The sequence below is a fragment of the Mesorhizobium sp. M7A.F.Ca.MR.245.00.0.0 genome (assembly GCF_003997415.1).
In the GTDB taxonomy this organism is placed as follows: domain Bacteria; phylum Pseudomonadota; class Alphaproteobacteria; order Rhizobiales; family Rhizobiaceae; genus Mesorhizobium.
Genome location: NZ_RZTE01000017.1, coordinates 88113 through 134723 on the forward strand (window position 1 = coordinate 88113; position 46611 = coordinate 134723).

A 46611-nucleotide genomic window follows, 5' to 3' on the forward strand; every position below is an offset into this window, starting at 1 on the left:
GGGTGAGACCGAGCTCGGCTGCCGCCGCGGTGAAATTCGACAGCCGCGCCGCCGCCTCGAAACTGCGCAGCCAGTCCAGAGGCGGCACGGGTGTATTTGTACGAGCCATTAGTATTCTGAGGTCATTGGCTAAAAAATGATAATTTGAGTTATGCCTGTCGCGCGATCAACATGCAATCGAAACCCTGCGGATCAGGCTGCGGGGGACGCAATGAACAGGATCTCCATGCTCACCCACGCGCTGATCGGCGACGAAGGCAGAACAATCGACCTTGGCTGGCAGGACGGGTCGCGCAGCCGTTTTCACGCCATGTGGCTGCGCGACAATGCGCTGGACGACAAGACGCGCAGCGCCGGCAATGGTCAACGGCTCATCACCATTCTCGACATTCCCGCCAACACCAGGATCGGCGCCGCGTCGATCAAAGGCGGCGCCCTGGAAGTCAGCTTCGTGCCCGAGCAGAAGACGGTCAGCTTTCCCGCGGCATGGCTGAGCGCCAATGCCTATGATCGTGACGCAGGCCGCCAGCCGGGCTGGACAGGCGAGGCCACCGTGCGATGGACCAAGGCCTCGATGCAGAATTCGGTACCGCGCGCCGGCTATGTTGCGGCCAGCCGCGATCGTGCTGTGCTGGGGCAATGGCTGTCGGCGGTGAAAACCTATGGCTTCGCGGTGATGGACGATCTGCCGACCGAATCCGGGGCGCTGTGCAAAGTGTCCGATCTGTTCGGCTACATCAGGGAGACCAATTACGGACGCTGGTTCGAAGTGCGCGCCGAGGTCAATCCGAACAATCTCGCCTACACGAATCTCGGCCTCCAGGCGCACACCGACAACCCCTATCGCGACCCTGTGCCGACGCTGCAGATTCTGTCCTGCATCGAAAATACGGTTGAGGGCGGCGAGTCCAGTGTCGTCGACGGGTTTGCCGTCGCGGCTGCGCTGCAGGCTGAGAACCCCGAAGGCTTCCGCCTGTTGAGCTCATGCCCGGCGCGCTTCGAATATGCCGGCTCTTCCGGCGTGCGGCTGCAGGCGAAGCGGCCGATGATCGAGCTCGGGCCCGATGGCGAGCTGATTTGCATCCGCTTCAACAACCGCTCCCTGGCGCCGACGGTCGACGTGCCGTTCAGCGATATGGAAGCGTACTACGCCGCCTATCGCCGGTTTGCGGAACTGATCGAGGATACATCCTTCGAGGTGACGTTCAAGCTCGAAGCGGGGCAGGCGTTCATCGTCGACAACACGCGCGTTATGCATGCCCGCAAAGCGTTTTCCGGTACCGGCAAGCGCTGGCTGCAGGGCTGTTACGCAGACAAGGACGGTCTGCTGTCGACGCTGGCCGCAATCGAGCATGGGTTCAAGGAGGCGGCGGAATGAGCGGCCAGGATTTGAACGCGGACACCATCGTCGAGTTCATCGCCGACATCTTCGAGCGCCGGGGTGCCGAATCCTATCTCGGCGAACCCGTCACCATGTCGGAGCACATGCTGCAGGGCGCCTGGTTCGCCGAGCAGGACGGCGCGCCGGACGAGCTGGTGGCGGCGGCGCTGCTGCACGACATCGGCCACTACACCAGCGAGTTCGGCACCTATTCGCCCGAGGATGTCGAGGACAAGCATCATGACGAGGCCGGCGGCGAGGTGCTGGCGCCGTTCTTTCCGCCGGTCATCGTCGAATGCGTCAGGCTGCATGTCGCGGCCAAGCGCTATCTCTGCGCCACCGACCCGACCTATTTCGGCAGGCTGTCGCAGGCCTCGGTGCATACGCTGTCGCTGCAGGGCGGGCCGATGAGCGCCGATGAAGTGGCCGAGTTCCGCAAGAACCCGTTCCACGAGGAAGCGGTCCGGGTCCGCATCTGGGACGAGAGCGGCAAGATCGCCAACATGAAGACACGGGCGTTTCGCGATTACGTGCCGCTGCTGCAGCGGGTGGTGACGCAGTTCGCCGCGGGTAAGCCGGCGTAATTCCCTCGAAGGAAGGAGGCAGGGTGCAAGCCATGCCTCCTTCCTTTTTTACTCCGCAGGAATGGCGCTCGCCTATCCCTTGTGGTGCACCTGCTGCAGCCCGTAGACCGGCGTCGCCAAGCCGGCCTGCCTGGCTTTCAACTGCAGCGCCAGGAACTGCGAATAGTGTCGTGACTGGTGCAGATTGCCGCCGTGGAACCACAGCGCCTCCTGTTGCGTCGGCTTCCACATGTTGCGCAGCTCACCTTCCCAGGGGCCGGGATCCTTGGTGGTGTTCGAGCCGAGGCCCCAGCATTTGCCGACCTTGTCGGCGGTTTCGCGGGATATCAGATCGGCGGCCCAGCCGTTCATCGAGCCGTAGCCCGTGGCATAGACGATGAGGTCCGCAGGCAGTTCCGACCCGTCGCCGAGCAGAACAGAGTGCTGCTTGATCTCTTCGACGTCGACGCCGCTCTTCAGCTTGATCGAACCATCGATAACCAGCTGCGAGGCGCCAACATCGATGTAATAGCCAGAGCCGCGCCTGAGGTACTTCATGAACAGGCCGGACTCGTCGTCGCCCCAGTCGAGCATGAAACCCGCCTTTTCCAATCCCTTGTAGAACGCCGCATCGCGTTTCTTCATCTCGGCATAGGCCGGGATCTGGAACTCGTGCAGGATCTTGTAGGGCAGCGAAGCGAAGATGAGATCGGCCTTGGCGGTGGTGATGCCATTCTGCAGCGCCTGCTCCGAATAGAGCGAACCCAGTCCGATTTCCATCAACGTGTCGGACCTGGAGATATGGGTACTCGAGCGCTGCACCATGGTGACGTCGGCGCCGGCTTCCCAAAGTGCCGCTGCGATGTCATGGGCGGAATTGTTGGATCCGATGACAACGGCCTTTTTGCCGGCATAGGCGTCGGGACCCGGATGCTTCGACGAGTGGTGCTGGTCGCCCTTGAAGGTCTCCATGCCCTTGAATTTCGGCAGATTGGCCTTGCCGGACTGTCCGGTTGCCAGCACCAGCTGCTTGGGCTTCAGCGTGATGTCCTTGCCGTCGCGGTGGACGACGACGGTCCATTCCTTCGTCTTGTCGTCATAGGACGCGCTTTTGGCCTCGGTCGAGGACCAGTAATTCAGCTCCATCACCTTGGCGTACATTTCCAGCCAGTCGCCGATCTTGTCCTTGGGCGAGAAGACCGGCCAGTTCTTGGGGAAATCGATATAGGGCAGATGGTCGTACCAGACCGGGTCATGCAGACAGAGCGATTTGTAGCGCTTGCGCCAGCTGTCGCCGGCCCGCTCGTTTTTCTCGATGATGATGGTCGGCACGCCAAGCTGCCGCAGCCGCGCGCCGAGCGCGATGCCGCCCTGGCCGCCGCCGATGATGACTGTATAGGGCTGGGTCTTGAAGCCGAGCTCGGCGGCTTCCCTCTCGCGTTCTTCTTTCCATGTCGGACGGTTCTTGCCCGAGCCGTGCCTGGCGCCCATCGGCCGCGCGAAGCCTGCCGGCTCCTCATGGCCTTTCAGTTCGGCCATGGTGGTCAGCAGTGTCCAGATCTTGCCGTTCTTCAGCCTGACATGGCCGAAGCCGCGTGCCACCTCCGTCTCGAAGCTGATCCAGCCCTCGATCAGTTCGCCGCTCTCGGTCGCGTCCTCGCCCTTGGCGATGGCGAAGTGCGACGGCCTGGTGTTCGACAATTGGCTTTTCAGCATGTCGCGGATCTGGTCGCGGCCTTCCATGGTCTTGATGTTCCAGGTGAAGGTAACGAGGTCGCGCCAGTAGCAATCATCTTGAAAGCAATCGACCGCCTTCTCGATGTCATTGGCAGCAAGCGCGGCGCCGAATTGATCGAGCAGGTCGGACAGTTTCTTGCTAGGGGCCGTGTTCTTGCTAGAGGGCTTGTCGAGCATCAGGTTTCCTCCCGTGAAATCCAGATCGTCATGGTGGTCGCTCCGCCGGGCTTGCCGCCGGACGATCAAGTATCGTCAGAGATGGCGGCCCTCGTCACGCCCCACCATAGTTTCCAGCGATTTCAATGGTCTATCCTAGAAATGAGATCGCCGGGCGGTTTCGGAATCGCTCCGGCGCCGGAAACGAACGTTCCATTTGTGAATGCCGCGCCGGTCGCGCAGAATTGATGGTCAAATGCCGCAATGCGGTCACCGGGGCCGATGACAACCGATCGGTGAGAATCCGGGAAGCGGTGGCGGGCAACAGCGCGGTTCCCGGGATTTTCTGGATGCGGAACTCTGGAGCCCGTTATGATCATCACACCTTTTATCCAAGCGTCTTCATGTCGCTCCCTCGGCCGGCGTGGACGCGCAGCAGCAATGGCCGCGGTCATGGCCTTGAGCGCGACCCTGACCGGCCCGCTGGTGCTGCCCGGAACGCAGGCGCATGCGGCGGAAATTGCCGTCACCGTCCGCGAAAGGCTTTCGAACTATGGCGGATGGCGAACCTCCAGCCGCTTCGGCGATGTCTGGGTTCCCTCGGTCCGTACCGAATGGCGGCCCTACACCGAAGGCAGGTGGGTCTGGACCGACGATGGCTGGTACTGGCAGTCCACTGAGCCATTCGGCGATGTCGTCTATCACTATGGCCGCTGGGCCTACGATCCCGATTTCGGCTGGGTGTGGATCGCCGGCGATCAATGGGCGCCAGCCTGGGTGGTGTGGCGTCAGGGCGGCAATGATGTCGGCTGGGCTCCAGCGCCGCCCGACGTCGGTGTCGCCTTCGACGACGCCTGGTGGTGTTTCGTGCCTGTGGCGGCGATCGGCGCGGTCGATCTGGTCAGGGTGGTGCGGCCGGTGCAGGAGAACGTCGTCATTATGCGCAACACGACGATCATCAACCAGACGGTCGTGGTCAACAATGCACCGCGCGTGCGACTTGGCAATCAGGTCGTTGCAATTAATGCCGGACCCCGGCTGCAGCAACTCCCGAAGCCCGTCATCGAATCGATCAAGGCGGCAAAACTGGTTCCGCCTCGCAAAGGCGTGTTTGCCAGTGCACGGCTCGATGTTTCCAGGGGCGCCGAGATCAAGAGGCTTGCCGGCAATACAAAGGGGAACGGGCAAATCCTGGCGGGTCCCAAGACTGCGACCGGCAACAAGGCCAATTCCCCCGGCGCGGTGACTGCCAGCAATCCGGTGGTCGTGAAGCCGGTGAGCAAGCGGATGGCCGCCGGCAACGGCGCGAAGGCCGATGCGCTCAAGCTGCATGCCGACAGGACCGCGGGCGACGGACGCATCGTTGTCAAATCGTCGCTCAACCGGGGTTCGCCCAAATCGGTTTCGCGCAAGCCGGTTTCGCCCAAGCCGGTTTCGGGGCAGCGTCTTGCACGCGGAGCCGAGCAACAAAAGCCGCATCAGCAAGCGCTGGCAATGCGCATGCCCCAGCACCATGCCCCGGCAAGGGTGGCACCCCACCATCCGCCAGCAAAGATGCAGGCCAGGAAGGCGTCCAAATGCGATCCGCGCGTTTCCCGCTGCAAGGCGCCGGGCTGACACCGCAGTCGCGTCGGCACGCTGCGCGCGCCGGCGCGATTTTTCCCGTTGACAGGCCGCCTTTCCCGCCCTTAGTGTCCGCCACCATGAAAACGGCACTCATTCTCGTAGGAAAGCGCGTGGGCAAGGCGGTGTAACCGCCGGGCGAAAACCCCCCATGCGCAAGACACAGGCTCCCTCGGGGGCCTTTTTTATTGCCTGAAACACGACTAAACGACCAGCAAACGCCAAATGGCGACAGTACGGGACCAGACCGATGAGCAACGGACAGAACGAGCGGCGCGAGATGACAGGTGCCGAAATGGTGGTGCAGGCGCTGAAGGACAATGGCGTCAAGCATGTCTTCGGCTATCCCGGCGGCGCTGTCCTTCCGATCTATGACGAGATCTTCCAGCAGGACGATGTCGAGCACATACTGGTGCGCCACGAGCAGGGCGCCGGCCATGCGGCCGAAGGCTATGCGCGTTCGACCGGCAAGGCCGGCGTCATGCTGGTGACCTCCGGCCCCGGCGCCACCAATGCGGTGACGCCGCTGCAGGACGCGCTGATGGATTCGATCCCGCTGGTCTGCCTGACGGGGCAGGTGCCGACCTCGCTGATCGGCTCCGACGCTTTTCAGGAATGCGATACGGTCGGCATCACGCGCCCCTGCACCAAGCACAATTGGCTGGTGAAGGACGTCAACGAACTCGCCGCCACCATCCACGAGGCTTTCCATGTCGCGACCACCGGCCGTCCGGGTCCGGTCGTCGTCGATATTCCGAAGGACGTGCAGTTCGCCAGGGGATTCTACGTCCCGCCGCAGATCGCGCCGCGCACCAGCTACCAGCCTAAGGTCCAGGGCGACCTGGAAAAGGTCAAGGCGGCGGTCGAGCTGATGGCCAGCGCCAAGAAGCCGATCATCTATAGCGGCGGCGGCGTCATCAATTCCGGCCCGGAAGCGAGCCATCTGCTGCGCGAACTGGTCGATCTTACCGGTTTCCCGATTACCTCGACGCTGATGGGCCTCGGTGCCTATCCGGCATCGGGCAAGAACTGGATGGGCATGCTCGGCATGCACGGCACCTATGAAGCCAACATGGCCATGCATGACTGCGACGTGATGATCTGCATCGGCGCGCGTTTCGACGACCGCATCACCGGTCGGCTGACCGCGTTCTCGCCGAATTCGAAGAAGATCCACATCGACATCGATCCATCGTCGATCAACAAGAACGTTCACACCGAGGTGCCGATCATCGGCGATGTCGGCCGGGTGCTGGAGGATATGGTGCGGCTGTGGCGCGCGAGCGCCAAGGCCGACAAGAAGGCGCTCTACCCTTGGTGGGAGCAGATCGCCAAATGGCGTGCGCGCGACTCGCTCGCCTACAAGATGAACAACGACGTGATCATGCCGCAATACGCGATCGAGCGGCTCTACGAACTGACCAAGGGGCTGGACACCTACATCACCACCGAGGTCGGCCAGCACCAGATGTGGGCGGCGCAGCACTATCATTTCGAGAAGCCGAACCGCTGGATGACGTCAGGCGGGCTGGGCACGATGGGTTACGGCCTGCCGGCGGCGCTCGGTGTGCAGATTGCGCATCCGGACGCGCTGGTCATCGACATTGCCGGCGACGCCTCCGTGCAGATGACGATGCAGGAGATGAGCGCGGCCGTGCAGCACGACGCGCCGATCAAGATCTTCATCCTCAACAACCAGTATATGGGCATGGTGCGGCAGTGGCAGCAGTTGCTGCACGGCAACCGGCTGTCGCATTCCTACACCGAGGCGATGCCTGACTTCGTCAAGCTGGCCGAGGCCTATGGCGGACACGGCATTCGCTGCGAGAAGCCGGACGAACTGGACGATGCGATCAAGGAGATGATCTCGGTCAGGAAGCCGGTGCTGTTCGACTGCCGCGTGGCGACGCTCGCCAACTGCTTCCCGATGATTCCGTCGGGCAAGGCGCACAATGAGATGCTCTTGCCCGACGAGGCGACCGACGAGGCGGTGGCCAATGCCATCGACGCCAAGGGCAGGGAACTGGTGTAGCCGACAGAACCAAGGCAGGGCTGTCGCGAGAAAGCCCTGCGCAAACAGAGAATTAGCTCAAGAGCTTGAAATCGAGATTCATGTCATGAACGCACAGCTACAACCGACCGGCTCCGCCTATTTCATCGCCAAGGAGACGGAAAAGCCGGAAAACCACACGCTTTCCGTGCTGGTCGACAATGAGCCGGGCGTGCTTGCCAGGGTCATCGGCCTCTTTTCCGGGCGTGGCTACAACATCGAGAGCCTGACCGTCTCCGAGACCGAGCATGAGAAGCATTTGTCGCGCATAACCATCGTGACGCGCGGCACGCCGCATGTGCTGGAGCAGATCAAGCACCAGCTCGAGCGCATCGTGCCGGTTCACCGCGTGGTCGACCTGACCGTGCGTTCGCATGAATCCGGCCAGGAGCGGCCGCTGGAGCGCGAACTGGCGCTGGTCAAAGTCGCCGGCACCGGCGAGGCCCGGGTCGAGGCGTTGCGGCTGGCCGATGCGTTCCGCGCCAGCGTCATCGACGCCAACACCGAGCATTTCATCTTCGAGATCACCGGCAAGGGCTCCAAGATCGACCAGTTCATCGCCATCATGAAACCGCTCGGCCTGGTTGAAATCTGCCGCACCGGTGTGGCGGCGTTGAACCGCGGCCCGCAGGCGATGTAGGACTTCGGCGGGGCTGGCGCCGAACGCGCCAGCCAGCTTCCATAGCGAGGCCATCCGCCTTTGCGGGGTCGCCGAGAAGAGACAAGATGCTGACTTGTCAGGAAGGATATCCATGTCGCTCGACGCATTCCTTGCCCTGCTTGTCTACGCCTTCGTGACCTCGATCACGCCGGGGCCGAACAATCTCATGCTGCTGGCATCGGGCGTGAATTTCGGCCTCGTCAGAACCGTTCCGCACATGCTGGGCATCAGCATGGGTTTCCTCGTGCTGCTGCTTGCCGTCGGTCTTGGCCTCGGCGCTGTGTTGACGGCGTTTCCGGCGCTGCATACCGCGCTCAAGATCGCCGGCGGCGCCTATCTTTTGTACCTCGCGTGGAAGATCGCCATGTCGCGCACGCTGACCGGCAAGGGCGAGACGAACGCGCGGCCTATGCGCTTCATCGAGGCGGCCGCATTCCAGTGGGTCAATCCCAAGGCGTGGGTGATGGCGATCACCGCCATGGCCGTCTATGCCAATGCCGAGCACCCGTTCCTGTCGGTGGTGTTGATCGCCGTGGCTTTCACTATCGTCAATTTGCCGAGCGTCTCGGTATGGGCAGGGTTCGGCACGGCGCTGCGTGGCTTCCTGTCGGACCCGGTGCGGCTGAAATGGTTCAACATCGCCATGGGCGTGCTGCTGGCGGCGACGCTTTGGCCGATGCTTAAATAGGCCGTGGGGCGCCACCATCCGATCGTAGGGGGACGGGATTCGCACTCTCGGCGGACCGTGCGGATCGGGAGCCGCCACGTGTTGCACATCCATTGTGCAGTGCACATTAAATCTTCGTAATGCCGCCTTTTGGCCCTTTTCCGACAAAGGCGTGTCCTATCTATTCGGCGAAATCGCGGCAACGGGCCGCGCTGGAATAGAACCCATCGGACCACGACGTGTCGGGTGGAGAGGGCCTTTGACCATGCGTGGAAAAGTCGTTCTTTCGTTGCTGGCCGTCGCCTGCCTGGGTGCGGCCGGGTGGCTCTATCTCTCGCCTGACGCGCTTGGCAGGGTCCAGAAGGTCATCGGCGCAAAGCAGGTTGCCGCGCCGGACAAACAGGCTGCGGCTTCGGACAAGAAGGCCGACAATGCCGGGCGCTCGGCCTCCATCCTCTCGGCCGTCGCCTCGACAGCCGATTTCCCGATCCGGCGTTATGCGATCGGCTTCGTCTCCTCTCCCGCCGTCGTCAACATCAACGCGCGGGTGTCCAGCCAGATCGTGTCCATCGACGTCAAGGACGGGCAGATGGTCAAGACCGGCGATCTGCTGTTTTCGCTCGATGACCGGGCACTGAAGGCGCAGCTGGCCAAGGATCAAGCGGCGCTGGCCAAGGATCAGGCGATGCTCGCCAGCTCGCAGTCCGATCTCCAGCGCGCCAAGGATCTGGTCGCCAAGCAGGCCGGCACGCAGCAGACCTACGACCAGGCCGTCGCCGCGCAGAAGGCTGCCGCAGCGACCGTCGATGCCGACAAGGCGACAATCGACGCCGACAATGTCCAGCTTGGCTTCGCCACGATCACGGCGCCGATTTCCGGCAGGCTGGGTGCGGTCAGCGTCGCCGTCGGCGATCTCGTCACCGTCAGCAATGGCAACAGCAGCACGGCGACCCCGCTGGTGACCATCACCCAGATGGACCCGCTGCAGGTCAACTTCAATCTTCCCGAGAGTAACCTGGCCCTGCTGCACAAGGCGCTCGCCAACCCGCAGCAGGGCGCGGTGACACTGACCAAGGACGGCGACCCGACGCCGATCGGCAAGGGCACGCTCGATTTCGTCGACTCCAGCGTCGACACCGCGTCGGGCACGATTGCCACGCGGGCAAGCATTCCCAATGCGGACCTTTCGCTATGGCCAGGCCAGTATGTGAATGTCGTGCTCGACGCCGGCATCATGCCGCAGATGACATCGGTTCCCACGGTCGCGGTGCAGCCAAGCCAGAAGGGGCCGTTCGTCTATGTCGTCAAGCCGGACAACACGGTCGAGTTGCGGCCGGTGCAGGTGGCGCTGACCGAAGGCGAGAACAGCGCCATCAGCCAGGGGCTGAAAAGCGGCGAGAAAGTTGTCACTGAGGGCCAGACGAGGCTGAAGGACGGCGCCGCGGTGCATGAGGGCAAGGCCACGGCCGATGCCGCGCCGAAGGTGGCCGAGGCGAGCAAAGCCGGCGAGGCGGCCCAATGATCTCCGAATTCTGCGTACGCAGGCCTGTCGCCACCCTTCTGATGTCGTTCGCCCTCGTGCTGGGCGGACTGTTCGCCTACAAATTCCTGCCGGTGGCGGCACTGCCCAGCGCCGAATTCCCGGTGGTCAACGTCTCGGCTTCGCTGCCCGGCGCCTCGCCGGAAACCATGGCGACATCGGTGGCGACGCCGCTGATCAAGCAGTTCGCCACCATCGCCGGCATCGATTCCATTTCGACGACGAACTCGCTTGGCCAGACCTCGATCGCCATCCAGTTCGTGCTCAACCGCGACATCGACGCGGCAGCAGCCGACGTGCAGGCGGCGATCGCGCGCACGCAGAAATCATTGCCGCCGCAGATGACGGCGCCGCCGAGCTATCGCAAGGTCAATCCGGCCGACGCGCCGATTCTTTTGATGTCGCTGGTCAGCGACACGGTTCCGCTGACCGACCTCGATGCTTTCGCGGAAAATGTCATCTCGCCGTCGCTGTCGACCATAGACGGCGTGGCGCAGGTCTCGATCTTCGGCCAACAGAAATACGCGGTGCGCATCCAGATCGACCCGACCGCGCTTGCCGCGCGCGGCATCTCGATCGATCAGCTGCAGGCGGCGGTCGCCTCGGCCAACAGCAACACGCCGCTCGGCGTGCTGCAGAACGACAAGCAGCAGCTTACCATCACCGCCAACACGCAGCTGACTGACGCCGCCGGCTTCTCCAACATCATCATCGCCACCAAAAACGGTCACCCCGTGCGGTTGGGCGAGGTGACCCGTGTGGTCGATTCGGTGCAGACGACGACGACGGCGAGCTGGTATGACGGTACGCGCGCGATCATCATGGCGGTGCAGCGCCAGCCCGACGCCAACACCGTCGACGTCGTCGACAAGGTCAAGGCCATGCTGCCGTCCTTCAAGGACCAGATGCCGGCCGCCGCCGACATCAAGCTGCTTAACGACCGCTCCAGTTCGATCCGTCAGGCCGTCGATGACGTCCAGTTCACGCTGCTGTTGACCATCGCGCTGGTGGTCATGGTGATCTTCGTGTTCCTGCGCCGGGTGACGGCGACCATCATCCCGGCCGTGGCGGTGCCGATCTCGCTGATCGCCACGCTCGGCGCGATGTTCCTGTTCGGCTTTTCCATCGACAACATATCGCTGATGGGCCTGACGCTGGCGGTCGGCCTCGTCGTCGACGACGCCATCGTGATGCTTGAAAACATCTTCCGCCATATGGAGGAGGACGGGCTGTCGGCCTTCGACGCATCGCTGAAGGGCGCGCGCGAAATCGGCTTCACCATCATCTCGATCTCGATCTCGCTGGTGGCGGTGTTCATCCCCGTGCTGCTGATGGGTGGCGTCATCGGGCGCATCTTCAACGAGTTCGCCGTCGTGGTGACAGTCGCCATCCTGGCGTCGATGTTCGTGTCGCTGACGCTGACGCCGATGCTGTGCTCGCGGCTGCTGTCGGTGACCAAAGCCGACCGCGACAAGCATGGCCCCGGCCATAAGCAGGACCTCGTCACCCGCGGCTACGACAAGGTCTTGAGCTTCTGCCTGCGGCATACCTTCCTGGTGTTCCTCGTTTTCGTCGGCACCGCGGCAGCGTCGGTGTGGCTGATCCAGACTTCGCCGAAGGGTTTCTTCCCGCAGGAGGACATCGGCCAGATATCGGTGACCACCATCGCACGCCAGGACATCTCTTTCGACGCCATGTCCAGGCTGCAAGGACAGGTCGCCAGCGTCTTCTCGCATTCGCCCTATGTCGACCATGTGGCGTGGTCGGCGGGCAGCGGCAACAATGCGCTCAACCAGGGGCAGCTTTTCGTCCAGCTTAAGGGCAAGGACCAGCGCCCCGATATCGAGAAGGTGCTTTCGGACCTGCGCAAGCAACTGGCCGGCGTGGCGGGCATCGAGACCTACATGCAGCCGGTGCAGAATTTGAGGCTGGGCTCGCGGTCGTCGGCCAGCGCCTACCAGCTCGTGGTTCAGGGCCTTGATACCGGCCTGACCGATATTTGGGCGCAGAAACTGAACGACGCGATGGCCGCCGATCATGCGAACTTCACCGACGTCACCAGCGACCTGCAGAACAATGCGCTGCAGGCTACGCTGGTGGTGGATCGCGACAAGGCCGCCCAGCTCGGTATCGACACCGACACGTTGCGCTCCGCCCTCTATGGCGGGTTCGGCACCGACCAGGTTTCGACAATCTTCGGTTCGGCCGACAGCTACGAAGTCATCACCGAGCTCGATCCCAAGATCGAGTGGTCGCCCGAGCGGATGCTGGCCATCCAGATGAGGACGGCGAGCGGCAGTCTTGTTCCGCTCGGCGCCTTCGCCCGGGTCGATCGCACGGCCGGCGCCCTGACGGTCAACCAGCTCGGCCAGCTTCCAGCCGTGACCATCTCCTACAATCTGCCGCAGGGCGTGGCGCTGGGCGACAGCGTGACGCGCATCAATGCGCTCAAGGAGCAGATCGGCATGCCGACGGTGATCTCGACCACCTTCGCCGGCACGGCCAAGACCTTCCAGGATTCTCTTGCCAACCAGGGTTTTCTGGTCGGCGGCGCAATCCTGACGATCTACATCGTGCTCGGCATCCTCTACGAGAGCTTCATCCACCCGCTCACCATCCTCACCGGCCTGCCGTCGGCCGTGCTCGGAGCGGTCGTTGCGCTGCGCTTCGCCGGCATGGATCTGTCTGTCATCGCGGTGATCGGCATCCTGATGCTGATCGGCATCGTCAAGAAGAACGGCATCATGATGGTCGACGTCGCGCTTGAACTGCGACGAGACGGCATGTCCGCGACCGAGTCGATCCACAAGGCCTGCCTCATGCGGTTCAGGCCGATCATGATGACGACGCTGGCGGCGCTGATGGGCACGTTCCCGATTGCGCTCGGCACCGGAGCCAGCGCCGAACTGCGCCAGCCGCTGGGCGTTGCCGTTGTCGGCGGCCTGCTTGCCTCGCAGGCACTGACCCTGTTCGTGACGCCGGTGATCTATGTCTACATGGAGAATTTCTCGGGCTGGCTGGTCGGGCTCTGGTCGAAGCGCAAGGGCGAGACGGGCCCGGTCGAAGCGGGGGATCAGCCCTCGCTGTTCAAGCCTAGGGAAGACATGCTGCCAGAACCGCAGCAGGCGGCGGCCGAATGATGTGACAGGGCCAGCGCCATGTGCCGTTGGCCCAAGCCGTTGCGCTTGCGGCGGCATCACTGGAAACGTAGTTTGCGGCCATGTCACACGATCATGACCACGACAACGAACTCGATCCGTTTGCCGCCCGCGTGCGCGCGCTGGAAACCATCCTCACTCAGAAGGGGCTGATCGATCCGGCCGCGATCGACGTCATCGTCGACACCTACGAGACGAAGATCGGCCCGCGCAATGGCGCCAGGGTGGTGGCGAAAGCCTGGAGCGATCCCGCCTATGCCGAATGGCTGAAGCGCGATGCGACGGCGGCGATCGGTTCGCTGAGCTATACCGGCCGGCAAGGCGAGCACATGCAGGCAGTGTTCAACACGCAGGACACCCACAACCTCGTCGTCTGCACGCTGTGCTCCTGTTATCCGTGGTCGGTGCTCGGCCTGCCGCCGGTCTGGTACAAGGCGCCACCTTATCGTTCGCGCGCGGTGATCGATCCGCGCGGCGTGCTGGAGGAGTTCGGGCTGACGCTGCCGGCGGACAAGAAAATACGCGTCTGGGATTCGACCGCGGAGCTGCGCTATCTCGTCGTGCCGATGCGGCCCGAGGGCACCGAGGGCTGGAGCGAGGAGCGGCTGGCGGAGCTGGTCAGCCGTGACGCGATGATCGGGACCGGCCTGGCCCAAAGACCTGAAATAGAGGGGCAGCCGGCATGAACGGGCCGCACGATCTCGGCGGGCAGATGGGGTTCGGCCCCGTCGCGCCCGAAAAGGACGAGCCGTATTTCCATGCCGCCTGGGAAAGGCGGGCGCTCGGCGTGACGCTGACTGCCGGCGCCATGGGCGCGTGGAACATCGACGAGAGCCGGCACGCACGGGAATCGCTGCATCCGGCTGTCTACTATTCATCGAGCTACTACCAGATATGGATCAAGGCGCTGGAGGTGCTGTTGAACCGCCATGGCTTCGTCAGCGAGCGCGATCTCGAAGCGGGCAAGGCAGTCGATCCGGCAGCGACGCCCAAGAGGGTGCTGAAGGCGGAAAACGTGCCCGCAGTGCTGGCCAAGGGTGGTCCTTGCGACCGGCCGGTGGCGCGGCCGGCGCGGTTCAAGGCCGGCGACCCCGTACGGACCAAAAACCTCAACCCGACCGGCCACACGCGGCTGCCGCGCTATGCGCGCGCCAAGCAGGGGGTGATTGAGACGGTGCACGACGGTTTCGTGTTCCCCGACAGCAACGCGCATGGACACGGCGAAAATCCGCAATGGGTCTACACCGTGGTTTTCGAAGGGCCGGAAATCTGGGGCGAGGGCGCCGACCCGGCGCTGAGCGTCTCGATAGACGCCTGGGAGAGCTATCTTGAGCCGGCGTGATACGGATCTGCCCGAGCTGCCGCCGGGCGTCGATGCGCCGGTGTTTGCCGAGCCGTGGCAGGCTGAGGCGTTCGCCATGACGGTGGCGTTGCACGACAAGGGCCTGTTTTCGTGGAGCGATTGGGCGCAGGCGCTGTCGATCGAAGTGAAGAAGCCAGGCGCCGCGGCTGACGGCCATGACTATTACGAACATTGGCTGGCCGCGCTGGAAAGCCTGCTTGCCACCAAAGGGCTGGCCGCGAAGTCGGATGTCGACGCCATGGCTGAAGCCTGGGAGCGCGCCGCGCATGCCACGCCGCACGGCAAGCCGATCCTGCTGGAAAACGATCCCCAGCCGATTCGATAAGGCGTGGGGTGAGCTTGTATGTTCCCTTTACGTTCTTGTCTGCGCCTGATAGCCTGACCCGTCGGCGGCATTGAAGCGTCCCGGCGCATCGATGATGGTGGCGGCTGTCTTGTCTTTCCCTTGCGAATCCGGTCTCTCGCGCTGATGGAATTCTCTCCCCAACAGGACGACGCGCTGAAGGCGGTCGCCCAATGGCTGAAGACCGGCCAGCCGCAGCTGTTCCGGCTGTTCGGCTATGCCGGCACCGGCAAGACGACCTTGGCGCGGTATTTCGCCGAACATGTCGACGGCCAGGTGCAGTTCGCCGCCTTCACCGGCAAGGCGGCGCAGGTGCTGCGCTCCAAGGGCGCGGTCAATGCGCGCACCATTCATTCGCTGATCTATCGGCCGAAGGGCGAGGAATCGGTATCGGACGAGGTCACCGGCAAGACCTCGATGTCGCCGACCTTCTCGCTTAACCGCCAGAGCCCGATTACGCGGGCGAAACTGGTCGTCATCGACGAATGCTCGATGGTCGACGAGCAGCTCGGCCGCGACCTGATGAGTTTCGGCACGCCGATCCTGGTGCTGGGCGACCCCGGCCAGCTGCCGCCGATCTCGGGCGGCGGCTTCTTCACCGACCACAAGCCGGATTTTTTGCTGACCGAAATCCACCGTCAGGCGCGCGACAACCCGATCCTGCGGCTGGCGCTCGATGTGCGCGAGGGCCGTGAATTCATGCGTGGCGACTATGGCACGGCGCAGGTGATCGGCAAGGAAGACGTTACCCAGGAACTGGTGCTGAAGGCGGACCAGGTGCTGGTCGGCACCAACCGCACGCGTCGCCGCTACAATCAGCGGCTGCGCGAGCTCAAGGGCTTCAACGCCGATTATCCGCAGGCCGGCGACAAGCTGGTCTGCCTGCGCAACGATCCGGCCAAGGGCCTGCTCAATGGCTCGCTGTGGAAGGTGATGACCTCGTCACGCGAGACGGTGAAGCCGGGCATCAACCTTCTGGTGTCGCCGGAAGAGGACGATCCGGATCGCGGCGTCGCCAAGATCAAGCTGCTCAAGGCGGCGTTCGAGGATCCCGATGCCGATATCCCCTGGCAGCAGAAGAAGCGCTTTGACGATTTCGACTATGGCTACGCGCTGACCGTGCACAAGGCGCAGGGCTCGCAGTGGAACGAGATTGTGCTGTTCGATGAAAGCTGGGCCTTCAAGGAAACCCGCCAGCGCTGGCTCTACACCGCCATCACGCGGGCGGCCGAGCGGCTGACGATCGTCAGGTAGGGGCGCCGGATGCTGTTGCCCCGATAGGCTGCGCGGCAAGCCATTGCCAGGCGGCGGCCTCGTCCTCCGCCTTGAAGTGCCTGATTTCAACGGGCGGTGAGGACGGCAGAAAGCGTTGTGCGTCCGCTATCCAGTCCGGTTCGCCGATGGTTGCGCAACGGCCGACATGTTCTAATGCATGGATGGCGCCCTGCTTCAGGGTCTCGTCCGCGATGTCGGCCCAGTCGACGCCATCGTGGTCGACGAGGCGCACCAGCACATCGATGCGCGGATGCAGGGCATAGGCTGCCTCCAGCAGCCCGAAAAGATTTTCACCGTCGGCCGCGGAAACGTGCCCGACGACATCGATGGCGAAAAGGTCGTCGCGGCTGGTCTCGATACGGCGAATTGCCGGAACCTCATCGAGAAAATTCATCGGCGCTTTCCTTTCCCGGCTCGTTCATCAGGCTTGGAACACCCGAAACCCCCAGTCTGTTCCCACCAAAGGCATTACTGTTCCCGTCAAAGGCATTATAGGTGGGCGCGTTGAATGATTTCCGAGGCCGCCCGCATGCCCGCAAAGCTCTCCGTCAACCTCAATGCCATCGCCATGCTGCGCAACCGGCGCGACCTGCCGTGGCCAAGCGTGACCGGCCTCGGCCGCATTGCGCTGGCGGCCGGCGCGCATGGGCTGACGGTGCATCCGCGCCCCGACGAGCGGCACACAAGACACTCCGATCTGCCTGAGATCCGGTCGCTGATCGACGACGAGTTTCCGCGCGCGGAATTCAACATAGAGGGCTATCCGACCGAGGATTTCCTGTTGCTTGTGGAAAAGCATCAGCCTGAACAGGTGACTTTGGTGCCGGACGATCCGGCCCAGGCGACATCGGACCATGGCTGGAACTTCGCCACCCAGGCCGCGTTCCTTACACCGATCGTCAAACGCTTGAAAAAAGGGGCCTTTCGCGTGTCGCTGTTTTCCGACCCTGATCCCGATTGGGTGGCGGCCGCACGCGACACCGGTGCCGATCGCATCGAGCTCTATACTGGTCCATATGGCAGCTATCACACAGATTCCGCCAAAGCGGCCAAGGAGCTGGAAAGATTGGGAAAAACCGCTGACGCTGCGCTTGCCGCCGGGCTGCAGGTCAATGCCGGGCACGATCTGGTGGTCGGCAATCTGCCGGCGCTGGTCAAGCGCATTCCGGCATTGGCCGAAGTGTCGATCGGACATGGGTTGACAGCCGACGCGTTGGAGTATGGCATGGCCGGCACGGTGGGTCGGTTCCTCAAGGCCTGCGGATGGTAGCGATGGGCAGCCTGGCGCGGCAGGCATGGCAGCCATTACGCGACGGCACTTGATATTGCATCGCAGCAAGCGTAGAGCACCGCGCGCTTATCGGAGTGTCGTCCATGGCCCTTACCAACACTGGTAGTGAGGCAGAACCCGTCGAACAATCGAGCCATTCGGAAGTCGAACAGCACAGCACCAAGGTTCTGATGCTGGGCGCGCTCGGTGTCGTCTATGGGGATATCGGCACCAGCCCGATCTACGCCTTTCGCGAGGCGCTGGTGGCGTCGTCGGGCGGCAATGTCGCCCAGCGCGGCGATATTCTCGGCGTGCTGTCGCTGATCATCTGGTCGCTGACGATCATCGTCACCATCAAATACATCATGTTCGTGCTGCGCGCCGACAACCGCGGCGAGGGCGGCGTGCTGTCGCTGATGGCGCTGGCGCGCGGCAGTTTCCCCAAGCGTTCAGCATTGATGCTCGCTATCGGCATCGTCGGGGCATCGCTTTTCTTCGGTGACGCCGTCATCACACCGGCGATTTCGGTGCTGTCGGCGGTTGAGGGCATGAATGTCGTCACGCCGACCTTCCAGCCCTATGTCGTGCCGCTGACATTGGTCATCCTTGCCATGGTGTTCGCGGTGCAGCGCTTTGGCACGGGCGGGGTGGGATTGGTGTTCGGCCCGGTGACCGCGGTATGGTTCCTGGCCATCGGCCTTTCCGGCCTCAACCACATCATCGCCGATCCGGATATCCTGTGGGCGGTGAGCCCGCACTATATCGTCGCCTTCCTGATCAATTCGCCCGATGTCGCCTTCGTGACCATCGGCGCCATCTTTCTCGCCGTGACCGGCGCCGAAGCGCTCTATGCCGATCTCGGCCATTTCGGCCGCAAGCCGATCGTGCTGGCCTGGCTGGCGATCGTGTTTCCCTGCCTGCTGCTCAATTATGCCGGGCAGGGTGCCTTCGTGCTGGCCAAGAATGGCGTCGTCGGCCATCCGTTCTTCGAGATGAACGAAGGCTGGACGCTGATCCCGATGGTCGTGCTGGCGACCGCCGCTACCGTCATCGCCAGCCAGGCGGTGATATCAGGCGCGTTCTCGCTGACCAGGCAGGCGGTGCAGCTCAACATGCTGCCGCGGCTCGAAATCCTGCACACGTCGGAGAAACAGTCCGGCCAGATCTACATGCCGCGCGTCAATCTTCTGCTGGCGCTGGTGGTGATGATGCTGGTGGTCGGCTTCGGCGAGTCCAGCAGGCTGGCGTCGGCCTACGGTATTTCGGTGACCGGCAACATGCTGGTGACGACGGTGCTGCTCTATGTCGTCATGACGCGCATCTGGAAATGGCGGCTGTGGGTGGCAATCTCGCTTACGGCGCTGTTCGGCTTCATCGATGTCGGCTTCTTTGCTTCCAACATCGTCAAGGTGTTCGAGGGCGGCTGGGCCTCGCTGGCCGTGGCCTTCACCGTCGTGCTGGCCATGTGGACCTGGGTGCGCGGCAGCCGCTATCTGTTCGACAAGACCCGCCGCAACGAGATCCCGCTCGATTTCCTTGCCGGCAATTTGTTGAAGAAGAAGCCGCAGCTGGTCTCCGGCACCGCCGTCTTCCTCACCAGCGATCCGCTAAGCGCGCCAACCGCGCTGATGCACAGCCTGAAGCACTACAAGGTGCTGCATGAGCAGAACGTCATCCTTTCGGTGGTGACCGCGCCGCAGCCGGTGGTGCCCGACAGCGACCGGGTCAAGATGGAGACGGTCAACGAGCTGTTCATGCGGGTGACGCTGACCTTCGGCTACATGGAGCAGCCCAACATCCCGCGCGCACTGGCGATCTGCCGCAAGCAGGGCTGGAAGTTCGACATCATGACGACCTCGTTCTTCCTGTCGCGGCGTTCGCTCAAGGCCTCGCCCAATTCCGGCATGCCGGTGTGGCAGGACCGGCTGTTCATCGGCCTGGCCCGCACTGCGGCCGACGCGACGGAGTACTTTCAGATCCCGACCGGGCGCGTGGTCGAGATCGGCACGCAGGTGGCGATCTAGGCACCTGCCGGATCGGCGAATGGACTGTGCCGTCCGGCACAGTCCATGTCACTCCGCTTCAGCCGGCCAGCGCGGCCTTGTTTGCCTCGAGGAACTGCTTCAGCGTCTTCGACTTGCGGCCGGAAAGCGTCTCGACCGCGTCCGTCACCATGGCGATGCGGCCGGAACGCGTGTTGGCGTCGAACGACACGATGATGCGGGCAAAGTCCTCGGGAACGCCAGCCGCCTTCACGCCTTCGGTCAAGGCTTCATCCGAAACCTGGACGACATCGAGCGGCTTGCCGGTGACCTCGCTTACCAGGGCGGCGATCTCGGCCGTCGTGTAGGCCTGCGGGCCGGTCAAGGTGTAGGTCTCGCTTTCGCTTGATGCGTCAGCGAGGCCGGCGGCGATCGCTGCCGCCATGTCGTCGCGCGCACCGTGCGCCATGCGGCCGTCGCCGGCGGACGTGTACCATTTTCCCGAAGCGATCGCGTGCGGCAGGGCCATGAACAGGTTCTCCTGGTACCAGCCGTTGCGGAAGATCGTGTAGGGGATGCCGCTCGCTTTGATCGCCTGCTCGGTGCCGTAGTGATCATTGGCAAACAGCACCGGCGAAACCGGTTCCGGGTTGGGCATCGAGGTGTAGAGAAGGTGGGAAACACCGGCCTTTTTAGCGGCGGCAACCGCGTTCTGGTGCTGCCTCAGGCGCTTGCCGTGTAGCAGGTCGATCTCGCCGGTCGAGATGATCAGCACCCTGTCGGCGCCCTTGAAAGCAGCCTCCAACGATAGTGTGTCGTCGAAGTCAGCCGCCCTTGTGATGACGCCTCGCGCCGCCAACTCGGCGAGGTTGTCCGGATTGCGGGTGGCGGCGATGATCCGGCCCGCGGGGACCTTGAACGTGTCCAGCAGGTGGTTGATGACGCCGCGGCCGAGCTGGCCGGAAGCGCCGGTGACGAGAAGGGTTTGGGTCATGGAAGATCCTGACGTTGCGCCGCTAAGGCGGTTCGAGTGGTGGTCTCAAAAAGAGACCAGCACTAAAATAGGAATTGACCCAGAGCCGTAAAGAAGGCAGTTTTTCGGGAGGTAGGCACGCGCAGGGAACCAGCGGTGGACAGCAAGATTGTCAATCTGAGATCGAAGTTGGAGGTCTACAAGGCGGTCTCCGGCGGCGGCAACTTCTCCAATTGTCCGGTCCGCGAGGTCATACAGGGCGTGAGCGGCAAATGGAGCTCGCTGCTGATGATGGCTTTGGCCGAGCAGCCCTATCGCTTCGGCGAGTTGCGGCGGCTGGTGCCTGACATTTCACAGCGCATGCTGACGCAGACGCTCTACGATTTGCAGCGCGACGGCTATGTGCATCGCGAGGTGTTCCCGACCAAGCCGCCGAGCGTCGAGTACAGCCTGACCGATCTCGGGCATTCGATGTTCGGCGCCTTGCATCAGCTGATCCTGTGGGCCGAGCTCAATCATGATGCGGTGCGCGGCGCACGCGCCGATTTTGATGCCGCCCAGGGCTGACCTGCGGCGCAAAGCCGTTGGTGACGGCTTGATTTCGTCCCGCCGCTGAAGGATTGTCCGGCCAATCCGGCTTTGGGGGCACTGGCATTTCCTATGATATCGCAATTGCAGGCGCCGGGCCGGCGGGACTGGCCGTGGCGCTCTATCTCAAGCGTGCCGGGCATCGGGTCACGGTCTTCGAGCGCTTCGATGAACCGAAGCCGGTCGGCTCCGGGCTGATCCTGCAGCCGACAGGGCTGACGGTGCTGGCCGATCTTGGCCTGCTTCCCGACATACTGGCGCTGGGCAGCCGCATCGACCGCCTGCATGGCGCCGATGCTTCCACTGGCCGTACCGTGCTCGATGTCCGCTACGATGCGCAACGCGGTGGCCGCTTCGGGCTGGCGGTGCACCGGGCGGCTTTGTTCGGTGTGCTTTTCCGCGCCGCGCAGAGCGAGGCGATCGCCATCGAGACCGGCGTCGAGATCGAGGCCCTGGAGACCGGCGAACGGGCGACGCTGATCTGTGGCAACGGGCGGAGGGCAGGGCCGTTCGATCTGGTCGTCGACGCCAGCGGTTCGCGCTCGAAACTGCGCCGCGAAAGCGCTCCAGGCGAGCCGCGGCCACTCACCTACGGTGCGTTCTGGGCCTCGCTCGGCTGGCGTGGCGATGGTTTCGACGAGCACGCGCTGCTGCAACGCTACGACAAAGCGAGCGTGATGATCGGCGTGCTGCCGATCGGCCGGCCGGAGCCGGGCGCTGAAAAGATGGCGGCCTTCTTCTGGAGCCTGAAGCCGTCGGATGCCGATGAGGTGCGCGTTCGCGGCCTGAACGCCTGGAAGGAAAGGGTGGTCCGGCTGTGGCCGCAGAGCGAGGCGTTCACCAGCCAGATCGACAGTTTCGACCAGCTCTCGCTGGCCCGCTACGGCCACCACACGATGAAGCTTCCGGCCGGTAGGCGATTGGCGGCCATCGGCGACGCGGCGCATTCCACCAGTCCGCAACTCGGGCAAGGGGGCAACATGGCGCTGCTCGACGCGGCGGCGCTCAGCCATGCGCTGGTGCGGACAACGAGTGTCGAGGCAGCACTGGAGGCCTATGCGAAGGCGCGGCGCTGGCATGTCCGCATCTTCCAGGCGCTGTCGCTGGCATTCACGCCGTTCTACCAGTCGGATTCGGTGGCGCTGCCCTTCATCCGCGACAGGCTGGTGGCGACGGTGGCAAAAATCCCGCCGGCGCCGCAATTCCTTGCCTCGATGGTGGCTGGAACCGTGACCAATCCCTTCAAGCGGATCGGACTCAAGGAAACACGGTGGGATTTCGAACAAAATCCGGGTCATGATACGACCGCATCCTAGAGTTTTCGCCTCAGACCGATCCGCATGAACGTTGTCATGTCCATAGTCCGAAAATCGCTAAGCCTGATGCAGGTCGTTGCATCTGTCCTGGCCACGTCGGTCGTGGCGCCGCCCTTGCCGACGGCGCAAGCTCAGACGCCGGGCCAAGCCGGTCAGCAGGCTCCAGCAGGCAGTGAAGAGGCGCTGAAAGTTCGGATCGATGCGGCCTACAAGCTGATGATGGAGGTGGCGCGTTTCGACGACGGTTACGTGCAGTTGCGGGCAGCGCTGCTCGATGCGGCCAGGAGCGACCTCTATGAATTTACGGTCGAGAGTTACTCGAACGCCGGCGCGACATTTCTCAACAACCAGATCCTCGACAACGCCGAGGAGATTTTTGCCGAAGGCCTGAAAACCAGGGCGATGCAGCAGGATGTCGCGAAGCGTGCCGATTTCTATCTCAATTACGCAATGCTGAAACAGGCCGAGAAAGACTATCAGGGCTTCGTTTCCATGTGCGCTACGGCAACCAATCTCTACGCCCACTACCAAGGCACGGAATCCCTGGAACTCATGTATGCCAACGATGTGCTGGCGACAGGGATCGCTGCATTCGGTCAAATCGCTGCGGCGATCAACGTCGACCAGCGCAATCTGGAGATTGCGGAGCGGGTGCTTGGCCAGGATGATCGCTTCACCTGGAAGCTGCAGAACAATCTGGCCGACATGCTGCGTCAGATCGGGGCACCGGCACGCGCCTTACAGTACGACCTGAATGTGCTCGAGAAACGTATCGGCTACTACGGGCCAAATCACTTCAACGTTCTGGTTAGCGCCAACAACACGGCTCAGGACTATCTCGACCTCGCCAAGTACGACGAGGCCTTGCGCTATTTCCAGCAGGACCGGGATATCGCTGTCGTCCTCAAGCAGGAAGGCAATTTGATTGAGCAGGCCGATGCCTGGCTGCTCTACACCAGGGCTCTTTCCGGTGCACAGCCGCTCGACGCGCCGACGCTCGCACGCTTGCTGCCGCTGACCAACCACGCGAGTTATCCCGAGATATTGGCAATCAAGATCGCCAACCTGCTCGCCGCGCATTTCGCCGCCATGGGCGATACCGAAAACAGCATGAACCAACTCGATCGGGCCTATAGCATCGCCGGATCGACATACGGCTCGGGACACCCGCTGACCTTTGCCGCGCGGCAGGCCATGGCCAACCTCAAGGCGAAGACGAATCCCGAGGCTGCAGCCACCGATTTTGCGGCTCTCAACCATGACATGTTGCGTTGGAATTGGTTCCAGGTGAGCACGGCCGCCAACCCGGTCGTCGCTGAAGCCAGCCGCGCCTTGGCCGATGACATGCTCTACGACTATGCGCGGCTGGCAAAAAACAACGCATCGGCAGTGCCGGCATTCGCTGAAGCGGTGCGTCGCTGGCCGACACTCGAAAACGACAAACGGGATCAGTTGCGCAGACTGTCGCGTTTGATCGATCCGAACGATATGGAGACACGGCATTTGATCCAGGCCGGGATACGGCTGTCCCTGGCCTACCAGGAGGCTGCTTCCAGTGGCGACAGTGCCGACGATCCAGGTGCGGTACAGCCCGACGAGGCTCAGGCGGCGTACGAAAAGGCGATCACGAGAGTTACGACCAAGTACAGCTTCGACCAAAGCGTGGTGGACAAGCCTCTGCCGATGGCCAACACGCTGCTGAAGCCCAACGAGGCGCTGATCGATTATTTCATCACTCGCAAGTGGCGGGCGGACCGCGAGAGCGCCGATCCGCTGGAAGACGAACGGCTCTACGCGATCGTCACGCGCAAGGACCAGCAGCCGTCGCTCTATGACCTCGGCGATCCGCGCGGGCTCATCCCAGCCGCCCGGGAAACCCGCATGGCAAACCTCAGGTCGACCCGCTCCGCGCAGGAGCGTGGCGCTGTGACCCTGGTCGATCTGAACGCGACATTCACAGGGCTTTACGCCGGTCTGATCGCACCTCTGGAGCCGTCGCTTGGCGGCGCCGACACGCTTTTCGTGGTGCCGGACGGCAAGCTGTTTTCGGTGCCATTCCCCTTGCTGCAGGACAGCAAGGGCGCGTCGCTCGACGATCGCTTCCTGGTGCGCATGCTGACCCGGCCGGAATCGCTGTTGAACGCAGGCATCGATCAGAGTTTTCCCAAGTCCGGCAAGGCCTTGCTGGCCGGCGGCCTGGATTACGCACGGGGTGCGGAGAAGGGTGCCGAGCCGCTACCGGGTACCCGCAAGGAGGTCGACGCGATCGCCTCGATCCTGCACGGCGATCATTATTCGGTCGAGACCCTTACCGGAACGGCTGCCGGCGAACGGGCGCTGCGCAAGGACATCGAGCAGGCCACGGTCGCGCATCTGGCCACACATGGTGCCTACCGCGACGAGAAAGAGGGCGGCGTCGGTGCCGTGAATGCGCTGTGGCAGAGTGAGGTCGTGCTGTCCCAGTCGGGAAACCGGCAATCGATGAAGCGCGATGATGATGACGGCCGGCTCTATGGCATGGAGCTGATGATGTGGGATTTGTCGAATCTCGACCTGCTTGTGCTCTCCGCCTGCGAGACGGCCCGTGGCCAGGAGACATTCGTCGGCGGTTTGCGCGGCCTGCCGACGGCAATCAACATTGCCGGTGCGAAGCGCTCGTTGCTAGCCCTTTGGCCTGTGGACGATGCGGGAACCGCTGCCTTCATGGTGAGCTTCTACGGCCATCTCGCCGCCGGGCGGACTTATCCGGAAGCGCTGCGCCAGGCCCGTCGCGATGCCCGCGACGGCGAGATATCAGGCGCGCAGGACCCTCGGGTGTGGGCCGCCTTCGTCATGTTCGAAAACTGACGGCCACGAGCCAACGCTTGCCCGCGATCGATCCGTTCAAGCGGATCGGGCTGGCCGAAGCGCGGTGGCCGGATTGTTTTGCCGGATGAGCCCTGAAAGGTGCGATCCCTTCGCTTGCAGGAAAGCATGCAGGCGGTGCGGATAGTCCGGCGCCACGGCTTGCCTGATCGACGGGCGCTCACTCAACGTTTTGCGCCAGGCTCGGACGAGCGGTTTGCCGTCCAGAATGCCGAAATCACCGATGCGGTCGAAGACATTGAGGTAGCGGAAGACCGCACCGTAAACGGCGTCGACCAGCGAAAAGTGCTTGCTGGCGAACCAGGGTCCGCCGGGCTCGTCCGCCAGCTCGGCTTCGAGGCGATCGAACATAGCGGACAGCGCGCTGGATTCGGCCAGGAAGCCAGCTTCGGTCGAGGCTGAATAGAACCGGCCGATGGCGTTGAGGGTTGCCGAACCGAACTCGATCCAGGCGCGATGACGGGCGCGGGCATAGGGGTCGGCAGGGTGGAGGGGATTGGCTTGCGTCTCTTCGAGGAATTCGAGGATGACGGCCGATTCGAAGATGACCGTTTCCTCGCCATTTCGCTGCACGCGCAGCAGCGGCACCTTGCCGAGCGGCGAGATCGTCTTGAACCAGTCCGGCTTGTTGGCCAGGTCGATATCGATGCGCTCGAACGGCACGCCCTTTTCGGCCAGCGAAATCGCGGCGCGCTGCACATAGGGGCAGAGGTGATGGCTGACGAGGATGAGCTTGTGTGCCATGAGGTTTCCAAGGTATGCATTTGCATCTATATAGATGCACATGCATCGATCGTCAAGCTTGATGCAGATGCATCTACTGCCTATGCTTGGCCATGACCGAGAAAGCCACGCCTTCGCCAGAAGCCATCAAGGCCTGGGCTCGCCTGATGCGCGTTTCGCGCCAGCTGATGGAAAGCGCTGAAGAAGCGTTGAAGGCCGCCGGCCTGCCGCCGCTTGCCTGGTACGACGTGCTGCATGAGCTCGCTGAGGCGGGCGAGGGCGGGCTGCGGCCGTTCCAGCTCATCGAGCGCACGCTGTTTGCGCAATACAACATTTCGCGCCTGCTGGCCCGCCTAGAGGCCGATGGGCTCGTCGAGAAACTGCCGGTGGCCGATGACGGCCGTGGCCACACCATCCGCATCACCGCCAGCGGGCGAGAGACACGCCGCCAGATGTGGGCTGTCTACGGACGCTCGATTGCGGAACTGGTAGGCGCCAAATTGTCGGCGGATGAATTGACCAGGGTCTCCGCACTGCTTGGACGATTGCGCCATCCGCCAGCCTCCGATTAGCGAGGCTTGTCGCGCGGCAACGCATCACTTGCAGATATTTTGCGCCCGCCCTCTTGCGCGCGGCCTCGGATTGCGCAATATGCCGAACCGTAACGTACGGTACGGCATATCGGAATGACCGGTGGCCCGACCTTTCGAGAGAAGAGCGTGTTGCACAGCGTGCCCGAGATCGACACCAGCGAAGCGCTGACAGAGCGACAGAAGGCCGTGCTCGACGCAGCGTTGCGGCTGCTGGTCGAAGAGGGCGATCAACTGACCATGACCGCTGTGGCGCGCCGCGCCAGCTGCTCCAAGGAAACGCTCTACAAATGGTTCGGCGACCGTGACGGGCTGCTGACGGCGACGGTGCAGTGGCAGGCCTCGAAAGTGCGGGTGGCGCCGGTTGACGGCAAGGGGCTCGATCTTGCCTCGCTGACCGCAAGCCTCGAACGCTTTGCCTCGGACTGGCTTAAGGTGATCTCCAGCGACACCTCGATCGCGCTCAACCGGGTTGCGGTCAGCCATGCCGGTTCGGGTAAGGACAATCTCGGCGCCGTGGTGCTGGAGAACGGCCGCTTCGCATTGGCCAAACGGTTGAAGCCGGTGCTTGAGGCCGGCCGACGGACCGGGCTTTTGGATTTCGCGGATGCCGAGACGGCGTTCCGCACCTTTTTCGGGCTGGTCGCCCGCGACGTGCAGATCCGTCTGCTGCTTGGCGACCGGCTGGAATTGACTGAGGCGGCGATCGGCGGCGATGCCGCGCGCGCGACGCAGCAGTTTCTCGCTCTACATGGAGCAACAACCGGCCGCAAGGCTGATTCATAAAACGGGAAGGAAGACAAAATGCGCGTCTATTACGATCGTGATGCCGATCTCAATCTGATCAAGGGCAAGAAGGTCGCCATCATCGGCTATGGCAGCCAGGGCAGGGCGCACGCGCTCAACCTCAAGGATTCCGGCGCCAAGGAAATCGCCATCGGTCTCAAGGCCGGCTCGGCGACCGCCAACAAGGTCGAGGCCGACGGGCTCAAGGTCATGAGCGTGGCCGACGCCGCCAAATGGGCCGACCTGATGATGATGGCAACGCCGGACGAGCTGCAGGCCGACATCTACAAGAACGAGATCGCGCCGAACATCCGCGATGGTGCCGCTATCGCCTTCGCGCACGGCCTCAACGTGCATTTCGGCCTGATCGAGCCGAAGTCGACGGTCGACGTCGTCATGATCGCGCCGAAGGGTCCCGGCCACACGGTGCGCGGCGAATACCAGAAGGGCGGCGGCGTGCCGTGCCTGGTCGCCGTCAACCAGGACGCCTCGGGCAATGCGCTCGACCTGGCCCTGTCCTACGCCTGCGGCGTCGGCGGCGGCCGTTCGGGCATAATCGAGACCAATTTCCGCGAGGAATGCGAGACCGACCTGTTCGGCGAGCAGGTCGTGCTGTGCGGCGGTCTGGTCGAGCTGATCCGGGCCGGTTTCGAGACGCTGGTGGAAGCCGGCTACGCGCCTGAGATGGCCTATTTCGAGTGCCTGCACGAGGTCAAGCTGATCGTCGACCTGATCTATGAAGGCGGCATCGCCAACATGAACTACTCGATCTCGAACACCGCCGAATGGGGCGAATATGTCTCGGGCCCGCGCATCATCACCGCCGAGACCAAGGCCGAGATGAAGCGCGTGCTGAAGGACATCCAGACGGGAAAATTCACCTCGGAGTGGATGCAGGAATACCGCGCCGGCATGTCCCGCTTCAAGGGCATCCGCCGCAACAATGACAGCCACCAGATCGAGGAAGTCGGCGCCAAGCTGCGCGCGATGATGCCCTGGATTTCCAAGAACAAGCTGGTCGACAAGGCCAAGAACTGAGCGAAATCCACAAGCGCTCGAAAACAGCGGCTTCCATGAACAAAAACGGCGCCAAGTGGCGCCGTTTTTCATTCTGTCGGTCAGCTCAGCTACAGGTCAGCTCAATAGGGTGAGTAGCACTGCTGGCGCGGGCCGTTGTAGGGCTGGAAGGTGTTGTCGTAGGCCCGGTACGACCGGTAGCGGTTGTAGCACCATTGGACATGGGCGCTCGAAAGCCGTCCCGCGCGGTAGTAGCGGCGCGGCGCCGGCCGATCGTAGTAGTCGTAATTGTTGTACATGCTGCCGAGGCCGAGCCCCAGGCCAAGGCCCAGGATCGCGGCACTCGCGCCATCATCGTAATAACGGCCGCCGCGATAGTGATGGCGACCATGGCGCCAACGCCAGTTGTCTCCGCCATTCCAGTGACCGCCGCCGCCCTGCCAGTGTCGACGGCCGCCGTTCCAGTTGCCCGACCGGCGCCATCTCCAATCGTCGTTGTTGAACTGACGGTTGTTGCCGCCCGCCCAGCTGTCGCGGACAGGCGTGAGATTCGGCGCCGCCGTGCTGGTGGGTATCGACAGATCCGGCTGCATGATCGGTCCGGCGGCGGACGGTGCCGTGACGCCGGAAAGGATACCGAGGGCTATCAGCCCCGATTTGACCGTGGAAGAAAAGAGCGAATTCATTGCACTCTCCAAGAGTTACAGGCCCCGCGCCCACCCGAGGAATGGGGCAACAATGGATGTTTGCATCTGAACGGCGGATGAACGGAAAGGTTCCGTCAACCATGACGCGAACGCACCCAGGACCAATCGATCTCAGATGGTGGTCCTGCGCGCTTGTTTTCCGAAGCACTTGCGGGCAAAGGTCATGGCATGTCGCTGCGCCTTGCCACCTTCAATGTCGAGAACCTGATGAACAGGTTCGATTTTTCCGGCTATCGCAACCAGCTCAACGAGGATCGAACGCTGGCGCTGTTCGATATCCAGAGCGAGGCGGAATACAGGATCCTGGAGCAGGCCCGCGCCATCGCCCAGTCCGACGACACGCGCCAACTGACGGCGCTGGCAATCGCTGCCACCCGAGCCGACATCATCTGCATGCAGGAGGTCGACAACATCGAAGCGCTGAAGGCCTTCGAATACGGCTATTTGTTCAAGATGGTGGGGCAGGGCTACCGGCAGAAATACACCACATCGGGCAATGATTCGCGCGGCATCGACGTTGCCGTGATGATGCGCAACGAGACCGCGCAGGGCCAGCCGATCGAATTCGTGCGCATGACCAGCCATGCCTATGTCACCTACGAGCAGTTCGGGCTGCACACGCCGGAACTCGAGGCACTGGGCAATCAGGCCAAGGAGCGCATTTTCCGGCGCGACTGCCTGGAGATCGACATCACCGTGGGCGGCGTGCCGCTGACGCTCTATCTCGTGCATTTCAAGTCGATGGGCTCGCCGCGCAACGGGCTCGACGGGCGCGAGGCGACGATGCCGGTGCGCATCGCCGAAGCGCAGGCCGTGCGCCGCATCATCGAGGAGCGCTTCGGCAAGGACTATGCCGCCGACAAGAGCTGGGCGATATGCGGCGACATGAATGATTATCGCCAGCGCGTGAAGGTGGCCGGCGATGCGATCGACGGCTATCGCTTCGAGGTGGTCGACGAAGCCCTGTCCTGCATCAACGTGCTGACGGCAGGCGGCTTTTGCGAAAATGTCGTTGAGCGGCGGCCGGAGATGAACCGCTGGAGTTTCTACCACACGCGAGGACCCGAAGAGCGGCATCTGTGCCAGCTCGACTACATCCTGTTGTCGAAGGGGCTCGCCGCCAGCAACGCAACGGCCGTTCCCGACATCATCCGCAACGGCCAGCCTTGGCGCACCATCTTTCCGCCGGGGCAGGAGGTCGAGCGGTTTCCGCGCGCCGGCTGGGACCGACCGAAGGCATCGGACCATTGCCCAGTGGCGATCACGCTGGACATGACCTGACGCATGAGTTTCGATCTGCCGCGCAACGTCATCCTGGCGGTCGACGACATCGACGTCCGGCTCGATCCCGGTCCGCACCCTTTCGCAAGGGACAATGCAGAGGCGATCGCCGAGAACTGGCAACACGAAATCGCCGCCAATCCGGCGCTGTTCGACGGCATGGTGGTGCTGCTGTCGCAACTTGCCTACCGCGACAGCCGTCTCGTCGGCCGCTGCCACGCGGTCAATTACTCGACGTTCATGCTGTGGCGGAAGCGGCGCGAGAATTCGGGCGCCGAGCATGCCTATGCGCATGCCATGCTGGTGGCCGGCGACAATGCGCTGGTGGCGATCCGCATGGGTCCTCACACAGTCAACGCCGGCCGCGTCTATTTCGCCGCCGGCTCGTTCGAGCCGATCGATTTTCGCGATGGGCTGGTCGACGTCGATTTCAACATGATCCGTGAGGTGCGCGAGGAAACCGGGCTCGACCTGTCAGGTGCGGAACGCGGCAAGCGTTACCATGCCATGTCGACCAGCAGCGGCACGGTGATCTTTCGCCGCTACCACGCGGCGGCGCCTGCCGACGAGATCGCCAGGCGCATCTCAGCCTTCGTCGCCACCGAGACCGAGCCGGAGATCGAGGGACCGGTGATCATCCGCCATGCCGCCGACCTGCCGGATGGGCTGTCACCGCACATGAAGCCGCTGATCGAGTGGCATTTCGCAAACGGGAATTAAGGGCGCGTCTTGTTCTGCGCCGCGTTGCGATCGTTGCGGGCGGCGACGAGGAACAGGATGAAGCCGATGCCGAGCAAGCCGCCCATCGCCATACCCATGGTCTGGCCGACGACTGCCTGGAAGTCAGCGGTGACGCGATCGGGATTGGCCATGCCGAAGCGGGCGAGATACCACCAGATGCCTGCAAGACCTGCCTCGATGACCACCATCGCCAGGACCAGTCGCGCCTTCTTGCTCATCCGCTATTCCTCCGCCCAGGGTGAATTGCCCTAGCATCGCGAACGGTGCGGCGACAGTGGCGGGACCAGGTGGAAATGTCGAAGGCTGTGCAAAACCGGCTCGGGGTGGCTGCGTTCCGGCCGGGTTGCCCTACTCGTGCCTTAGCGCGTCGATCGGATCTAGCCTGGCGCCGCGCAGCGCCGGGAAGAAGCCGAACACCATGCCGATCAGCGCCGAAAAGCCGACGGCGAGCAGGATCACCGCCGGGCTCGGCGCGAACGGGATGGTCAGCGTCACCGCGGCGAGGCCGGCCAGCGCCAGCCCGATCAGGATGCCGATAATGCCGCCGAGCAGCGACAGCACCGTCGCTTCGACCAGGAACTGGATGAGGATGTGCTTTTCATGCGCGCCGATGGCCAGCCTGATGCCGATCTCGCGGGTGCGTTCGGTGACCGACACCAGCATGATGTTCATGATGCCGATGCCGCCGACCAGCAGACTGACGCCGGCGACGGCGCCCAGCATGCCGGTCATGGTGGTTGTGGCGCTGGCCATGGCGTCGGCGATCTGGGTCATGTCGCGGATGGCGAAATCGCTCTCGCGCTCGGGCGTGATGCGGCGCGCGTCGCGCAAGATGTCCTCGACGCGGGGCTGCAACTCGCTGGTCGGCGTGCGGTCGTCGGCGGCGATGTAGATGTTGTCGATGTCGCGGTTGCCGGCGATGCGGCGCTGGTAGGCGTGCAGCGGCATCAGCACGACATTGTCTTGGTCCTGGCCGAAGCCGGTATAGCCCTTGGGCTCGAGCAGGCCGATGATCTTGCAGGAGGTGCGGTTGACGCGGATGATCTCGCCCTCGGGATCGCCGGCGCCGAAGAACTGCTGGCGCACGGTCTCGCCGATCAGGCACACGCCTGTGCCCGAGCGGGTTTCGGAATCGCTGAACGGGCGGCCCGACACCAGCTTCCAGTCGCGCGCATCGAGATAGGCGCTGTCGGTGCCGGTGACGCCCGAGGTCAGGCTCTCGGTGCCGAAGATGACGCGGACCTGCTTTTGCGAGGCCGGCGAAATCGCGCGGGCACCGCTGAGATGCGCCACAAGTGCCGCAAGGTCCTTTTCCGCGAGCGGACGCACCACCTGGTCGAGCCCGCCCGGTCCGCCGGGACCGGCCGGACGGCCGGAGCGGACCACCAGCAGATTGCTGCCGAGCTTGGAGATGTCGGCCTTGACCTTTGCTGTGGTGCCCGAGCCGATGGTGAGCATGGCGATGACGGCGGCAACGCCGATGACGATGCCGAGCAGCGTCAGGAACGACCGCAGCACATTGCGGCGGATCGAGCGCAGCGAGAGGCGGACGGTTTCCCAGATCATGGCTGTGCGATCTCCAGCTTCCTGGAATCCGAAGCGACATGGCCGTCGAGGAAGCGGATTGTGCGTTCGGCATATTCGGCGACGTCGGCCTCATGCGTGACCATGGCGATGGTCAGGCCAAGCTCGGTGTTGAGCCGGGTGAGAAGCTCCATGATCTCGTGCGTGCGGGCGGTGTCGAGATTGCCGGTCGGCTCGTCGGCGACGAGGAGTGTCGGGCGGGTGACGATGGCGCGCGCGATCGCCACGCGCTGCTGCTGGCCGCCGGACAGCTCGGCCGGCGTGTGGTGCTCGCGGCCGACAAGGCCGACCTCCGCCAGCGCCTGCATGGCAAGGTCTCGGCGCTCGCGCGCGGCAACACCGCGATAGATCAGCGGCAGTTCGACATTTTCGGCTGCCGTGGTGCGGGCCAGCAGATTGTAGCCCTGGAAGACGAAGCCGACATAAAGGTTGCGCAGCATGGCGCGGCGGTTGCGGTCGAGCCGGCCGGCGTCGATGCCCATGAAGGAATAGGTTCCGGCCGTCGGCGTGTCGAGGCAGCCGATGATGTTCATTGCCGTCGACTTGCCGGAGCCGGACGGACCCATGATGGCGACGAATTCGCCACGCCGGATGGCAAGGTCGACGCCGGCCAGCGCATGCACCTTGGCCTCGCCCTGGCCATAGCTCTTCCAGACCTTGTCGAAGGTAATGAGGGTCGCGCCCGCAGCCACGGCATCAGCTCCGCTGCTGCGACGCGGTGATGATTTGAGCGCCTTTGTCCAGGCCAGAGATGATCTCGGTCAGTTCGCCGTCGGTGGAGCCGATCTTGACATTGACCGGGTGCGGACGCCCGTTCTCCAGCACGTAGAGCGTGCGCGAGCCGTCGGTGGGGACTGTGGCGGCCTGGCGCTGGCGATTGCCGCCGGGGCGCCCCATGCGGCCGGTGAACAGGTCGCTCAGGCTCCAGCCGCGGGCGGCCTGCTGCGCCGGGCGATAGCGGAAGGCGGTGGCGGGTACGGTGAGCACGCCCTTAGCCTGTTTTGTGACGACCGAAACGGTGGCGGTCATGCCGGGCCGCAGCAACAGCTCGTTGTTGTCGACCTCGAGCCGCGCATTGTAGGTGACGACGCCGTCGGTGGTGACCGAGGCATAGGAGATGTCGCGGATCTCGGCATCGAACGGCCGCTCGGGGAACGCATCCACGGTGAAGCGGGCATGCTGGCCTGACTTGACCGCGCCGATGTCGGCCTCGTCGACCGCCGCCACCAGTTCCATGTTCCTGAGATCGGCGGCGATGATGAACAGCACCGGCGCCTGCAGCGAAGAGGCGACCGTCTGGCCGGAATCGACCGAGCGCGTCAGCACGATGCCGTCGATCGGCGCATAGATGGTGCTCTTGGCAAGGTCGGTCTGCTGCGCCTTGAGGTCGGCCTGGGCGATGGCGAGGTTGGCCTGCGCGCTGTCGAGCGCTGCCTTGGAACGGTCGCGCGTGGCGGTTGCTGCTTCGAGCGACTGGTCGGTCGCCATGCCGCGCCTGGTCAGTTCGGCGGCGCGCACAAGCGCCTTCTCGTTTTCGGCCAGCGTAACCGTGGCGTCCTCGACATTGGCGGCGGCGGCCTTGGCCGAAGCTTCGGCGCGCTCGATCTGGACTTCGAGTTTCACCGTGTCGAGTGTCGCCAGCACGTCACCCTTCTTGACCTGCTGGTTCTCCTCGGCCGAGACCGAGCGGATGATGCCGGACAGTTCGCTTGAAATGTCGACCTGGGTCAGGGGCTGCAGCGTGCCGGTTGCGGATACCGCGACGGTGAGGTCGGCCTTGGCGGCAGGCACGGTGGTGTAATCGATCCTGGCCGGCGAGCCGGCATACCACTGATAGACGCCGAGCGCGGCAGCGAGCACGATCAACGCCAGCAGCGCATAGAGCCAGCCGCGCCGGCGCGAATTGCGCCGACCCGTCGTGTCGAGCCCGAGCGCCGTCTCGATGGCGGAATCCGATTCCGTCTTTGGCAGATTGACAATCTGGTCCACGCTGGACCCCTATAATGCGCAATGTCCCTATCTGTGCACAGATCAGGCTTACTGGTTCAAATATCAAATTAAATTTCGCCCATGTTGGGATTGAGGCAGGAATGAAAACCCGGAATTACTTGCTCTACGATGTGTTTACGACCGAGCGATTGGCCGGCAATCCCTTGGCCGTCGTGCTGGACAGCAAGGGATTGGACACGGCGGCGATGCAGGCCATCGCGCGTGAGTTCAATCTGTCGGAATCGGTTTTCGTGCTGCCGCCGGACAATCCCAAGCACAAAAACCGCATCCGCATCTTCACCCCCGACTATGAAATGCCGTTCGCCGGCCATCCGACCGTTGGCGCCGCGATCGCGCTGGCCGAACTGGCTGAGGAGGGCGGCGCCGGCATCTTCGTGCTGGAGGAAAACATCGGCCCGGTGCGGTGCGCCGTCAGCAAGCACGACGGCAACACCTTCGCCGAGTTCGACCTGGCGAAGCTGCCGGAGCCGCTGAAGCTCGAGGCCCATCCGGAGGCGATCGGTGCCGCCCTTGGGTTGACGCCGCACGAGATCAGCTTCGAGAATCACCGCGTCGCGTTCTGGTCGGCGGGTGTGCCCTACGTCACCATCCCGGTTGCCAATCTCGAAGCGGCGGGCCGGATCAGGCTGGACAACCAGGCCTGGTCGGAACTGGCGCCGCGCAAGAGCGAGTGGGCCTTCGCCAGCCCCTATGTCTACTGCCGCGAGACGGTGAACCACGAAAGCGCCTTCCATGTGCGCATGATCGTACCCGGCACGCCTTCCTACGAGGATCCGGCGACTGGCTCGGCGGCAGCGGCCTTTGCTGGCGCCATCATGCATTTCGACGCGCCGACCGACGGCATTTCGCAGCTGTGGATCGAGCAGGGGCTGGAGATGGGCCGGCCTTCGCGCATCCGCCTCGAACTGACCGTGCAAGGCGGAAAACTGGCCTCGGCGCGCATTGGCGGCAACGCGATCAAGGTGGCGGAGGGCAAGCTGTTCATCTGATCGAACGCATGCTCGGTCGATTTGTCGGGAAATGATTCCGGCAGGGCTGGACAGGACCGGTGGTGGCGGCTATATGCCCGCCAACGCCGGTTTTTGCCGGCCGAGTGGGTGCGTAGCTCAGTTGGTAGAGCAGCTGACTCTTAATCAGCGGGTCCACAGTTCAATCCTGTGCGCACCCACCAAATTCCTAGAAGAGTTGGTGGAAAGACCCTGAAAGCGAGACGCGTTTGGCGCGTCTCGGGCAGGCTGTCTGACTATGATTCTTTAACCGCGCTATCCGGATCTCGTGGCGATTCAGCCGCGTTGGAAAATGCGGCTCAGAAACCGGCCGAATCGAAAAGCATGGCTCTTTTCCCCGGCTGCAGCATCGCTGGCGCCAATTCCGTCTTTTCCCCCGGAGAAATCGCTGATGAGCCACCAGAAGAAGACCAGGAAGACAACGAAAATGCCGGTGTCGATCGGGCCATGACTTGAATAGCTGCTGTGACGGAACACAACAGCGACCGCCCCGGCGATAAACACCGCAGCCGCGGCAGGATGAAATTTCTTCATCTGCAAAATCTATTTGAGAATCGCCGTTACGGGAAGATGCGTCCTTTGTCGTGACAACGGCATCTTTGTCGGCCCGATACGGGGAATGAATAACTACTTCTCCGAAACGCCAGCCTCTGCAAAACTCGCCATCCTTGCATGGCACTCCAGCGCCGAGCGGACGATGTTGACGGCAAGACAAGCGCCAGAACCTTCGCCGAGCCGCATGCCGAGATCGAGCAGGGGCGGCAGGCCGAGCGCTTCGAGCAGGCCGCGATGACCTGACTCAGCCGAAACGTGCGCAGCGATGGTGTGGGCGAGGCCGGTCGGGTGCAGCTTTGCCAGCGGGGCCGCGGCGGCGGTGCAGACGAAGCCGTCGAGCAGCACGGGCACGCCGAGATGGCGGGCCGCCAGCGTCGCGCCGAAGATGGCGGCGAGTTCGCGGCCGCCGAGTGCGGCAGCGATAGCAAGGGGATCGGCAAGGGCGGCGGCATGGCGCTTCAGGCCGGCCTCGATGGCAACCACCTTGCGCTTGAGGCCGGCGTCGTCGACACCGGTGCCGCGCCCGGTCCATTTTTCCGCGCCGCCGCCGAACAGGGCTGCTGAGATGGCAGCCGCCGGCGTTGTGTTGCCGATGCCCATTTCGCCGAAGCAGATCAGGTCGAGATCCTTCGTCACCGCATCATAGCCGGCCGAGACCGCCGCCAGAAAGGCCGCTTCGTCCATTGCCGGCCCTTGTGTGAAGTCGCCGGTCGGATGGTCGAGATCGAGCGGGATGACGTCGAGTTCGGCGCCGGCCATGCGGGCAAGCTGGTTGATGGCGGCACCGCCGCCGGCGAAGTTCGCCACCATCTGCACGGTGACTTCCGAGGGATAGGCTGACACGCCTTGGGCGGTGACGCCGTGGTTGCCGACGAAGACGAAGACTTTTACGCGGTCGAGTTTCGGCATGTCGCGGCCCTGCCAGCGCGCCAGCCAGGCAGCGATCGTCTCCAGCCGGCCAAGGCTGCCTTGCGGCTTGGTCAGCGTATCCTGGCGGCGGGCGACCGCATTGGCCGCGGCATCGCTGCCGGCCGTCAGGTCGAGGCAGGCGGCGCGCAATTCACGAAGGGATTTGAAGGGCATGGGGGCAAAGTCTCCGAATAGGAATCAGGCCAAGAGAATCAGGCCAAGGGATCAGGAAAGCGCTACGGAAGCGACGAGCAGCACCGCGATCTCGCTCGCTTGCTGCAAGGCCCCGATCGTGTCGCCGGTCTGGCCATCGATCTGGTTGAGGCAAAGGGCGCGGAAAGCGGCAAACAGCAGGCCAAGCAGGATCAGCGCGAAGACGGCGCCACCCAATCCGAGCAGCAGCAGCGGGACCGCGCCGAGCACGGCGCCGGCAATGGCGGCCTCCTGCGAGACGGTGCCGGCATCGGCCGAGAGGCCGTCGACGCGCGCTGGAGGCAAGAGATGCATGAAGGCGCCAAGCAGGCCGCGCGAGGCCGCATGTGCGGCTATGAGGGCGAAGAGGGCCTGAGTGGGATCGACGAACTCCGACAGCGCGCTCCAGCGGATCAGCAGCGACAGGCCCAGCGCCATGGCACCATAGGCGCCGATGCGGCTGTCGCGCATGATCTCGAGTTTGCGGCCGCATGATTTGCCGCCGCCAAAGCCGTCGGCGACGTCGGATAGCCCGTCCTCATGCAGGCAGCCGGTGGTGAGCACGGTTGCCACGAGAGCAAGTGCCGCCGCCGGACCGATGGCAAGGCCAAACCGTTCCGCCGTGGCAAAGACGATGGCGCCGATCAAGCCGACGACAAGTCCGGCGATGGGGGCTGCCCAGATTGCGGCGGCAAGGCTGCGGCCGCGAAAATCGAAGACGGGCAGCGGCAGACGGGTGAAGAAGACCAGGCATAGCGCGATGTCGTCGACGACCTGCCGCGGGGAAAGGGCCAGATTCCTGAACTTCATGCTCTAGCCCCTCGCAATCGCATGGAAGAAGGTGCCGCTGACATGGCCGCGCCGGTAGCCCGAGGCGCCTATCGGATTGCCCTGGCCATCGGCAAGGTCGGCGAGCGGCTCGTCATTGCCGGTGGCCGTCATCTGCGCATAGTGGAATTCGTGGCCTCGGATCAGCGCCCCAGCCGAGCCCAGCGGGCAGTCGGCGCGCAGCCGCGCCTCGCGGTAGCCGAGATTCATCTTGCGTTTGGCGAAGCTGGTGGAATGGCCGAGCAGGCCGAGCATCGCATGCGTGTCGCCGGACGCGTCCTCCAGCGCTTCGCCCAGCACCATGAAGCCACCGCACTCGCCATGGATGGACTTCGTCGCGGCGAAACGCACCATGCCGGCGCGGAAAGTCGCGGCGGCGGCGAGCTTTCCGGCATGAAGCTCGGGATAGCCGCCCGGCAGCCAGCAGACATCGCAGGTCTCGTCGGGGGCTTCGTCGGCGAGCGGCGAGAACGGGACGATTTCGGCACCCGCCTTGCGCCAGTAGGCGGCGACATGCGGATAGAGGAAGGTGAAGGCGGCATCCTCGGCCAACGCGATCCGCTGGCCGGGCGGCGCCAGTGCGTCGGTGAAGCCGCCAGACGCCGGGGTGAGGGGTGTCGCCAGGGCCATGATCGCATCGAGGTCGAGCGATTTCTCCGCCATGTCGGCCAGCCGGTCGAGATGCGCCATCAGGTCGTCATATTCGCCGGCCTGGACGAGGCCGAGATGGCGTTCGGGCAGGTTCAGAGTGGGATCGCGCAGGATGGCGCCGACGACCGGCAGGCCGATCGCCTCGATGGCGTCGCCCGACAGCCGGCGGTGCCGCTCGCTGCCCAACCGGTTGAGCACTACACCGGCCATGCGTACATCCGGATCGTAGGTGGCAAAGCCCTTGGCGACGGCGGCCGCGGTGGTCGACTGGCCGGAAACGTCGAGCACCAGCAATACCGGCAGGCCGTAGAGCCGCGCCAGGTCGGCCGCCGAACCGGTGCGGCCGGGCGAGGCCGGAATGCCGTCGAACAGGCCCATGGCGCTTTCGAGGATGACGAAATCGGTGTCGTCGGCGGCTTGCGCGGCGAGTGCGTTGAGCAGCGATGGCGGCATCGCCCAGCTGTCCAGATTGACGCCGGACAGTCCCGTGGCGGCGGTGTGGAAGCCGGGGTCGATATAGTCGGGGCCGGATTTGGCGCCGCGCACCTTCAGCCCACGCCGGGTGAGCGCGCGTAAAATGCCGATGGTGACGCTGGTCTTGCCGGAGCCGGAGCGCGGCGCGCCGACGATGATGGCGCGGGCCGTCATGCTTGTCCCGCCAGTGCCGCGCGCATGGCAACGATGCCGCCGACGATGATCAGCGCCGGCGAGGCAAGACCGGCGGCCGCGGCTTCCTCGGCAATGGTGGCGAGCGTTGCGACGACGGTTCGTTCCTGCGGCGTCGTCGCCGCGACGATCACCGCCGCCGGCGTCGACGGCGCCAGCCCGCCGTCGAGCAGTGCCGCCGCGATCAAAGGCAGGTTGGCCATGCCCATATAGACGACGACAGGCTGGCCGGTGCGGGCGATCGCCGCCCAATCGAGATCGTCATCTGTGCCGGCGGCGTGGCCGGTGGCCAGGATCACCGCCTTGTTGATGCCGCGCATGGTGGCCGGGATGCCGGTCGCGGCCAGAGCGCTGAGGCCCGAGGTCAGGCCTGGCAGCACGCGGAACGGGATGTTTTCATGCGCCAGCGCCAGGGCTTCTTCGCCGCCGCGGCCGAAAATATAGGGATCGCCGCCCTTCAGCCTGACGACGCGGCGGCCGTCGCGCGCCAGCCGCACCAAAAGGGCGGTGATGTCATCCTGTTTCATCGACGGTTTGCCGCCGCGCTTGCCGGCAAAGAAAAGCTCGGCATTTTCGGCAACGGCGACGACATCCGATGAGACCAGCGCGTCGTAGACCAGCGCATCCGCCTCGGCCAAAGCCGCCAGCACTTCGAGGGTCAGGCAACCGGGGTCGCTGGGGCCGGCGCCGGCCAGCCAGACATGACCCGGCTCAAGCCGGCGCGGCTTGAAATTCAGCTGGGACAACGCCTTTTCGAGCGTAGTGTTTTTGGTGCTGCCGCTCACAATCCGTCCCGTCCGCGAAAACGCCGCTGATAGTGGAGGTCGTATAATGAACTCTCGCCAAAACCTTCCGCTGCCAGCGAGCGGCCGACGAAGATGATCGCCGTGCGCTCCATCGGATCGGCGGCGAGCAGCGCCTCGATGGTCGCCAGTGTACCGGTCAGCACACGCTCGTCCGGCCAGGAGGCGCGGAAGACGACCGCCACCGGGCAATCGCCGCCATAGTGCGGGGTCAGTTCGGCGACGACGCGATCGATGGCGTGGATGGCCAGATGAATAGCCAGCGTGGCGCCGGTGCGGCCGAAGCCGGCCAGCGTTTCGCCTGGCGGCATTTTTGAGGCGCGCCCGGAAATGCGGGTCAGCACCAGGCTTTGCGCCACTTCGGGAATGGTCAGCTCACGGCGCAATGCGGCGGCCGCGGCGGCGAAGGAGGGCACGCCCGGCGTCAGCGTGTAGGGAATGCCGTGCTTTTCCAACCGGCGGATCTGCTCGGCCACGGCGCTCCATACAGACAGGTCGCCGGAATGCAGCCGGGCGACATCATGGCCTGAATTGTGGGCCGCGACATACGCGGCCTCGATTTCGTCGAGCGACATCGGCGCGGTGTCGATCAGTTTTGTCCCCGGCGCGCAGTGCTGCAGCAATTCGGGCGCGACGATCGAACCGGCATGCAGGCAGACCGGGCAGCTTGCCAGCAGCCTCGCGCCGCGCAGCGTGATGAGGTCGGCGGCACCCGGACCGGCGCCGATGAAATGGACGGTCATGGCGCATCTCCACTGATGGCGATGGCGCAGGTGACCGGGCCGAGCACCGTGCGGGGCCCGAGCAGTCTGGCGCCGGCGCCGGCAACGGCGAGGGCGGACGTCTCGGAAACCGATGGCGTGCCGGCGAGTTCTTGCGAGAGGTCGGAATGGCTAAGCGTGTCCGAGGCGGCGGCCTGAAGGGCTGCATCATCGACGATGATGACCGGAAGGTTCAGCGCGCGGCCAGCGGCGGCGATCGCTTCTTCATCCTTCTTGAACTCGGCAGTCGCCAGTGCCGAAAGCGCCGTCATCGTCAGGCCATGAGTCTCCAGCGCGGTTTCGATCGCGGCAAGCACGTCTTCGACGCTCACGCCTTTTCGGCTGCCGATGCCCGCGACCATCATGGCTTGACCCAGCTCCATTGGGTCACGGGCATGGCCGGCCGCCAGGCCTGCATCGCGCCGACCGGCGATGCGCGAGAGATGGCGATGCGGGTGAGATCGCCGCCGAGCTTGGTATGCTGGGCGAGGAGCAAGGCTTCCATCTCCAGCGTCACCGCATTTGCCACGAGACGGCTGCCCGGGCGCAGCGCCTTGATGGCAGCATTCAACACGCCGGCATCGCTGCCGCCGCCGCCGATGAAGATCGCGTCCGGCGTGTCCAGCCTGGCAAGTGCCCTGGGCGCGCTGCCTTCCACCACGACAAGGCCCGGAACGCCACAGGCGGCGGCGTTGCGGCCAATGCGGGCGGCGCGGATCGGATCGGCCTCGATGGCAATGGCGCGCATCGAAGGGTGGGCCAACATCCATTCGATGCCGATGGAACCGGAACCGGCGCCGATGTCCCACAGCAACTCGCCGCGTTTCGGCGCCAGCGCCGACAGGGTGATCGCGCGGATCTCGCGCTTGGTGATCTGGCCGTCATGGTCGAACAGATGATCGGCAAGGCCTGATGTGAGCGGCAGGACGCGCGCGTCCGGACCAGATTCAACTTCGACCGCCAGCACGTTGAGCGGATTGATGGTTTCGAGATCGAAGGCATCGGCGCGGATCGTGCGGTGGCCTTCGCTTGGCCCACCCAGCGCCTCCAGGATCGTCAGCCGCGATGCGCCGAAGTCGAGTTCGGTGAGCAGGCGCGCTATTGCCGCCGGCGCATCGCTATCCGACGTCAGTGCCAAAATGCGCGCACATGGTTGCAGCAGCGGCCGGATCAGGTCGAGCGGCCGGCCGTGCAGCGAGACGGTCTCGATGTCCTGCAGCGCCCAGCCAAGGCGCGCGGCCGCCAGCGAAACGGCCGACGGCGCGGGGATGACATGCATCTCCTGTGGCTTGACCTTGCGGGCGAGAGTGACGCCGACGCCGTGGAAGAACGGATCGCCGGAAGCGAGCACGCAGACGCGCCTACCCGCACGCGCCAGCACGTCAGCCATCTCGGCATCGAAAGGAACCGGCCAGGCGCGCGCCTCGCCCTTGGCGAAGGAAGCGACCAGCGCCAGGTGCCGCTTGCCGCCGAAGATGATCTCCGCCTCGGCAATCCGCTGCTTGGCCTCGTCGCCGAGACCCGCTAAACCGTCCTCGCCGATGCCGACGATGGTGAGCCATTTTGGGGTGAACTTGGCACCGCGCGGACCTTCAGCAGGCATGATGACCCACCGTATTCTGATCCTCGGCGGCACCACCGAAGCCCGGCAACTGGCCGGAAAACTGGCGGCGCGCGCCTCGGTCACGCTGTCGCTGGCTGGCCGCACTGAAAGCCCGGTCGCGCAAGGCGTGCCGGTGCGAACGGGGGGCTTTGGCGGTGCCGATGGATTGGCCGATTATTTGCGGAAAGAGCATATCGACCTGCTGATCGACGCGACGCACCCCTATGCGGCGCAGATCTCCGCCAATGCGGCGCAAGCCGCGCGCGTGGCCGGTGTGCCGATCCTTGCGCTGCGACGCCCCGGCTGGGAGCCTGTCGAAGGCGACCGCTGGACTGAGGTCGATACATCCGGCGATGCCGCGCGAGCGCTTGGACCGGCGCCGCGCCGCGTTTTCCTGGCGCTGGGCCGGCAAGAGGTCGCCGCTTTCGAAGCTGCGCCCCAGCATCATTATCTCGTCCGCAGCGTCGACGCGATCGAGCCCAAGCTTGCCGTGCCGGATGCGAGCTATCTTCTGGCCCGTGGCCCGTTTCGTGAGGCGGAGGAACGCACGCTGCTCGAAGAGCATCGCATCGATGTCGTCGTGTCCAAGAACAGCGGCGGCGCGGCAACCTACGGCAAGATCGCCGCGGCGCGGGCGCTTGGCCTCGAGGTGGTCATGATCCAACGGCCAGTCTTGCCGGATGTTCCAGCGGCTGAAAGCGTTGAAGCGCTGACCGTGATGGTCGATCATTTTGTCCGCCCCGTGGACGAGCGCGGTGTGTAGACCAGCGCCGGCTTCTCCGCGCGCTTGATGATCCTGGTTTCCGGTGAGCCGATGATGATGCAGGTCGCCATATCGGCTTTTTCAGCCTCGACATCGGCCAGCAGGTAGACCTCGATGCGCTCATCCCGGCGGCCGGCGGCGCGGCCGAAAATCACCGGTGTGGTGCCGGGCAGGATCGCGGTGAGGCACTCGAAGGCGCGGCCGAGCTGCCAGGGGCGCGCCTTGCTGATCGGGTTATAGAGCGCGATGACGAAGCCGGCGCCGGCTGCCGCCAGCAGGCGCAGTTCGATCAGCTCCCATGGCTTCAGATTGTCGGACAGCGAGATGGCGCAGAAATCATGGCCGAGCGGCGCGCCGATGCGGGCGGCGACCGCCAGCATGGCGGTGATGCCGGGCACCACAGCGACATCGACCGCGCGCCATTCGGCCGGGCCGGCCTCGATCGCCTCGCAGACGGCCGCCGCCATGGCGAACACGCCGGGATCGCCACCGGAAACGACAGCGACGTCGTGGCCCTCGGCGGCTTTGATCAGTGCGTCCTTGGAGCGGGCGAGTTCCTCGCGATTGTCGGAAGCGACGCGGGTCTGTTCCGGGCGCAATTCCAGCCGGTCGAGATACGGTTTGTAGCCGTAAAAGAATTTCGCCTCGGCGACGGCGCGGCTGGCTTCCGGAGTGACTTGATCGGCATTGCCGGGCCCAAGGCCGATGACAGTGAGACGGCCGCTCATGCCTGCGCTCCCACGGCGCCGGGGCGGCCGGACCAGCCGGCGACCAGCACGATGGCGAAATAGGGCGCCTTGTCGTCCGGCTTGTCGGCCAGCTTCATCGACACGCTGCCGGCCATGGTGCCGCGCTCGACATAGACGGCGCGCGACAGCTTGGCCGTAGCCTCCAGCGCCCGCCTGATCTTTGGCAGGTTGCGGCCGACCTTCATGATGACGGCGGCATCGGTGTCAGCCAGCCGGCGCGTCAGCTCGAACTCGCTCATCGTGCCGGGCAGCACCGTCAGCACATCGTCGCCCTGGACGATCGGAACACCAGTCTGCGACCAGCAGCCGGACATGGCGGTGACGCCGGGAATAACTTCGGTCGGGAAGCGATGGGCGAGGCGCACATGCAGATGCATGTAGGAGCCGTAGAAAAGCGGGTCGCCCTCGGACAGCACCGCAACCATCCTGCCTGCCTGGAGGTGCTCGGCGACCTTCTCGGCGGACTCCTCGTAGAAAGCCGTGATCTGCGAGCGGTAGTCGTCGTGGTCCTTGTCGATTTCGGTGGTGACGGGATAGAGCAGCGGCAATTCCGTCATTTCAGGCCGGAACTGCGCTTCGACGATGGCGCGCGCATTGCTGTTGTTGCCGCGCTTGGCGAAATAGGCCACGACATCGGCTTCCGCCAAGGCCCGCGCGGCTTTCAGGGTCAGCAGTTCGGGGTCGCCGGGACCGGTGCCGACGCCGACGAGACGGCCTTTGGGAAGCGCGTTCACAGGCCCGGCCTCGCCAATGAATTGAGCGCTGCGGCGGTCATGGCGCTGCCGCCGAGACGGCCACGCACGATGGCATAGGGAACGCCGTAGGAATTCTCGGCCAGCGCGTCCTTCGATTCGGCAGCACCGACGAAGCCGACCGGCATGCCGATGATGGCCGCAGGCTTCGGCGCGCCGTCGCGCAGTTTTTCCAATAGATAGTATAGCGCGGTCGGTGCATTGCCGATGGCAACCACCGAGCCCGCCATGCGCTCGCCCCACAAATCGATCGCGGCGGCCGAGCGGGTGTTGCCGATTTCCCTGGCGATGTCGTGCGTGCGCGGATCGCGCAAGGTGCAGATCACCTCGTTGCCGGCCGGCAGCCTGGCGCGGGTGACGCCATGCGAGACCATTTCCGCGTCGCAGAAAATCGGCGCGCCGGCCGCCAAAGCGGTGCGGGCAGCGGCAACGAAATCGGTGGAGAACACAAAGTGCCTGGCGGCTTCGACCTGGCCGCAGGCATGGATCATGCGGATAGCGACATCGGCCTCGGCCTCGGAGAAGCGCGAAAGATCGGCCTCGGCGCGGATAATGGCGAAGGAGCGCTCATAGATCGCCGTGCCGTCATGGATGTAGTCGTAGGCGGCCATGCTCATTTCCGTTTTTCAGTTTGGGCCTGTCGGTAAGCCTCGGCGATACCGGCCGGCCCGAGCCTTGTCAGGCAAGCAGCGGCAGTCTCGCCTTGATATCGTGCGCTGCGGATCATTGCCGCGACGCGGCCGATGCCGCGCGCGGCGTCATAGCCCGGCCTGTAGCCCGCAGGAAGGGCCTTTGCCGTCGCGTTCACGACAAGTCCGGCTCCGTTTTCGCCGCCGACTATCGCTAGGGCTGTCGGGCCGGGATGGGCGCAGCCCTTGGCGCAGCCGGAAATGTGCAGGGTGAAGTCGAGGATGTCGGCGTTTTCAGTGGCAATCGTCTCGGCGATGTCGCGCGTGGCGATGCGGCCGGAGGCGCAGGCCGGCGTGCCGGGGCAAGCGGCTATGCGCGTGCGCGGGTCGGTGGGGGCGGTGACGAAGCCGAGGGCGGTGGCGGTGTGTTGGAGGGGTTGGTTGGCTGCCGGTGGCTGACCGAGGAAGAGCAGGGCGCGGCCGGGGGCTAGGCGGATTTCTGAGGTGCCGAGGGCGAGGGCGTGTTGGGCGAGAGCGATGATCTTCTCTGCTGGCATGCTGCCGTAGGGGAGGGCGATGCCGAGGGCGGTGGCGTGGCTTACATTGAAGAAGCCAATTGGCCGGCGAGAGTGCTCTACGGCGCCCCCCTCTGTCCTGCCGGACATCTCCCCCTCCAGGGGGGAGATTGGCAGCTTCACCGCAGGCTCCCCTCTTGCAGCATCGACAGTTGGCGAACGCGGCTCTCCAAGCGCAATCTCCCCCCTGGAGGGGGAGATGTCCGGCAGGACAGAGG

At 64.2% G+C, this 46611-nt stretch carries 45 protein-coding genes, 1 tRNA gene and 1 pseudogene; 25 read left to right on the top strand and 22 right to left on the bottom strand.

What is annotated here, in order from left to right; genetic code table 11:
• Nucleotides 1-109: pseudogene (locus EOB80_RS35355) on the bottom strand (LysR family transcriptional regulator); the annotation flags it as partial.
• A gap of 102 nt (nucleotides 110-211) precedes the next feature.
• Here EOB80_RS35355 and EOB80_RS18630 point away from each other — a divergent pair.
• Nucleotides 212-1378 carry a gamma-butyrobetaine dioxygenase gene (locus EOB80_RS18630; protein ID WP_245466382.1) on the top strand — a complete coding sequence of 389 codons (1167 nt, stop codon included), beginning with the start codon at nucleotides 212-214 and terminating at the stop codon, nucleotides 1376-1378.
• Complete coding sequence (locus EOB80_RS18635) at nucleotides 1375-1965, top strand: HD domain-containing protein (RefSeq protein WP_127268622.1); 591 nt, start codon at nucleotides 1375-1377, stop codon at nucleotides 1963-1965. The genes EOB80_RS18630 and EOB80_RS18635 overlap by 4 nt, the downstream gene beginning before the upstream one ends.
• Nucleotides 1966-2037: 72 nt before the next feature.
• Here EOB80_RS18635 and EOB80_RS18640 read toward each other — a convergent pair whose 3' ends face one another.
• On the bottom strand, nucleotides 2038-3858 hold the full coding sequence (locus EOB80_RS18640) for an NAD(P)/FAD-dependent oxidoreductase (RefSeq protein WP_127328930.1): 1821 nt from the start codon (nucleotides 3856-3858) through the stop codon (nucleotides 2038-2040).
• A gap of 420 nt (nucleotides 3859-4278) precedes the next feature.
• Between EOB80_RS18640 and EOB80_RS18645 the strand changes: the two genes are divergently transcribed.
• The 10 genes from EOB80_RS18645 to EOB80_RS18690 all read left to right on the top strand — a co-directional run bounded on the left by EOB80_RS18645 (nucleotide 4279) and on the right by EOB80_RS18690 (nucleotide 16496).
• Nucleotides 4279-5454, top strand: coding sequence for a DUF6600 domain-containing protein (locus EOB80_RS18645; protein ID WP_127328931.1), 1176 nt, complete (start codon nucleotides 4279-4281; stop codon nucleotides 5452-5454).
• Between the two features lie 256 nt (nucleotides 5455-5710).
• The gene (locus tag EOB80_RS18650) at nucleotides 5711-7492 is read left to right on the top strand and encodes an acetolactate synthase 3 large subunit (protein WP_127328932.1); all 1782 of its coding nucleotides are present in this window, start codon (nucleotides 5711-5713) and stop codon (nucleotides 7490-7492) included.
• 85 nt (nucleotides 7493-7577) lie between these two features.
• A complete protein-coding gene (gene ilvN / locus EOB80_RS18655; protein ID WP_023757090.1) occupies nucleotides 7578-8150 on the top strand; it encodes an acetolactate synthase small subunit in 573 nt (190 codons plus the stop codon).
• Nucleotides 8151-8262: 112 nt separating this feature from the next.
• Nucleotides 8263-8859 (top strand): LysE family translocator, encoded by a 597-nt coding sequence (locus tag EOB80_RS18660; protein WP_127271476.1) that lies wholly within the window; start codon nucleotides 8263-8265, stop codon nucleotides 8857-8859.
• Nucleotides 8860-9103: 244 nt separating this feature from the next.
• A complete protein-coding gene (locus tag EOB80_RS18665) occupies nucleotides 9104-10360 on the top strand; it encodes an efflux RND transporter periplasmic adaptor subunit (RefSeq protein ID WP_127328933.1) in 1257 nt (418 codons plus the stop codon).
• Nucleotides 10357-13518 (top strand): efflux RND transporter permease subunit, encoded by a 3162-nt coding sequence (locus EOB80_RS18670; protein WP_127328934.1) that lies wholly within the window; start codon nucleotides 10357-10359, stop codon nucleotides 13516-13518. The genes EOB80_RS18665 and EOB80_RS18670 overlap by 4 nt, the downstream gene beginning before the upstream one ends.
• An 80-nt stretch (nucleotides 13519-13598) precedes the next feature.
• Nucleotides 13599-14222: a nitrile hydratase subunit alpha gene (gene nthA / locus EOB80_RS18675; RefSeq protein ID WP_127328935.1), complete on the top strand. Its 624-nt coding sequence runs from the start codon at nucleotides 13599-13601 to the stop codon at nucleotides 14220-14222.
• Entirely contained in the window at nucleotides 14219-14878 is a 660-nt protein-coding gene (nthB, locus tag EOB80_RS18680; RefSeq protein WP_127328936.1) for a nitrile hydratase subunit beta, read from the top strand. Before nthA ends, nthB begins: the two co-directional genes overlap by 4 nt.
• A complete protein-coding gene (locus EOB80_RS18685; RefSeq protein WP_127328937.1) occupies nucleotides 14865-15224 on the top strand; it encodes a nitrile hydratase accessory protein in 360 nt (119 codons plus the stop codon). Before nthB ends, EOB80_RS18685 begins: the two co-directional genes overlap by 14 nt.
• Before the next feature lie 144 nt (nucleotides 15225-15368).
• Nucleotides 15369-16496 carry an ATP-dependent RecD-like DNA helicase gene (locus tag EOB80_RS18690; protein ID WP_127328938.1) on the top strand — a complete coding sequence of 376 codons (1128 nt, stop codon included), beginning with the start codon at nucleotides 15369-15371 and terminating at the stop codon, nucleotides 16494-16496.
• Here EOB80_RS18690 and EOB80_RS18695 read toward each other — a convergent pair.
• Nucleotides 16489-16911 (bottom strand): STAS/SEC14 domain-containing protein, encoded by a 423-nt coding sequence (locus tag EOB80_RS18695; protein ID WP_127328939.1) that lies wholly within the window; start codon nucleotides 16909-16911, stop codon nucleotides 16489-16491. The two genes, EOB80_RS18690 and EOB80_RS18695, sit on opposite strands and share 8 nt — an antisense overlap.
• A gap of 135 nt (nucleotides 16912-17046) precedes the next feature.
• On the opposite strand from EOB80_RS18695, the gene EOB80_RS18700 reads away from it, so the two are divergent.
• Complete coding sequence (locus tag EOB80_RS18700) at nucleotides 17047-17787, top strand: pyridoxine 5'-phosphate synthase (RefSeq protein ID WP_127328968.1); 741 nt, start codon at nucleotides 17047-17049, stop codon at nucleotides 17785-17787.
• Nucleotides 17788-17891: 104 nt separating this feature from the next.
• Nucleotides 17892-19811, top strand: coding sequence for a potassium transporter Kup (locus EOB80_RS18705; protein WP_127328940.1), 1920 nt, complete (start codon nucleotides 17892-17894; stop codon nucleotides 19809-19811).
• 58 nt (nucleotides 19812-19869) lie between these two features.
• Here the strand turns inward: EOB80_RS18705 and EOB80_RS18710 are convergent, their stop codons facing one another.
• A complete protein-coding gene (locus EOB80_RS18710) occupies nucleotides 19870-20763 on the bottom strand; it encodes an SDR family oxidoreductase (RefSeq protein WP_127320516.1) in 894 nt (297 codons plus the stop codon).
• 135 nt (nucleotides 20764-20898) lie between these two features.
• Between EOB80_RS18710 and EOB80_RS18715 the strand changes: the two genes are divergently transcribed.
• The 3 genes from EOB80_RS18715 to EOB80_RS18725 all read left to right on the top strand — a co-directional run bounded on the left by EOB80_RS18715 (nucleotide 20899) and on the right by EOB80_RS18725 (nucleotide 25493).
• On the top strand, nucleotides 20899-21309 hold the full coding sequence (locus tag EOB80_RS18715) for a helix-turn-helix domain-containing protein (protein ID WP_127320517.1): 411 nt from the start codon (nucleotides 20899-20901) through the stop codon (nucleotides 21307-21309).
• 134 nt (nucleotides 21310-21443) lie between these two features.
• Nucleotides 21444-22646 (top strand): NAD(P)/FAD-dependent oxidoreductase, encoded by a 1203-nt coding sequence (locus tag EOB80_RS18720; protein WP_245466383.1) that lies wholly within the window; start codon nucleotides 21444-21446, stop codon nucleotides 22644-22646.
• A 36-nt stretch (nucleotides 22647-22682) separates the two neighbouring features.
• On the top strand, nucleotides 22683-25493 hold the full coding sequence (locus tag EOB80_RS18725) for a CHAT domain-containing tetratricopeptide repeat protein (protein WP_164762655.1): 2811 nt from the start codon (nucleotides 22683-22685) through the stop codon (nucleotides 25491-25493).
• Between the two features lie 36 nt (nucleotides 25494-25529).
• Here EOB80_RS18725 and EOB80_RS18730 read toward each other — a convergent pair whose 3' ends face one another.
• Nucleotides 25530-26255 carry a glutathione S-transferase family protein gene (locus EOB80_RS18730; RefSeq protein ID WP_127328943.1) on the bottom strand — a complete coding sequence of 242 codons (726 nt, stop codon included), beginning with the start codon at nucleotides 26253-26255 and terminating at the stop codon, nucleotides 25530-25532.
• A gap of 92 nt (nucleotides 26256-26347) precedes the next feature.
• Here EOB80_RS18730 and EOB80_RS18735 point away from each other — a divergent pair, with 92 nt between their 5' ends.
• From EOB80_RS18735 to ilvC, 3 genes are all read left to right on the top strand, one after another.
• A complete protein-coding gene (locus EOB80_RS18735) occupies nucleotides 26348-26806 on the top strand; it encodes a MarR family winged helix-turn-helix transcriptional regulator (protein WP_127328944.1) in 459 nt (152 codons plus the stop codon).
• A 147-nt stretch (nucleotides 26807-26953) separates the two neighbouring features.
• On the top strand, nucleotides 26954-27610 hold the full coding sequence (locus EOB80_RS18740; protein WP_127322641.1) for a TetR/AcrR family transcriptional regulator: 657 nt from the start codon (nucleotides 26954-26956) through the stop codon (nucleotides 27608-27610).
• A gap of 18 nt (nucleotides 27611-27628) precedes the next feature.
• Complete coding sequence (ilvC, locus tag EOB80_RS18745; protein ID WP_127322642.1) at nucleotides 27629-28648, top strand: ketol-acid reductoisomerase; 1020 nt, start codon at nucleotides 27629-27631, stop codon at nucleotides 28646-28648.
• Between the two features lie 101 nt (nucleotides 28649-28749).
• Here the strand turns inward: ilvC and EOB80_RS18750 are convergent, their stop codons facing one another.
• On the bottom strand, nucleotides 28750-29313 hold the full coding sequence (locus tag EOB80_RS18750) for a BA14K family protein (RefSeq protein WP_127328945.1): 564 nt from the start codon (nucleotides 29311-29313) through the stop codon (nucleotides 28750-28752).
• 189 nt (nucleotides 29314-29502) lie between these two features.
• Here EOB80_RS18750 and EOB80_RS18755 point away from each other — a divergent pair, with 189 nt between their 5' ends.
• A complete protein-coding gene (locus tag EOB80_RS18755) occupies nucleotides 29503-30615 on the top strand; it encodes an endonuclease/exonuclease/phosphatase family protein (protein WP_127328946.1) in 1113 nt (370 codons plus the stop codon).
• A 3-nt stretch (nucleotides 30616-30618) separates the two neighbouring features.
• Nucleotides 30619-31335, top strand: coding sequence for a hypothetical protein (locus EOB80_RS18760; RefSeq protein ID WP_127328947.1), 717 nt, complete (start codon nucleotides 30619-30621; stop codon nucleotides 31333-31335).
• Here the strand turns inward: EOB80_RS18760 and EOB80_RS18765 are convergent.
• From EOB80_RS18765 to EOB80_RS18780, 4 genes are all read right to left on the bottom strand, one after another.
• Entirely contained in the window at nucleotides 31332-31574 is a 243-nt protein-coding gene (locus EOB80_RS18765) for a hypothetical protein (RefSeq protein ID WP_127328948.1), read from the bottom strand. The genes EOB80_RS18760 and EOB80_RS18765 overlap by 4 nt on opposite strands.
• Nucleotides 31575-31704: 130 nt before the next feature.
• Nucleotides 31705-32922 (bottom strand): ABC transporter permease, encoded by a 1218-nt coding sequence (locus tag EOB80_RS18770; protein ID WP_127328949.1) that lies wholly within the window; start codon nucleotides 32920-32922, stop codon nucleotides 31705-31707.
• A complete protein-coding gene (locus EOB80_RS18775; protein WP_127268496.1) occupies nucleotides 32919-33632 on the bottom strand; it encodes an ABC transporter ATP-binding protein in 714 nt (237 codons plus the stop codon). Before EOB80_RS18775 ends, EOB80_RS18770 begins: the two co-directional genes overlap by 4 nt.
• Before the next feature lie 4 nt (nucleotides 33633-33636).
• Entirely contained in the window at nucleotides 33637-34929 is a 1293-nt protein-coding gene (locus EOB80_RS18780; RefSeq protein ID WP_127328950.1) for an efflux RND transporter periplasmic adaptor subunit, read from the bottom strand.
• Nucleotides 34930-35030: 101 nt separating this feature from the next.
• Between EOB80_RS18780 and EOB80_RS18785 the strand changes: the two genes are divergently transcribed.
• Nucleotides 35031-35939: a PhzF family phenazine biosynthesis protein gene (locus EOB80_RS18785; protein ID WP_127328951.1), complete on the top strand. Its 909-nt coding sequence runs from the start codon at nucleotides 35031-35033 to the stop codon at nucleotides 35937-35939.
• 106 nt (nucleotides 35940-36045) lie between these two features.
• Nucleotides 36046-36121, top strand: a tRNA-Lys gene (locus EOB80_RS18790).
• A 112-nt stretch (nucleotides 36122-36233) separates the two neighbouring features.
• Here the strand turns inward: EOB80_RS18790 and EOB80_RS18795 are convergent.
• The 8 genes from EOB80_RS18795 to cbiE form a co-directional block, all read right to left on the bottom strand.
• Entirely contained in the window at nucleotides 36234-36491 is a 258-nt protein-coding gene (locus tag EOB80_RS18795) for a hypothetical protein (protein ID WP_127328952.1), read from the bottom strand.
• A gap of 93 nt (nucleotides 36492-36584) precedes the next feature.
• Nucleotides 36585-37595: a nicotinate-nucleotide--dimethylbenzimidazole phosphoribosyltransferase gene (cobT, locus tag EOB80_RS18800; protein ID WP_127328953.1), complete on the bottom strand. Its 1011-nt coding sequence runs from the start codon at nucleotides 37593-37595 to the stop codon at nucleotides 36585-36587.
• 51 nt (nucleotides 37596-37646) lie between these two features.
• Complete coding sequence (cobS, locus tag EOB80_RS18805; RefSeq protein WP_127328954.1) at nucleotides 37647-38423, bottom strand: adenosylcobinamide-GDP ribazoletransferase; 777 nt, start codon at nucleotides 38421-38423, stop codon at nucleotides 37647-37649.
• Between the two features lie 3 nt (nucleotides 38424-38426).
• Nucleotides 38427-39740 carry a cobyrinate a,c-diamide synthase gene (locus tag EOB80_RS18810; RefSeq protein WP_127328955.1) on the bottom strand — a complete coding sequence of 438 codons (1314 nt, stop codon included), beginning with the start codon at nucleotides 39738-39740 and terminating at the stop codon, nucleotides 38427-38429.
• Nucleotides 39737-40543, bottom strand: a complete 807-nt coding sequence (cobA, locus tag EOB80_RS18815) for a uroporphyrinogen-III C-methyltransferase (protein WP_127328956.1) — start codon at nucleotides 40541-40543, stop codon at nucleotides 39737-39739. The genes EOB80_RS18810 and cobA overlap by 4 nt, the downstream gene beginning before the upstream one ends.
• Nucleotides 40540-41304 (bottom strand): precorrin-4 C(11)-methyltransferase, encoded by a 765-nt coding sequence (gene cobM / locus EOB80_RS18820; protein WP_127328957.1) that lies wholly within the window; start codon nucleotides 41302-41304, stop codon nucleotides 40540-40542. The genes cobA and cobM overlap by 4 nt, the downstream gene beginning before the upstream one ends.
• The gene (locus EOB80_RS18825) at nucleotides 41301-41687 is read right to left on the bottom strand and encodes a cobalamin biosynthesis protein (RefSeq protein ID WP_127328958.1); all 387 of its coding nucleotides are present in this window, start codon (nucleotides 41685-41687) and stop codon (nucleotides 41301-41303) included. The genes cobM and EOB80_RS18825 overlap by 4 nt, the downstream gene beginning before the upstream one ends.
• Nucleotides 41684-42925, bottom strand: coding sequence for a precorrin-6y C5,15-methyltransferase (decarboxylating) subunit CbiE (cbiE, locus tag EOB80_RS18830; protein ID WP_127328959.1), 1242 nt, complete (start codon nucleotides 42923-42925; stop codon nucleotides 41684-41686). The genes EOB80_RS18825 and cbiE overlap by 4 nt, the downstream gene beginning before the upstream one ends.
• Nucleotide 42926: 1 nt before the next feature.
• Between cbiE and EOB80_RS18835 the strand changes: the two genes are divergently transcribed.
• A complete protein-coding gene (locus EOB80_RS18835; protein WP_127328960.1) occupies nucleotides 42927-43688 on the top strand; it encodes a cobalt-precorrin-6A reductase in 762 nt (253 codons plus the stop codon).
• On the opposite strand, the gene EOB80_RS18840 is transcribed toward EOB80_RS18835, so the two are convergent.
• From EOB80_RS18840 to EOB80_RS18855, 4 genes are all read right to left on the bottom strand, one after another.
• Nucleotides 43652-44416, bottom strand: coding sequence for a precorrin-3B C(17)-methyltransferase (locus tag EOB80_RS18840; protein ID WP_127328961.1), 765 nt, complete (start codon nucleotides 44414-44416; stop codon nucleotides 43652-43654). The genes EOB80_RS18835 and EOB80_RS18840 overlap by 37 nt on opposite strands.
• Entirely contained in the window at nucleotides 44413-45171 is a 759-nt protein-coding gene (locus tag EOB80_RS18845; protein ID WP_127328962.1) for a precorrin-2 C(20)-methyltransferase, read from the bottom strand. The genes EOB80_RS18840 and EOB80_RS18845 overlap by 4 nt, the downstream gene beginning before the upstream one ends.
• Nucleotides 45168-45800, bottom strand: coding sequence for a precorrin-8X methylmutase (locus EOB80_RS18850; protein ID WP_127328963.1), 633 nt, complete (start codon nucleotides 45798-45800; stop codon nucleotides 45168-45170). The genes EOB80_RS18845 and EOB80_RS18850 overlap by 4 nt, the downstream gene beginning before the upstream one ends.
• Nucleotides 45801-45802: 2 nt before the next feature.
• Nucleotides 45803-46611: nitrite/sulfite reductase (locus EOB80_RS18855; RefSeq protein ID WP_245466384.1), on the bottom strand; the 809-nt coding region annotated here is incomplete at its 5' end.

Excerpts from the sequence above, each read along its gene's own strand:
- EOB80_RS18650 (WP_127328932.1), top strand. The coding sequence starts at position 5,711 with ATGAGCAACGGACAGAACGAGCGGCGCGAGATGACAGGTGCCGAAATG.
- ilvC (WP_127322642.1), top strand. The coding sequence starts at position 27,629 with ATGCGCGTCTATTACGATCGTGATGCCGATCTCAATCTGATCAAGGGC.
- EOB80_RS18670 (WP_127328934.1), top strand. The coding sequence starts at position 10,357 with ATGATCTCCGAATTCTGCGTACGCAGGCCTGTCGCCACCCTTCTGATG.
- EOB80_RS18795 (WP_127328952.1), bottom strand. The coding sequence starts at position 36,491 with ATGAAGAAATTTCATCCTGCCGCGGCTGCGGTGTTTATCGCCGGGGCG.
- cobS (WP_127328954.1), bottom strand. The coding sequence starts at position 38,423 with ATGAAGTTCAGGAATCTGGCCCTTTCCCCGCGGCAGGTCGTCGACGAC.
- EOB80_RS18660 (WP_127271476.1), top strand. The coding sequence starts at position 8,263 with ATGTCGCTCGACGCATTCCTTGCCCTGCTTGTCTACGCCTTCGTGACC.
- EOB80_RS18825 (WP_127328958.1), bottom strand. The coding sequence starts at position 41,687 with ATGATGGTCGCGGGCATCGGCAGCCGAAAAGGCGTGAGCGTCGAAGAC.
- EOB80_RS18690 (WP_127328938.1), top strand. The coding sequence starts at position 15,369 with ATGGAATTCTCTCCCCAACAGGACGACGCGCTGAAGGCGGTCGCCCAA.
- EOB80_RS18640 (WP_127328930.1), bottom strand. The coding sequence starts at position 3,858 with ATGCTCGACAAGCCCTCTAGCAAGAACACGGCCCCTAGCAAGAAACTG.
- ilvN (WP_023757090.1), top strand. The coding sequence starts at position 7,578 with ATGAACGCACAGCTACAACCGACCGGCTCCGCCTATTTCATCGCCAAG.
- EOB80_RS18760 (WP_127328947.1), top strand. The coding sequence starts at position 30,619 with ATGAGTTTCGATCTGCCGCGCAACGTCATCCTGGCGGTCGACGACATC.
- EOB80_RS18730 (WP_127328943.1), bottom strand. The coding sequence starts at position 26,255 with ATGGCACACAAGCTCATCCTCGTCAGCCATCACCTCTGCCCCTATGTG.
- cobM (WP_127328957.1), bottom strand. The coding sequence starts at position 41,304 with ATGACCGTCCATTTCATCGGCGCCGGTCCGGGTGCCGCCGACCTCATC.
- EOB80_RS18705 (WP_127328940.1), top strand. The coding sequence starts at position 17,892 with ATGGCCCTTACCAACACTGGTAGTGAGGCAGAACCCGTCGAACAATCG.
- EOB80_RS18835 (WP_127328960.1), top strand. The coding sequence starts at position 42,927 with ATGACCCACCGTATTCTGATCCTCGGCGGCACCACCGAAGCCCGGCAA.
- EOB80_RS18695 (WP_127328939.1), bottom strand. The coding sequence starts at position 16,911 with ATGAATTTTCTCGATGAGGTTCCGGCAATTCGCCGTATCGAGACCAGC.
- EOB80_RS18665 (WP_127328933.1), top strand. The coding sequence starts at position 9,104 with ATGCGTGGAAAAGTCGTTCTTTCGTTGCTGGCCGTCGCCTGCCTGGGT.
- EOB80_RS18645 (WP_127328931.1), top strand. The coding sequence starts at position 4,279 with ATGGCCGCGGTCATGGCCTTGAGCGCGACCCTGACCGGCCCGCTGGTG.
- nthB (WP_127328936.1), top strand. The coding sequence starts at position 14,219 with ATGAACGGGCCGCACGATCTCGGCGGGCAGATGGGGTTCGGCCCCGTC.
- EOB80_RS18725 (WP_164762655.1), top strand. The coding sequence starts at position 22,683 with ATGTCCATAGTCCGAAAATCGCTAAGCCTGATGCAGGTCGTTGCATCT.
- EOB80_RS18700 (WP_127328968.1), top strand. The coding sequence starts at position 17,047 with ATGCCCGCAAAGCTCTCCGTCAACCTCAATGCCATCGCCATGCTGCGC.
- EOB80_RS18850 (WP_127328963.1), bottom strand. The coding sequence starts at position 45,800 with ATGGCCGCCTACGACTACATCCATGACGGCACGGCGATCTATGAGCGC.
- EOB80_RS18750 (WP_127328945.1), bottom strand. The coding sequence starts at position 29,313 with ATGAATTCGCTCTTTTCTTCCACGGTCAAATCGGGGCTGATAGCCCTC.
- cobT (WP_127328953.1), bottom strand. The coding sequence starts at position 37,595 with ATGCCCTTCAAATCCCTTCGTGAATTGCGCGCCGCCTGCCTCGACCTG.
- EOB80_RS18770 (WP_127328949.1), bottom strand. The coding sequence starts at position 32,922 with ATGATCTGGGAAACCGTCCGCCTCTCGCTGCGCTCGATCCGCCGCAAT.
- EOB80_RS18785 (WP_127328951.1), top strand. The coding sequence starts at position 35,031 with ATGAAAACCCGGAATTACTTGCTCTACGATGTGTTTACGACCGAGCGA.
- nthA (WP_127328935.1), top strand. The coding sequence starts at position 13,599 with ATGTCACACGATCATGACCACGACAACGAACTCGATCCGTTTGCCGCC.
- EOB80_RS18635 (WP_127268622.1), top strand. The coding sequence starts at position 1,375 with ATGAGCGGCCAGGATTTGAACGCGGACACCATCGTCGAGTTCATCGCC.
- cbiE (WP_127328959.1), bottom strand. The coding sequence starts at position 42,925 with ATGCCTGCTGAAGGTCCGCGCGGTGCCAAGTTCACCCCAAAATGGCTC.
- EOB80_RS18735 (WP_127328944.1), top strand. The coding sequence starts at position 26,348 with ATGACCGAGAAAGCCACGCCTTCGCCAGAAGCCATCAAGGCCTGGGCT.
- EOB80_RS18840 (WP_127328961.1), bottom strand. The coding sequence starts at position 44,416 with ATGAGCGGCCGTCTCACTGTCATCGGCCTTGGGCCCGGCAATGCCGAT.
- EOB80_RS18755 (WP_127328946.1), top strand. The coding sequence starts at position 29,503 with ATGTCGCTGCGCCTTGCCACCTTCAATGTCGAGAACCTGATGAACAGG.
- EOB80_RS18810 (WP_127328955.1), bottom strand. The coding sequence starts at position 39,740 with ATGACGGCCCGCGCCATCATCGTCGGCGCGCCGCGCTCCGGCTCCGGC.
- EOB80_RS18710 (WP_127320516.1), bottom strand. The coding sequence starts at position 20,763 with ATGACCCAAACCCTTCTCGTCACCGGCGCTTCCGGCCAGCTCGGCCGC.
- EOB80_RS18630 (WP_245466382.1), top strand. The coding sequence starts at position 212 with ATGAACAGGATCTCCATGCTCACCCACGCGCTGATCGGCGACGAAGGC.
- EOB80_RS18765 (WP_127328948.1), bottom strand. The coding sequence starts at position 31,574 with ATGAGCAAGAAGGCGCGACTGGTCCTGGCGATGGTGGTCATCGAGGCA.